Consider the following 56621-nt stretch of genomic DNA (forward strand, 5'->3'; position numbering starts at 1 on the left):
AACACCACCGTGCCGATCGAAAGCGGCACCATCATCAGCATGCCCTGCACGACCTGCAGGTCCGTGATCGACCGGGACACCACCTGGCCGGTGCGCAACGTGTCCTGCTTCGCGCCGTCGAGCCGCTGCACCGCGGCGAACACCTGCTGGCGCAGGTCGTGCTGCACGTCGAGCGCGAGGCGGCCACCCAGGTAGCGGCGCACGAACGCGGTGCCGAACGTGGACAGCTCCATCAGCACCAGCACCGCGACCAGCCACGCGAGGCGCTCGGTCGTGCCTGCCACCGCGTCGTCGACGACGAGCTTCACCAGCACCGGGCCCGCGGCCTGGAAGCCGACACCGATGACCGACGAGACGACGGAGAGCACGACCAGCCGCCGGTGCCGCCAGCAGGCGGCACTCAACCGGCGGATCCAGCGTTGCTGGGTCGCTCCGCGGGCTTCGCTCCGGTTAGGGGAGGTCTTCGACACGAAACCCACATTAGGCGCGACCACCGACAGTCCAGGGCCGCGAACGACGACGGGGCCCGCCAATGGCGGACCCCGTCGTCTGGTTCAGCCGATCAGGTGATGTCGCGCGTCCGGTTCCGCATGATGCCCAGCAGGAAGAAGATGCTGGTCCACACCAGGAACACGAGGCCGGACAGCCACAGCGACAGCGCGCCCGGCGCACCCGCGATACCGCGCACGACCTGCTCGAACTCCTCGCGGCCCTCGGTGTCGACGACACCGCCCGCGTTCTGGACGAGGTCGATGACCTGTGCGGAGAGCACCTGGCTCGCGGTCGCGCCGGTCAGCCCGTTCGCGGAGCCGTTCGGCAGGAAGCCCGCCAGGTAGGAGCCCTCGGTGAGGCCCGTCATGACCAGGTCGCCGATCGGGCCGACGATCAGCGAGTAGATCAGCAGGACCACCAGCGCGCCGACCGGCGAGCCGAACAGCGCGCCGATGCCGAGGCCGAACAGCGTCCACAGCAGACAGCCGAGGATGCCGGACAGCCCGATCATCAGCCACTGGCCCGCGTCCGGCAGGTACTCGCTCTTCGAGCCGAGCGCGGTGCCGATGCTCGCCCCCAGCGCGATCACCAGGCCGTACAGCAGACCCCAGATGACGTACGTGATGGCCTTGGCCGACAGCAGCGAACCGCGGGTGGGCGCGGTCAGGAAGCTCGTGGTGATCGTGCGGCGCGACAGCTCGCTCGCCAGCGCCAGCGTGCCGAAGATCATCGGGAAGATCGTCGCGATGTTCATGCTGCGCGTCAGCGCGATCACCGACCAGGACAGGTCGTCGAAGGAGATGTCGAACTCCTCGATGATGTCCGCGTCGGAGATGTCGCTGACGATCGACGTGATCAGCGCCGAGACACCCCACGCCCAGCCGAGTGCGAGCAGCACGGCCGGGATCATCATCGCCCACCACATCTTGGTGGTGAGGATCTTGCGGAACTCCGCCTTGATCAGGTTGCCCATCAGTTGTTGCCTCCGTCCGGGCCGCCGGAGTCCGGGTTCTTGTCACTGGGTGGTGGTGGCGGTGGCGCGACGGGCGCCTGCACCGGCTGCGGGCCGCTCGGCGGCTGCCCCCAGTCCTGCGGTGGCTGGGGCGGCTGCGGTGGTTGCACCTGCTGGGGCTGCTGTTGCCACCCGCCCGGCGGGGTCTGCGCGGGCGGCGCGTAACCCTGCGGCGGCTGCTGCTGGTACTGCGGCTGCTGGTAGCCCTGCGGCGGCGTGCCCTGCGGTGCCTGCTGCCACCCGCCCGGCGGCGTCTGGTAGCCCTGCTGGGGCTGCTGCTGGTAGCCCTGCGGCGGCGCCTGCTGGTAGCCCTGGGGCGGGCCGGGCTGCTGGTACCCGGGCGGGATCGGCGGCAGCTGGCCGTGTGCGACCTGCCCTGGCGCCGAGTACTGACCGCTCGTGAGCGCGAAGAACATCTGCTCGAGGTCGGCCCGCTCCTCCTGCACGCCGTACAGCGCGACACCCGCCTGCGCTGCGATGTCACCGATCTGCTGCACGGTCGCGCCCACCACGGCGAGCTTGCCGTCCGGCGTCGGGGCGACCTCGGTGATCTTGGCCTCCTGCAGCGCGACCGCGAGCTTCTGCGGGTCGGCCGGCTGGACGATCACCCTGCTCTTCTGCGCCTTGCGCAGGTCGTCGAGCATGCCGTAGTACATCGTCTGGCCACGGCTGATGATCACCACCTGGTCGATGGTCTGCTCGACCTCGGCCAGCAGGTGGCTGGAGATCAGCACCGTGCGGCCGCTCTGCGCGAACGCCCTGAGGAACGTGCGCAGCCACGCGATGCCCTCGGGGTCGAGACCGTTCGCGGGCTCGTCGAGCACCAGCACCTGCGGGTCGCCGAGCAGCGCGGTGGCCAGCGCGAGGCGCTGCTTCATGCCGAGCGAGAAGCCACCGGCCGCGCGGTTGCCCGCGGCGGCGAGACCGACCAGGTTCAGCACCTCGTCGGCGCGCTGGTCCGGCACGCCCATCGCGGCGCCGTACACCCGGAGGTGATCCCGCGCCGTGCGGCCGGGGTGGAAGCCCTGCGCCTCCAGCACGCCGCCCACGATCCGGCCGGGGTTGCCGAGCCGGTTGAACGGCTGGCCGTTGATCGTCGCGTGGCCTGCCGTCGGCGTGACCAGGCCGAGCAGCATGCGCAGCGTGGTGGTCTTGCCGGAGCCGTTCGGGCCCAGGAAGCCGGTCACCGACCCGGGTTCCACCTGGAAACTGAGGTTCTGTACCGCGGCGACCTGACCGAAGTTCTTGCTCAGGTTCTGCACCACGATGCGGCCGCTGCCGTCCGACACGTGTCCTCCTGCTCCGCCTGCGGGTTTCGTGCGGGTCATCTTGCCGCATGGCGTCAGCGGGGTTGTGCCGAACGGGGTAGTTGGGAGTCAGTCGCCGCTGCGGCGGCGGTGCGGTACCTCCTCCCCGATGAGCTGCTCGTGGGCGGTCCGCCACACCTGGCACGGCCAGCGACGTGCGCGGATGCGGGTGCGGCAGGCCATGCAGCGGCCGTCGGAGCCGGGGCGGTGGACGGCCAGCAGGCGGCGCCAGCCGTCGGCGAGGCGGCGCAGTTCGGTGCGGGCCAGCGGGAGCAGGGTCGACGGGTCGGCCTTCCCGGCCTCCTCGTCGAGCGCGGCGAGCCGGGCCAGCACAGCGCGGCGGGTGTCGTCCATGGCGGGCCACACGGCGCTCACCCGGCCTGTCGGCCCGGATGGTGGTCGGTGCGGACGGCGGCCTGGTCGAGAGCGAGCCCGAGGCCCCTGGCCTGCTGCGCGGACAGCACCGCGGCGGCACCAGGAGGGGGGACGAGCACGACCCTCTCGTTTTCGACCAGCACCATCAACGCCCGGTCCCGGCCGAACGGATCGATACAACGAACGGACCAGCGGGGTTCAGTCACGATCTCGACATCGGCCTCGGAATGAGCCGACCGAAGTGGTAATAGGGGGACTTCACTCCATTGCCTCCATTCTCACTCGATCGAGCGTTCCCCTCGGGTGACGAGTCGCCGTATGGGTAGTCACTGATGCGGTGCGCAGCGTGAACGGCGCTCGGGATACGGACGGTGTCGACTTGAGAACTAATGAAACTCACCGGACCCCAGTTGCACCGTTCCCAGCCCCGTACCTTTAAGCTTGCACGTGGCGGCCCGCTCCCAGTGACCCCCAGGCTGGTTGAGCGGGCCGCCCTCGTGTCCGGGTTCGACGGTCGCCGAACCCTTTCGATCGCCTGTTCCTACGCGAACACCCTGTCGCCCATTTGCGACAGGGTGTTCGGTTTATGCTTACGGGCGTGCGTTTTTCGGACGGCCGTGTCGTTTCCGCTTTTCGCCAGGGGTGTTGATTAGTTGACCAATTCGGTCAACGGGGTGTGGGGCAGGTTGTGGGCCGCCGCGACCGGGCCGTTCGTCAGCGCGCCCGCGTGTGTGTTCAGGCCAAGTGCCAGCGCCTGGTCCGCCCGCAGCGCGGTCTCCCAGCCCTTGCCCGCCAGCGCGGTCGCGTACGGCAGCGTGACGTTGGTCAGCGCGTACGTGGACGTCCTCGGCACCGCGCCCGGCATGTTCGCCACACAGTAGAAGACCGACTGGTGCACCTCGTACGTCGGCTCGGCGTGCGTGGTCGGGCGCGAGTCGGCGAAGCAGCCGCCCTGGTCGATCGCGATGTCGACGAGCACGGAGCCCGGCTTCATGTCCGCCACCAGCTCGTTGCCGATCAGCTTCGGTGCCCGCGCGCCCGGCACCAGCACCGCGCCGATCACCAGGTCCGCCTCCCTGGCGGCCTGCTCGACGGCGTACCGGTTCGACGTGATGGTGCGCAGCCGTCCCTGGAACTGGGCGTCGATCTGCCGCAGCCGGTCGACGTTGGTGTCCAGGACCTGCACGTCCGCGCCCATGCCGACCGCGATCGTCGCCGCGTTCAGGCCCGCGACGCCGCCGCCGATCACCACGACACGGGCAGGGGCGACGCCCGGCACACCACCCGGCAGCACCCCTCGGCCGCCGGAGGGCTTCATCATCGCGTACGCGCCCACCTGCGGCGCGAGCCTGCCTGCCACCTCGGACATGGGCGCGAGCAGCGGCAGCGCGCCGTTCGCGGTCTGCACCGTCTCGTAGGCGATCGCGGTCGTGCCGGCCTCGATCAGCGCCTTCGTCAGCGCCTCGTCCGCGGCGAGGTGCAGGTAGGTGAACAGCACCTGGTCCCTGCGCAGCAGCGGGTACTCCGACGCGATGGGCTCCTTGACCTTCATGACCATCTCGCCCTCGGCCCACACGTCCTCGGCCTTGGCCAGGACCTTCGCGCCGGCGGCGAGGTACTCCTCGTCGGTGATCGCGGAGCCGAGCCCGGCGCCCGCCTCGACGAACACGTCGTGCCCGTGCGCGGTCAGCTCGTGAACGCCCGCCGGGGTCATGGCGACCCGGTACTCGTGGTTCTTGATCTCCCGGGGAACGGCGATCTGCACGGCTGTGGTCCTTCCCGACAATGGGCCAAGTGGGTGTCGTACACCACGATGAAATAACAATAAGTAAGTGTCATCGTGTCGCTGGAACCAGAATCGAGGCTCGCTGTAGTGCTGGTGGCACAGTCACGCCCAGCGGATGGCCGCCAGTTGGACGAGCAGCGCGAGCCGGGTGTCCGGGTTGTCGAGGTCGACCTCCGCCAGGTCGACGAGCTTGGCCATCCGGTACCGCAGCGTGTTCGGGTGGATCCGCAGCGCCCTGCTCGCCGCGCGCGGGTCGCCGGGGTGGCGCAGCCACTCGTACAGCGTGTCCACGTACGACGTGCCGGCCTGCTCGTCCTGCGCGCGCAGCACGGAGAGGGGCCCGAACTCGGTCGCGCCCGCACCGAGCGCGCCGGTGGCGGACCGGTGCAGCACCAGCACCTGCCACGCGTCCTCGTTGCTGACCAGGGGACCGGTGATCAGGCCGGTCCGCAGCAGGTTCAGCATCTCCTCGGCCAGCGTCCTCGACCGGGTCAGCTCGGTCAGCGGCACCGGCGGTCCGGCCGCGACCAGCGGTTCCTCCTCGGCGGCCAGCGCCTGGCGCAGCGCGGGCCACCCACTGCGGTCCGGCACCACCGCGTACAGGACGTCCCGCAGCTCGGTCACGGCGAGCCGTTTGCCGACCCCCGCGGTGATCCGCTCCCACAGCGCGAGCCGCATGCCCTCGGCGCCCAGCGGGTCCGGGGTGCGGATGGCCATGGCCACCACCCGGTGCGGCTCGTCGGGCAGGTCCAGCTCGGCCGCGGCGAGCCGCACGCTGCCGGTGCCCTCCAGGACCGCGCGGACCAGCTCGGCGGACCGGCGGCGCTCGGCGTCCTCGCGGGCCCGGCGGCGCAGCAGGTGCAGCGCCACGACCGGTGCCGTGTCGGCGAACGCGGCCGCCCGCTCGTCGGACACCGGTCCCGCCACGACCGCCCACATGGAACCGAGCAGCTCGCCGCCCATGCGGATCGGCACGATCAGCCGGGGGAGGGTGCCGTCGGCCTGCCTCGGCACGAAGATCGTCGTCCGGCCGCGGGACAGCTCCCGGAACACCCCCCGCGACCGGAAGCGGGCGAGCACGTCGTCCGGCACCCGCCGTCCCATGATCGTCGACACCCGGGCCGGGTCGGTGCGGTCCTGCCGTGCGGAGTAGGCGAGCACGCGCGAGTTCGCGTCCTCGATGGTGACCGGCGCGTCGACCACCGCGGCGGCCGCGTCGGCCAGCCGGAACAGGTCGCCGAGGCCGGGTTCGCCGCCGCGGGAGTCGTCGGACTCGTCGGCGGCCGCGTCCAGCACGGACCGCAGGAGCCACACGACCTGCGCCCATGAGGCGGCGGCGTGGACCTCCACCAGCGCGGTCCCGTGTGCCTGCGCTGCCGACCGGACCGCGGCCCGCACCGGCAGCGGCGGCTTGAGCAGCACCGCGGCCGCGCCCTGGCTGCCGCAGTACCGGACCAACTCGGCGGCGTCCTTGCTGGCGTGCACGGCGACGCCGAGGACCAGGTCCCCGTCGCCGACCTGGTCACGCCGCCCGGACTCGGCGATCACGACGTCGGTGACGTGCCCGCCCCGCCCCGCGAACCGGGTGTGCAGCAGCGTCGGCCCGACCCGGTCCACGACGCCCTGCACGGTGATCACGGCAGCAAGTATGCAAGGACGGCCGCTCCGGGTGCCGGTCGAAGACCCCGATGACACGCGGTACGCGCCGGGGCGTCGACGAGTGCCGTGAATGGGCCGTTCAGGGCGCTGAGTGCCCTGAACGCGCCTTTCAGGGCATCGGCCACGCCGTCTAGGACAACGCCGTGGTGATCCAGTCCGCGACCGGCAGGTCGCGGCGGACGCATTCGTCGGACAACCGCATGGTCCACCGGAGTGCCTGGACCATCAGCATGTCCATCTCCTCCGGTGCCGCGTTGGTGAGCGCGATCTCGATGTGTGCGCGCGCCGACTCGCTGTCGCCGTGCACCTCCGCGAGCAGTACCCGCACCGCGGTGCGGACCGGCGGGTCGGCCTCGTCGATCGGCACCTCGTTGCCCGCGTTGTCGTACACCTGCATCTTCACCGGTGCCGTGCCGCCTGCGCCGAGTGCCGCCACCATCGCGCTGCACTCGTGGAACAGCAACGACATCACGTCCCTGGCGTGCTCGTCCGGGACCGCGGGCTCCGCCATCCCCGCCTGCATGGCGGTGAGCGCGGCGCTGGCCGCGACCACCACCTGTGACTCAGGATCCACCGAACACACCACCCTGCGCGGTGGCCACCCCGATGGCCGCCCACCAGTCCGCCGCTTCGAGCGTGGGCACGTCGAGCACCGAGCAGACGGCGTCGAGCGTGGCGAACATCCGCACCGTGCGCGCGGTCTCCTCGGCCAGCACCGGACTGCCGGCCCCGAGCGCGCCGGACAGCGTCACCGACCGCGCCCCGGTGCTGCTGACCAGCTCGAAGTCCAGCGGCCCGCCCGTGACCCCGCACAACCCGACCCGTACGCCGATGTCGGCGAGCACCTCCCGGTTGTCCCGCGCGTCACCGAAGTCGTCGAGCAGCGCGCCGACGTCGAGCGACAGCTCCAGCCGGTCCTCGGCGAGCCCGCTCTCCTCCAGTGCCGTTCGCACGGCACGCACGAGGTCGGCGTCGCCGGACTGGTTGCGGGTCAGCTGCACCCGCAGCAAGCCGGGCGAACCGGCGAACCCCTTGCAGGCAGCCAGCAACAGCAACGGTCCGATGTGGACCGACCAGCCGGTGCGTTCCGCGAGCTGAAGGCACGTCGCGTGGTCGGTCTCGTCCCACGCCAGAACCGCCCGCGCGCCAACGGGTTCGCGGTCCGCCAGCCGCACGACCGGCACGAGCTCCACGGTCAGGTCGCCGACCTCCCACGCGGCGGGCAGCGACGCGGCGAGCCGGTCGAGCCGGAGGGCCGTCCGGTCCTCGTCGTCGTGGAACCCGGCCCACTGCCGCCTGCCGGTGGCCTTCGCCTTGCGCAGTGCGGTGTCCGCGGCACGGAACAACTCGGCCGCGTCGCCATCGCCCGCGTACCTGCGCACCGCGCCGACGCTCGCGCCGACCGCGACGCCGATCCCGTCGATGTACTCCGGTTCGGCCAGCTCCCCGGTGATCGTGGCGATCAGGTCACCGATGTCCTGCGTGGCCGGCGAGTCCTCGATGAGCACGGCGAACTCGTCGCCCGCGATGCGGGCCACGAGCGCGTCCTCCTCCGACACCGCCGCCTCGAGCCTGCGGCCGACGGCCTGCAGCAGCCGGTCGCCGACCGCGTGGCCGAAGCTGTTGTTCACCAGTGAGAACGCATCGAGGTTGAGGCAGCACAACGTGATCGTCGCCTTCGGGTCGGCACGTTCGAGCATGCTCTCCAGCTTCGTGTGGAAGCACTGCCGGTTCGCGAGGCCGGTCAGCGCGTCGTAGAGCAGCTGGTGGCCGAGCCGGTCCTGCAACAGGTGCAGCTCGGTGACGTCCTGCACCATCGTGACGAAGTAGACGGGTGTGCCCGCGCCGTCACGCAGCAGTGAGATCGCGAGCAGCACCCACGCGACCTCGCCGTTCTCCTTGCGGAGCCTGCGGTGTTCCTGCACGCGGGACTGCCCGCCGTCGAGGATGCGGTGGTAGGCGCCCATCACGTCGCCCGCGCCCTCGTCGCGGAAGATGTCGGTCAGCATCCGGCCGGGCAGCCGCTCGGAGCTGGTGGCGAGGATCGCGCCGAGTGCCGGGTTGGCCTCGATGCACATGCCGTTGAGATCGGTGATCGCGATGCCCGAGGCGGACGAGGCGAACACCTCGAGGAAGCGGTTCTCGATGCCCCTCAGGTTGTGCTCTGCCCGCAGGACCGCGTTGAACAGCGCCTGTTTGACCTCTTCCTGCTGGGTGAGCGTGTAGCCCCGCAGCCCGTCCGCGTAGCCGGCGGACAGCGCGCCGAGCAGTGCGACCGTGCGTCGCGCCAGCTCGGTGTCCGGGGTCGTGGCGAGGTCGGCGAGCAGTTCGCGGGAGAGCACGTTGATCGTGGCCGCGAGCGCGGGCGGGTCGACGAAGCCCTCGCTGACGAGCCGTGCGCCGATACGGGTGCCCGCCGACACGGAGAACTCGTCGGCGCCGAGCGACGCGAGCACGTCGTCGACCAGTTCGAGGAGGAGGTTCTCGATGTCGTCGGCGGACCGGGGGATGTACGACGCGGACGTCGCCGACCTGGTCCAGGCGCGCGCCAGCTGCTCCCGGCGGTGCACGGGCGGAGCGGTCACGCTTGGGTCGGGCATTGCGGGATGTCCATGGTTGTGTGGTCGTTGCTCATGCATGGTGCCCGGGCACGGGCCGTCGCCGCCACCCAGTCATCCCCGACCGTGTTAACCCTTCCGGGCGACCCCGGCGTACAGACCGTCGTTCTCGTCGTCGGCCTCCCGCTCCGGCCGCCACTGCGACGTGCCGACGAGACCGGGCGCCACCAGCTCGAAGTCGCCGAAGAACGACAGGATCTCCGACCTGGTGCGGGACATCACGGTGTTCTGCGACTTCTTCAGCTTCTCGATGATCTCCTCGCTGGTGTCCTCCCCGAAGTCGTCGGTGAGGTGGGTGAGGGCGAGGTAGCTGCCGGGCGCGAGCGCGTTGCGGTAGGTCGCGAAGACCTCGCCGGGGTCGTGCTCGGGCAGGATGTAGTGACCGATCGTGATTCCCAGCAACCCGATGGGCTGGTCGAAGTCGAGGACGCGCCGGGTGGTCTCGTCGTTGAGCACGAGGTTGGGCTTGGTGATGTCGGCGTGCACCATCGCCGCGCTCGGGTTGCCGTCCAGCAGGAGCTGGCTGTGCGCGACCGCGACGTGCTCGTTGTCGACGTAGACCACCCTGGCCCTCGGGTCGACCGCCTGGGCGACCTCGTGCACGTTGCCGACGGTGGGGATGCCGGACCCGAGGTCGAGGAACTGCCGGATGCCCTGCTCGACCAGGAACAGCACCGCGCGCCGCATGAACGCCCTGTTCTGGATGACGAACCGCTTGACCTCGGGCTGCACCTTGAGCAGCTCCTCGGCAAGCGCGCGGTCGACCGCGAAGTTGTGGTTGCCGCCGAGGACGTAGTCGTACATCCGCGCCGCACTGGCCTTTTCGAGGTCAACCGAGGTCGGAACCCAGTTGGTCTGCTGTGACACCGTCCACCTCTTGGTCTGAATCGATCGGTAAGCGAGACACTACCGAGACGTCGACCTGCTGTGGCGGGCGGTCACCCGTATGGACCACCCGAAGAAAACGTTTGCCGAGGCGGTGATCACACCCGGTCAGCGCCGGGTTTCCCCCGCCACGCCCGCGAGTGCCGCGGCGGCCATCTCGCGCAGCATCGTGGCCATCCCGTCGCGGCCGATGTGGCGGCTGTGCGGGGTCGAGTTGATCAGCCCGAACACGGCGTGCGCGGCGGCGCGGGCGGTCGGCTCGTCGAGTTCGGCCGCGGTCTCGCGGACCGCCTGCACCCACACCTCGACGTAGCGGCGCTGCAGTGCCCGCACGCGGCGGTGGTCCGGGTCGGTGAGGTTGCCGAGGTTGCGTTCCTGCACGGTGATCAGCGCGGGGTTGTCGAGCGCGAAGTCGACGTGGAAGGCGATCAGCTCGCCGAGGAGCTTCGCGGGGTCCTCGGTGCGTTCGCGCCGTTCCAGCCCGCCGGCGAGCAGCACCTCGCTGATGGCGGTCAGCATCTCGCCGAGCATCGCGTCCTTGCTGCGGAAGTGCCGGTAGAGCGCGGGCCCGGACACCCCGACGGCGGCGCCGATCTCGTCGATGCCCACCCCGTGGAAACCGTGGCGCGCGAACAGTTCCGCTGCGGCGGCGAGTATCTGCTCGCGGCGAGTGGGCACGGCGACATGCTACCGACCCGACGTTAGCGGCCGCTAACACCGTCGCTCACCAGTGTCGATCGGTTGCCGTCTGGCAACCGTGAACGACTAACGAGGTGGTCCGGCGCCCCGTTACCTGCTGGTAGTGATGTTGATCGTCGGGAATCCCTCCACAGGAGGTTGAAATGCGTCTCCGTTCCATTGTCATCTCCCTCTTCGCGGCCGTGGCCGCGACCGGCGCGGCCGTGGCCCCCGCGTCGGCCGATCCCGTTGTGGCAGCGGGAAAGTACGTCGCGCTCGGTGACTCGTACGCGTCCGGCACGGGTGCCGGCGACTACGGCGACAGCGGTGGCTGCAAGCGCAGCGCCAACGCGTACGCGCAGCTGTGGGCCGACGCCAACGCCCCGTCCGCGTTCGACTTCGTCGCCTGTTCCGGCGCGGTCACCTCGGACGTCCTCGCCGACCAGGTCGGCGCCCTCACCTCGGACACCGAGCTCGTCACGATCTCCATCGGCGGCAACGACGCGGGTTTCGCGGACGTCATGACAGACTGCAACCTCGGCTCGGACGCCGCTTGCGTGGCCCGCAACCAGGAGGCGCAGAACTTCGCGCGCACCACGCTGCCCGGCAGGCTGGACGGCGTCTACACCGAGATCAGCGGCCGGGCGCCGAACGCGCGGGTGGTCGTGCTCGGCTACCCGCACATCTACCAGCTGAACGGTGACTGCAACGTCGGTCTTTCCGAGACCAAGCGCGCGGCCATCAACAGCTCGTCCGACGTGCTGGCCGAGGTCGTCTCCGCCCGTGCCGGCGCGTTCGGCTTCACCTTCGTGGACGGGCGCCCCGCGTTCGCAGGCCACGAGATCTGCTCGGCCGGTGACTGGTGGCTGAACAGCGTCACCTTCCCGATCGACGAGTCGTATCACCCGAACGCGGCCGGTCACCGCGGCGGCTACTACGCGGCGTTGTCCGCGGTCGCCTAGATCGTTCCCCCGCTGTCCCGAAAGTGTCGTTCGGGGGCGCCCGCACCCGCGCAGCGGACGTCGGGCGCGCAGCGCCCGACGGGCACCGGCAGGCGGGCCGCGGTGAAAGGCGCGTTCACGGCGTGACGAGTGCCGTCAATGGGCCGTTCAGGGCGCTCAGCGCCCTGAACGCGCCTTTCAGGGCATTGCCACGCCGTCAACGCGCCTTTCACAGCACAAAGCCAGGGCGCGCCGCGCCCGGCCCGCGCAACCCCGATGGTGGCGCAAGCCCTCCGTCACCCCAAAGACCTGCCCGTCCGGCGACGACAACCCCCAAACGGCAACCCGGGCTCCGCCATGAGCGTGAGTAAAGGCGAACCGGGCACCGGCTGGACGGGTGCGCTGGACGGGGATAACATCGCTCATGTTAACGATGGCTAACCTGAGCGGAGTGAGATGGACGCGCCCGTGCTGGGGAGCGGGGTCGACCCTGGTGACCCCGCGTACCAGCGGTACGTGAAGGAGCACGCCGCGCTCGTCGACGATCTGCGTGCCCGCACCGTCGCCGCCGCGCGCGGTGGTGGTGAACGGGCGCGGCAGCGGCACCTCGACCGGGGCAAACTGCTGCCGCGGGACCGGGTCGAGTCGCTGGTCGACCCCGGCTCACCGTTCCTCGAACTGTCCCCGCTGGCCGCGACCGGCATGTACGACGACGAGGCGCCCGCGGCCGGGATCATCACCGGCGTCGGCCGGGTGTCCGGCCGCGAGTGCGTGATCGTCGCCAACGACGCCACGGTCAAGGGCGGCACCTACTACCCGGTCACCGTCAAGAAGCACCTCCGTGCGCAGGAGGTGGCGCTGCACAACAACCTGCCGTGCGTGTACCTGGTCGACTCCGGCGGCGCGTTCCTGCCGCGCCAGGACGAGGTGTTCCCCGACCGCGAGCACTTCGGCCGCATCTTCTTCAACCAGGCCAACATGTCCGCGCGCGGCATCCCGCAGATCGCCGCCGTGCTCGGTTCCTGCACCGCCGGTGGCGCGTACGTGCCCGCGATGAGCGACGAGGCCGTGATCGTCCGCGACCAGGGCACGATCTTCCTCGGCGGGCCGCCGCTGGTGAAGGCCGCGACCGGTGAGGTGGTGACGGCCGAGGAGCTCGGTGGCGGCGACGTCCACTCGCGACAGTCCGGGGTCACCGACCACCTCGCCGAGGACGACGCGCACGCGCTGCGGATCGTCCGCTCGATCATCTCCACGCTCGGCCCGCGTCCGCCGCGCCCGTGGGAGGTCGCGCCGGTCGAGGAGCCCGCCGCCGACCCCGCCGAGCTGTACGGCGTGGTCCCGGCCGACTCCCGCACCCCCTACGACGTGCGCGAGGTCATCGCGCGGGTGGTCGACGGCAGCCGGTTCCGCGAGTTCAAGAAGGAGTACGGCACCACGCTCGTCACCGGGTTCGCCCGCATCCACGGCCACCCGGTCGGGATCGTCGCGAACAACGGCGTGTTGTTCGGCGAGTCCGCGGTCAAGGGCGCGCACTTCATCGAGCTGTGCGACCAGCGCAGCGTTCCGTTGGTGTTCCTGCAGAACATCACCGGGTTCATGGTCGGCCGCGACTACGAGACCTCGGGCATCGCCAAGCACGGTGCGAAGATGGTGACGGCCGTCGCGTGCGCGCGGGTGCCGAAGTTCACCGTGATCATCGGCGGCTCGTTCGGCGCGGGCAACTACTCCATGTGCGGCCGGGCCTACGAGCCGAGGTTCCTGTGGATGTGGCCCAACGCCAGGATCTCGGTGATGGGCGGCGAGCAGGCCGCTTCCGTGCTGGCGACGGTGCGGCGCGACCAGCTCGGCGACGACTGGTCCGCCTCCGACGAGGAGGCGTTCAAGGCGCCGATCCGCGCACAGTACGAGGACCAGGGCCACCCGTACTACTCGACCGCGCGGCTGTGGGACGACGGCGTGATCGACCCGGCCGACACGCGGATGGTGCTCGGGCTTGGCCTGTCCGCCGCGGCGAACAAGCCCCTGGAACCCGTCCGCTACGGCGTATTCAGGATGTGAGCATGTTCCACACAGTACTGGTCGCCAACCGCGGCGAGATCGCGATCCGCGTGACGAACACGTTGTCCCGCATGGGAATCCGATCGGTCGCGGTGTACACCGACGCCGACGCGGACGCCCGGCACGTCGCGGAGGCGGACGAGGCGGTGCGGGTCGGCGGCTACCTGTCCATCGAGGACATCGTGGCCGCCGCGCGCACGACCGGCGCGCAGGCCGTGCACCCCGGGTACGGCTTCCTCGCGGAGAACGCCGCGTTCGCGCGTGCCTGCGCCGACGCGGGGATCGTGTTCGTCGGCCCGCCGCCCGCGGCGATCGAGGCCATGGGCGACAAGATCCGCGCGAAGCAGACCGTCAGCGCGGCCGGGGTGCCGGTCGTGCCGGGGCGGACCGAGCTGGGCATGTCCGACGAGGACCTGGTCGCGGCCGCCGCCGAGGTCGGGTACCCGGTGCTGGTCAAGCCCTCCGCGGGTGGCGGCGGCAAGGGCATGCGGCGTGTCGAGGCACCCGCCGACCTGCCTGCCGCGCTGGAGTCGGCGCGCCGGGAGGCCCGTGGTTCGTTCGGCGACGACACCCTGTTGGTAGAGCGCTTCGTCGCCAGTCCCAGGCACATCGAGATCCAGGTGCTGGCCGACGGGCACGGCTCGGTGATCCACCTCGGGGAACGCGAGTGCAGCCTGCAGCGGCGGCACCAGAAGATCATCGAGGAGGCGCCGTCGCCGCTGCTCGACGCCGAGGCAAGGGCCAGGATGGGGGCGTCCGCCGCGGCCGCCGCCCGCGCGGTCGGCTACACCGGCGCGGGCACCGTCGAGTTCATCGTGTCGACCGACCGGCCGGACGAGTTCTTCTTCATGGAGATGAACACCCGCCTGCAGGTCGAGCACCCGGTGACCGAGATGGTGACCGGGATCGACCTGGTGGAGCAGCAGATCCGGGTCGCGGCGGGCGAGTCCCTCGGGATCGGTCAGTCCGATGTGGAGCTGACCGGGCACGCGGTGGAGGCACGGGTCTACGCGGAGGATCCCGCGCGGGGCTTCCTGCCGACCGGTGGCCGGGTGCTCGCGATCACCGAACCGTCCCATGAGCTGGTGCGCGTGGACTCCGCACTGCGTGAGGGGACCGTCGTCGGCTCTGACTACGACCCCATGCTGGCCAAGGTGATCGCGTGGGGCACGGACCGTTCGTCGGCGTTGCGGAGCCTGTCCTCCGCGCTCGGCGAGACGGCCGTACTCGGGGTCGGCACCAACGTGGCGTTCCTGCGCGCGCTGCTGTCCGATGTGGATGTGGTCGCCGGGCGGCTGGACACCGGCCTGGTGGAGCGCAAGCTCGACGCGCTCGTCGCGGCCGACGTGCCCGACGTGGTGTTCGCGGCGGCCGCGCTCGACGAGCTGACCAATCTCCAGCCCACCGGTGCGGTGGTCGACCCGTGGGACCTCGCAGGCGGCTGGCGGCTCGGCGGCCCCGTCGCCACCCCGTTCAAGCTGGTCTGCGGTGACCGCGAGGAGACCGTCCGCGTCACCGGCACCCCCGCCGCGGCCTCCGTCGTGGTCGGTGCGGGCGAGCCGGTGGCCGCGTCCGCGCGCCGGGACCGGGGCAGGCTCACCGTGACCTTCGGCGGCCGCACCACCACGTTCCTGCGCGCGCGGGACGGCGCCACGCTGTGGCTCGCGACGGGCGGCCGCACCTGGTCGGTCGACGAGCACTCGCTGCTGGAGAGCAGTGCCACAGCCGCTGCCGGCGGCGGGCCGGTGACCAGCCCGATGCCCGGCACCGTGCTGGTCGTGAAGGCCGCGGCGGGCGACGTCGTCGCGGCCGGGGCGCCGCTGGTCGTCGTCGAGGCGATGAAGATGGAGCACACCGTGACGGCGCCGGTCGACGGCGTGGTCACCGAACTGCACGTCCGCGCGGGCCAACAGGTCGCGCTGAACCAACCCCTTGCCGTGGTGACCCCACAAGAGGAGCAGTGATGATCGACTTCCGGCTCACCGAGGAGCACGAGGCCCTCCGCAAGACCGTCGAGGAGTTCGCGCGCGAGGAGGTCGCGCCGGTCATCGGCGACCTGTACGAGAAGGCCGAGTTCCCGTACGAGATCGTGGCGAAGATGGGCCGGATGGGCCTGTTCGGCCTGCCGTTCCCCGAGGAGTACGGCGGCATGGGTGGCGACTTCCTCGCCGTGTGCGTCGCGCTGGAGGAGCTGGCGCGCGTCGACTCGTCGGTCGCGATCACCCTCGAGGCAGGCGTGTCGCTCGGCGCCATGCCGATCTTCCGGTTCGGCACCGAGGAACAGAAGCGGGAGTGGCTGCCGAAGCTGTGCACCGGCGAGCTGCTCGGCGCCTTCGGGCTCACCGAACCCGGCGGCGGCTCCGACGCGGGCGCGACGCTGACCACCGCCGTCGAACGGGACGGCAACTGGGTGCTCAACGGCTCGAAGGCGTTCATCACCAACTCCGGCACGAACATCACCGGGCTCGTCACCGCCACCGCGGTCACCGGCCGGACCTCCGAGAACCGCAAGGAGATCTCGGCGATCATCGTGCCCTCCGGCACACCGGGGTTCTCGGTGTCCAAGAGCTACTCGAAGGTCGGCTGGAACTGCTCGGACACCCACGAGCTGTCCTTCGTGGACTGCCAGGTGCCGGTGGCGAACCTGCTCGGCCGGCGCGGCAGGGGCTACGCCCAGTTCCTGTCCATCCTGGACGAGGGCCGGATCGCCATCGCGGCGCTTTCCGTCGGCCTGGCGCAGGGCTGCGTCGACGAGAGCGTGCGGTACGCCCACGACCGCAGCGCGTTCGGCCACCCGATCGGCGGCTATCAGGCCATCCAGTTCAAGATCGCGGACATGGAGGCCCGCGTGCACACCGCGCGGCTCGCCTACTACGCGGCGGCGGCGAAGATGCTGCGCGGTGAACCGTTCAAGAAGGAGGCGGCGATCGCCAAGCTCGTCAGCTCCAACGCGGCCATGGACAACGCCCGCGACGCGACGCAGGTCTTCGGCGGCTACGGGTTCATGAACGAGTACCCGGTCGGCCGCTTCTACCGCGACGCGAAGATCCTCGAGATCGGCGAGGGCACGAGCGAGGTGCAGCGGATGCTGATCGCTCGTGAGCTGGGTCTGCGCTGATCGCGGCGGTACGATGACGACGCTTTCCGCCCTGCTGCGTCGTACGGAGGCTCCATGCGCGCGTCCCGCCGGATCGTCACGCTCGTGCTCACGGCGGCGTTGCCGCTCGCCGTGGTCACCCCCGCCGCCACGGCCGCTCCCGCGCCTGGCCGCCCCACTCCACCACCCTGGCTGAAGATCGAGGACGGGGTCAGCGTGCCCCAGTTCGACCTCGCGAACGCGGTCGAGGAGACGCTGTTCGTGCAGACGGAGGTCGACAGCGACCTCGACGGGGTGCGCGACCGCGTCCGGGTGCGGCTGTCGCGGCCGGGGGAGACCGAGACACAGGGCATCAGGGTGCCGGTGATCTTCGAGCACAGCCCGTACCGCTACAACACCGGCGGCGGCCAGAACCACAACGTGGACTTCTCCGTGCTGCCGCAGGAAGGCATCCAGCCGCACGCCGCCCGTGCCGGTGGCGCCGCCGCCGCGCCGCGGCCGGACCTGCCGGGGTCGCTGGACAACTACTGGGTGCCGCGCGGGTACGCGGTCGTGCTCGGTGAGTCGATCGGCACCGGGTTCTCGGACGGGTGCCCCACGGTCGGTGACATGAAGGAGACGCTCGGCACGAAGGCCGTCATCGACTGGCTCAACGGCCGGGCGAAGGCGTACACGGAGGCGGGCGAGCCGGTCGAGGCGGACTGGACCACCGGCGACGTCGGCATGACCGGGGTGTCCTACAACGGCACGCTGCCCAACCAGGTGGCCACGACCGGTGTCGAGGGGCTGCGCACGATCGTGCCGGTGTCGGCGATCGCGAGCTGGTACGACTACTACCGGGCGAACGGCCTGGTGCGGGCGCCGCACTCGAGCATGTCCGGGCGGGGGCGCAACGCCTTCCAGGGCGAGGACCTCGACGTGCTCGGGTACTACGTGGAGGGCCCCGGGCGCGTGGAGAAGTGCGCGCACGTCACCGACGCGCTGCTGCAGTACGCCGATCGGACCACCGGTGACTACAACGCGTACTGGCACGAGCGGGACTACCTGCACCGCGCCCGCGGGATCGAGGCGAGCGTGTTCGTGGTGCACGGGCTCGAGGACTACAACGTCATGCCGACGGCGTACTCGTCGTGGTGGTCGCGGCTGGAGCGGTACGACGTGCCACGCAAGATCTGGTTGCACAAGGGCGGGCACGGCGGTCCCGGTGTGGCCGACTACCAGCGGACCCTCAACCGGTGGATGGACCACTGGCTGTTCGGCGTGCGCAACGGGATCATGACCGAGCCGCGCGCGGACGTGCAGCGCCCGGACGGCACGTACGAGAAGTACGCGGACTGGCCCGCGCCCGGCGCCCGCGACACGAAGCTCCGGCTGTCGTCACCGTCCGCCACCGACCCGGGTGCGCTGGGGCGTACGGGTGGCGGCCCCCGTCAGTCGTTCGTGGATTCCGGTCGCACGCTGGACACGGACGTCGCGCTGCTCCCGAACCCGTCGTCGCCGAACCCGAACCGGCTGGCCTACCTGTCCGCGCCACTGGCCAGCGACACCCACCTGAGCGGCACCCCATCGGTGTCGCTGCGCGCGTCCGTCGACAACCGGTACGCGGCGAACCTGACGGCGGTGCTGGTCGACTACGGCCCCGACGGCCACACGATGGTGACGCGCGGGTGGACCGACGTGCAGAACCGCAAGGACGTCGACCGGAGCACCCCGATCGTGCAGGGCAAGGAGTACACGTTCGAGTGGCCGCTCGAGTCGGACGACTACGTGTTCCCGGCCGGGCACCGCATCGGCCTGGTGATCGTGTCGACGGACATGCACTTCACGCTGCGCCCACAGCCGGGAACGCAACTGACGGTGAACCCGGGCAGGAGTTCGGTGACCCTGCCCGTGGTCGGGGGCCGGCTGTGAAGCGGCTGCTGGTCGTCCTGTTGTCACTGGCGACGCTGACCGGCCTGGCACCGGCAGCGGTCGCGGCACCGCCGTGCACCTCCACATTGGACTGCACGGTCGCCGAGATCAACGCGATGCCGATGGCCGACCGCCTGGACTTCGTGCGGGACATGCAGTCCGGCCCGGCCGCCGCACTGGGCGCGAGCGACCGGTGGCGCAACATCGAGGGCGTGATCACCTTCTTCCGCGACCGCGGCCTCGGCGCCAGTGACACGTGGGTGTCGTACGTGGACGCGGGCATCGTGGAGGGCATCCAGCGGGGCATCGCGATCGCGCTGGGCTGGTCGGGCGACACCGGCGGCAACCCGGGTTCCGCGAAGTGGGCGAGCTACCTGACCAGGCTGTCGACGGGCCAGCTCACGACCCGCGCGGCACACGACCGCGCGTGGAGCGAGGCGGAACAGGCGTCGACGGAGTACGGCGACGAACTGGCGAAGTCCCACGGCGTGCCGCCCACGGCGGTGGAGCGGCGGTTCTACCAGTTCTCGGAGATGTACCGGTGGGCGCTGCGAAACCGCCCGTTCGCACTCGACCTGCTGGCGGTGTACGGCCCGCTGATCCACCCCGGCCTGGCGCCGGCCCGCGTGCCGTTCTACGACTGGTTCACCGACGTCGGCGAGTCGGCCCCGTCGTACCGCGGCAGCGAGATGGCGTACGGCTTCGCCGAACTGAACCCGATCACCGGCGTGTTCGGCATGGCGGGCCTGTTCCTGGCCTACATGAAGAACCTGTTCGAGGAATACCAGACCCAGACCGGACCGTGAGGCGGCTGGCCGCCGGCCCCCTCGAACCACGCTACCGGACACCACCGACAAAACCGGCCGGTGGAATCCGGGTCGTCCACAGCACGACGGCCTGGTGAGTGCTGTGAAAGGCGCGTTCACGGCATTACCAGTGCCGTGAATGGCACATTGACGGCGTTGAGCGCCGTGAACGGCCCATTGACGGCATCCCGGATGCCGTCAACGCGCCTTTCACGGCACCAAAGCCAGGGCGCTCCGCGCCCGGCCCGCGAAGCGGGAAACCTGCCCGCGCAGCGGGCCCGCAACCCCACGCAACCCCGACGGTGGCGCAAGCCCACCCCAAAGGGGCTCCCTGCCATCCCGTCGACCTGGCGAAGCCCGATCACACCGCGTCAAAGGGGGGCCAAACGGCCGAATCACAACAGGCACGAATCGGCCCCCCTTGGCGCGGTGTGATAGCCCCTGGGAGGTCGACGGGATGGCAGGCAGACCCGAACCCAACCGCCGCCGAACAACCCCCTCCGCCACCCCCGAGACCTGCCTGTCCGGCGAGGACAAACCCACAACGTCAACCGCAGCTGACCCGGGAGACCTGCCCGTCCGGCGAGGACCAAACCCCCAGACAGGCAACCCCGACCAGCAGACCCCGGAGACCGGCACGACACACCGAGTCGTCGTTTCGTGGCGAGTGAGAAAGCCATCAGGTCCGGGACCTCGATCAGGGATAGCATCGGAAGTGTGACCCGCTCACCTGCACGGATCTCCCACGACCACGCAGTGGACGCGCTCCGCGCGCAGCTTGTCGCCCGGCCGGACGGGGCGCCGATCCGGCTGGCCAAGCCCACCTCGAACCTCTTCCGGTTCCGCGAGCCGCCCGGCCGGGAAGCGCTCGACGTCAGTGCCTTCTCCGGCGTCATCGAGGTCAGCGGCACGACCGCGGACGTCGGCGGCATGACCACCTACGAGGACCTGGTCGACGCGACACTCCCGCACGGCCTGATCCCGCACGTGGTGCCGCAGCTGAAGACCATCACGCTCGGTGGTGCGGTCGCCGGGCTGGGGATCGAGTCGACGTCCTTCCGGAACGGGATGCCGCACGAGTCGGTGCTGGAGATGGACATCCTCACCCCGTCCGGCGACGTCGTCACCGCCACCCCGGACAACGAGCACGCCGACCTGTTCCGCGGCTTCCCCAACTCCTACGGCACCCTCGGTTACGCGCTGCGGTTGCGCATCGAGCTGGAGCGGGTCAAGCCGTACGTGCGGCTGCGGCACGTCCGGTTCACCGACGCCGCCGACTGCGCCAGGGCCATCGAGGACATCTGCGCCGCGGGCACCTACCGCGACGACCCCGTCGACTTCCTCGACGGGGTCGCGTTCGGCGGCACCGAGCTGTACCTGACGCTCGGCAGCTACGCCGACACCGCGCCATCGCTGTCCGACTACACCGGGCAGCAGATCTTCTACAAGTCCATCCGTGACCGCGTCACCGACCACCTCACGATCCGCGACTACCTGTGGCGCTGGGACACCGACTGGTTCTGGTGCTCCAAGGCCCTCGGCGCGCAGCACCCGCTGGTCCGCCGCCTGTGGCCGCGCCGCTACCTGCGCTCCGACGTGTACCGCAGGATCGTCGCGCTCGACCGGCGGCACGACCTGTCCGGGCGGGTGTACCGGCTGGCCCGCCAACCCGCTCGGGAACCGGTGATCCAGGACGTCGAGATACCCGTGGAGCGGCTCGCCGAGTTCCTCCGGTTCTTCGCCGAGGAGATCCGCATCAGCCCGGTCTGGCTGTGCCCGCTGAAGCTGCGCGAGCAGACCGGCTGGCCGCTGTACCCGATGAAACCCGGCCGCCTGTACGTGAACGCCGGCTTCTGGGCGACCGTCCCCTTGGGACCGGACGAGCCCGAGGGCACCCACAACCGGCGGATCGAGCGCAAGGTCACCGAGCTGGGCGGGCACAAGTCGCTGTACTCCACATCGTACTTCGATGAGGATGAGTTCTGGGTGGCATACGACGGGGAGACCTACCGGCGCCTCAAGGACACCTACGACCCGGACCGGCGGCTCCCCGACCTGTACTCGAAAGTCGTGCGGAACAAGTGATGGGGAGGAGCGGCATGCGGCTGGCGGAGATCATCGAGCGTGCGGTGGGGCGGAACGCTCCCTTGGAGTTCACCGGGTACGACGGGAGCCGGGCGGGGGTACGCGGCGCGCCGGTGCGGATCGAGGTGAAATCCCCGCTCGCGTTGTCCCACATCGCGTCGGCGCCCGGTGAGCTGGGGCTCGCACGCGCCTACGTGAGCGGGGCGCTGGACATCCACGGCGACATGTACACCGCGCTGCGGAACATGGCGGCGCTGACACTGGACTCGTTGCCGCCGAAGATCCAGGCGGAGCTGCTGCTGAAGCTGGGCTGGTCACGGCTGTGGTGGCCGGTGCCGCACCCGGCGGTGGAGGCGCGGGTGCGCGGCAGACGGCACTCCAAGCGCCGCGACCAGGAAGTCATCTCGCACCACTACGACGTGTCCAACCGCTTCTACGAGTGGGTGCTCGGCCCGTCGATGGCGTACACGTGTGCGGTGTACCCGGACGTCGACTCCTCGCTCGAGGAGGCGCAGTGGACCAAGCACGACCTGGTGGCGCGCAAGCTCGGCCTGAAGGAAGGCATGCGGCTGCTGGACGTCGGCTGTGGCTGGGGCGGCATGGTGCTGCACGCCGCCAAGCACTACGGCGTGCGGGCGCTGGGGGTCACCCTGTCCCGCAAACAGGCGGAGTGGGGCCAGAAGAAGATCGCCGAGGCGGGGCTCACCGACCTCGCCGAGATCCGGCACCTGGACTACCGCGACGTGGCGGAGGACGGCTTCGACGCGATCAGCTCCATCGGACTGACCGAGCACGTCGGCGAGGCCGAGCTGCCCGCGTACGTGCGGTCGCTGCACGACAGGCTGCGCCCGGGCGGCAGGCTGCTGAACCACTGCATCACCCGCCCCGACAACACCCACGGCGCGCGGGTGACGGGGTTCTTCGGCCGCTACGTGTTCCCCGACGGCGAGTTGCTCGGTCCCGGCCACATCATCTCGGCCATCCACGACCACGGGTTCGAGGTCCGCCACGAGGAGAACCTGCGTGAGCACTACGCGAAGACGCTGACCGCGTGGTGCGCGAACCTCGACGAGCACTGGGACGAGGCCGTGCGCGAGGTCGGTGAGGGCCGGGCCCGCGTGTGGCGGCTGTACATGGCCGGCTCGCGGCTCGGCTTCGAGGAGAACAACATCCAGCTGCACCAGGTGCTCGCGGTGAAGCTGGACGGGGTGCGGTCGCACATGCCGCTACGCCCGGAGTGGTGAGCGGTCCCTGAAGGGCGCCCGCACGAGGGTGCCCTTCAGGGTTTGCGGGCCACACCCGCGAAGACCAGCGACGCCTCCGGGTGCTCGCCGACGTCCTCCGGCGAGTCCGGTCGCCACTCCGGCGTCCACACCAGGCCGGGCTCGACGAACTCCAGCCCGTGGAAGAAGCGCGTGATGTCGTCCGGGGTCCTGCGCACCCCCGGGGTGCTCGACTCCTGGTACAGCCGGTCCACCTCGGCGCGCCCTTCCAGCGACGGGTTCTCCACGCCGTGCGACAGCACGAGGAAGCTGCCCGGCGACAGCGCCGACACGTACCGGGCCACGGCGTCGTGCGGTTCGGCCGAGTCCGGGATGAAGTGCAGCACCGCCACCATCAGCAGGGCCACCGGCCGCGAGTAGTCGATCAGCGGCGACGCCAGTACCGGGCCGGGGTCGGTCAGGTCGCCGAGCATGGCCTCGGCGCCGGGGGTGTCCTTCAGCAGCAGGTCACTGTGGGTGACCGCGACCGGCTCGTTGTCCACGTACAGCACCCGCGCGCCGGGGTCGGCCGCCTGCGCGATCTCGTGCACGTTGCCCGCGGTCGGGATGCCCGACCCGATGTCGACGAACTGCCGGATGCCCTGCTCGGCGCAGAACCGCACCGCCCGCCGCAGGAACGCGCGGTTGAGCCGGGCAGCGGACCGCGCCAGCGGCATGACCTCGAGCAGTTTCGCCGCGAACACCCGGTCCTGCTCGAAGTTCGCGGCGCCGCCAAGGAGGTAGTCGTAGATCCGCGCGGCGTTGGGGCGGTCAAGGTCGATCGACTCGGGGGCCCAACTCGGGCGGTCACCAGTCATGCACCCGATGCTATGCGACAACAGGGCCGTGACGAGGCAGTATGACGGCATGATGTCGCTGTCCGCCGCCTCGGCCAACGTCGTGGACATGGTGCTGCGTGGCGGCGTCGCCGACCTGCGGCCGATGCCCCGCGTGCTCATCGACAAGGGCCCGAACCGCTCGGTGTACCGCTTCGTCGCGCACGACCGCCTGCTCGGTGGCGAGCCGGTGCTGCTGGTGCCGCCGCTCGCGGTGCCCGCCTACTGCTTCGACCTGCGCCGCGGCTGCAGCCTGGCGGAGCACCTCGTCGACGCGGGCAGGCGGCTCTACCTGGTCGACTACGGCAGCGTACGGTTCTCCGACCGCGGTCTGGGGCTCGAACACTGGATCGACGAGGTGCTGCCCCGCACGATCCGCGCGGTGAGCAGGGACGCGGGCGGCGCACCGGTGCACGTGGTCGCGTGGTGCCTCGGCGGCATCCTGTCGCTGCTGACCCACGCCGACCGGGCCGACCTGCCGATCGCGTCGATCGCGACGGTCGCCGCCCCGATCGACATGACCGCGATCCCGCTGGTGGCCCCGATCAAGCCGCTGGTCGACGTGACGAACGGCTGGATACTGACCCCGGTGTACCGCGCGCTGGGCGGCGCACCACGCGCGCTCGTGAAGCGGGTGTTCCAGCTGTCGGCGATCGACAAGGTCGTCACGAAGCCCTACGCCATCCTGTCCCACCTGGACGACCGGGACTTCCTGGCGCAGATCGAGGCGGTGGACCGCTTCACCGACAACATGATCGCCTACCCCGGGCGGACGTTCGGCCAGATGTACCACCGGTTCTTCCGGTCCAACGACCTGTCGAACGGCGAGGTGGACTTCGGCGGCAGGCGGATCTCGCTGCACGAGGTGAAGGTGCCGGTCCTGGTGGTGGCGGGGGAGGGCGACAGCATCGCCCCGGAGCGGGCGGTGCGGCGGCTGGTCGACGTGCTGGACAACGCGGCACAGGTCCGTTTCGAGGTCGCGCCCGGCGGGCACCTCGGTGTGCTGGCCGGACGCCGCGCCAGGAGCACGACGTGGGCGCGCCTGGACGAGTTCCTGGGCGACCACGCGCCGCTGGGGCAGGGCGGCTGACGGTCCTCAGGCAGTGGTCAGCACCAGAGCGCTCGTCGGGACCCCCGTACCTGCCGTGACCAGCACGTTCCCGACCGACGCGACCTGGTTGGCCGCCGTGCCGCGGACCTGCCTGACGGCCTCCGCGATGCCGTTCATGCCGTGGATGTACGCCTCGCCGAGCTGGCCGCCGTGGGGGTTGGTCGGGAGGCGGCCGTCGAGTTCGAGTGCGCCGTCCGCGATGAAGTGGCGGGCCTCGCCGCGTGGGCAGAAACCCAGCTCCTCCAGCTGCACCAGAACGAACGGGGTGAAGTGGTCGTACAGCACCGCCACCGACATGTCCTGCGGGCCAAGGCCGCTCTGCCGCCACAGCTGCTCCGCGACCAGGCCCATCTCCGGCAGCCCGGTCAGGTCGGCGCGGTAGTAGCTGTGCATCGTGAATTGGTCGCCGCCCGCCCCCTGCGCGGCGGCCGCGATGCGGGCGGGCCGGTGCGGCAGGTCGGCGGCCCGTCCCAGCGACGTCACCACCAGCGCGACCGCGCCGTCGCTTTCCTGGCAGCAGTCCAGCAGCCGCAGCGGTTCCGCGATCCACCTCGACGACTGGTGGTCCGCCAGCGTGATCGGGCGGTTGTGGAACCACGCCTTGGGGTTGGTCGCCGCGTGCCGCCGGTCCGCGACCGCCACCCGGCCGAAGTCCTCGCTCGTCGCACCGTAGGTGTGCATGTAGCGGCGGGCGAACATCGCCACCGACGCCGCCGGGGTGCCAAGGCCCATCGGGTAGTGCCAGCTGTTGTCCAGGCCGCTGGAGGTGGGGGCCGCCGCGGCCGCGGTCTGCACCCGGCCGAAGCGGCTGCCCGAACGTTCGTTGAACGCGCGGTAGCACACCACCACCGACGCCATGCCGGTCGCGACCGCCATCGCCGCCTGCTGCACCGTCGCGCAGGCCGCGCCGCCGCCGTAGCCGACCCTGGAGAAGAACGACAGCGACGGGATGCCCAGCTCGCGGGCGACCGCCACCTCCGCGTTGCCGTCCATGGTGAACGTCGTCAGTCCGTCCACATCGGACGGTCTCAGTCCGGCGTCGGCGAGCGCGTACTTCACCGCCTCCGCCGCGAGCCGCAGTTCGCTGCGGCCGGAGTCCTTCGAGAACCCCGTGGCGCCGATGCCCACGATCGCTGCGTCCATCACGGCACCTCGATCCGCACGGTGCCGGTCACGTGGTCGCCGAGGCTGTTGCGGCCGGCCACCGCGACGACGTACTCGTTGCCGTCGTGCTCGGTGACCCGGCCGGTGAACGTCAGCGTCTCGTAGGCGTAGCAGGGCACCCCGAGCCGGATCGCGATCTTCTTCACCCGCACCGCAGGCCCGGCCCAGTCCGTGACGAACCGCTGCACCAGCCCGGTGTCGGTGAGGATGTTCAGGAAGATGTCCTTCGAACCCCGCCGCACCGCGAGATCGCGGTCGTGGTGCACGTCCTGGAAGTCCCGCGTCGCCAGCGCCGTGCTCACCACGAACGTCGGGGTCACGTCGATGGACAGCGGTGGCAGCTCCTCGCCGACGGTGATCATCGGCGCCGCCACACGGGCATCGTCAGCTCGTCGTCGACCTCGACGAACCCGATCCGCACCGGGAGTCCGATGTGGACCTCCTCCGGTGGCACGGCCAGCTCGGCCAGCAACCGCACTCCTTCCTCCAGTTCGACGAGCGCCACCACGAACGGCGGTGTGTGGCCCGGCACCGGCGGGTGGTGGTGCACGACGTAGCTGTACACCTCGCCGAGTCCGCTCGCGACGACGTGACCGGGCCTGGTCTCGTTGCAGGACGGGCACATCGGGCCCGGCGGGTGCCGCAGCTCACCGCAGCCGCCGCACCGCTGGATCCGCAGCTCACCGACGGCGGTGCCTTCCCAGAAGTACGCCGTGTCCCGGTTCACCACCGGCCGGATCACCGGTCCCACCGGCGGTTTCGCGGGTTTCGGGGCGAACTTGAGCACCCGGAACATCATCTCCGCGACCGGTTCTTCGCCGACCCACCAGGTGTTGCGGGTCGTCACGAACCAGCCATCGCCGAGTGCTGTCCTCTTCGGACCGGCGACGCTCTCCAGCCGGGCCGTGAGCGCGACCTCCTCGCCGTAGCGCAGACAGCGGTGGTAGGTCTGCTCGCAGTCGGTGGCCACGATCGACGTGTACCCGGCCTCGTCGAGCACGGCCAGCATCGCACCGAGCGGGTCGTCGGCCGCGCGCTCGTGGTGCAGACCGCCCATCGTCCACACCTGCGCCATCGCGGGCGGCGCGACCTCGGTGTACGCGGTGCTGCGGTCCCCGAGCGCCTCCAGCCAGTTGCGTGCCATCGGCAGGTTGACGGGATCGCGGCCCCGTCGTGGCGCGGACTCGCCCCTGGCCATCACCTCGCGGGCCGCGGCCTCGATGGCACTCATCGCGGCACCCGGGGCAGGCCGAGCCCGGCCGTGGCGATCAGCTCGCGCTGCACCTCGTTCACGCCGCCACCGAACGTGAGCACCAGGTTGCGTTTCGCCTGCACGTCCAGCCAGCGCAGCAGCCGTCCGGTCGCCGGGTCCGCGGGATCGCCGTGCACCGCGACCACCTCCTCCAGCGCGCGCCCCAGCCACTGGGCGCGGTCCGACGAGAACACCTTCGTCGCGGACGCGTCCGCGATCGACACGTCCGCACCGGCCGCGGCGACCTGCCAGTTCAGCAGCTCGTTGACCCGCACGTGCGCGCGTGCCTTCCCCAGGGCGCGCCGCACGTCCGGTTCGGAGAGCAGGTCACGGGCCGCCGCCCAGTCCCGCACCCGCTCGTACAGCGCGGCGAGCCGCCCGGCCGGGCCGAGCATGACGCGCTCGTGGTTGAGCTGGGTGGTGATCAGCCGCCAGCCCGCGTTCTCGGTGCCCACCAGCATGTCGGCGGGCACCCGCACGTCGGTGTAGTACGTCGCGTTGACGTGGTGCGCGCCGTCGCACGTGATGATCGGCGTCCACGTGAACCCGGGGTCGCGGGTGTCGACGATCAGGATGGAGATGCCCTTGTGGCGCGGGGCTTCCTGGTCGGTGCGGCACGCGAGCCAGATGTAATCCGCGTCGTGCGCGCCGGTCGTGAAGGTCTTCTGGCCGTTCACGACGTACGTGGAGCCGTCACGGACCGCGGTGGTGCGCAACGAGGCCAGGTCGGTGCCTGCCGACGGTTCGGTGTAGCCGATCGCGAAGTGGAGCTCACCGGCGAGGATCCTGGGCAGGAAGAAGTCCTTCTGCGCCTGCGTTCCGTAGGTCTGGAGCGTCGGCCCGACGGTCTGCAGCGTCACGTACGGCAGCGGCACGTCCGCCCTGGCCGCCTCGTTGACGAAGATCTGCTGCTCGACCGGGCCGAACCCGCGGCCGCCGTACTCGGTCGGCCAGCCGACGCCGAGCCAGCCGTCGCGGCCCATGCGCCGCACGAGCGCGCGGTACGCCGCGCCGTGCCGGTCGGTGAGCGTCGCCGCGCGCTCCGCCGTGGACATCAGGTCGCGGAAGTACGCGCGCAGCTCGGCCGCGAGTGCCTGCTGGGCCGGGGAAAGCTCGAGGTCCATCAGACCGCCGCCAGCCGGTGCTCGACGCCGCCGATGAGGCGGACCAGGTCCTTGGTGGCGGAGTAGTAGCGGTGCATGGCGTAGCTGTCGTCGACGCCGAGACCGCCGTGCAGGTGGTGGCACGTGTGGAGGGCGGGCATGGCCTCCTCGGCCAGCCAGTAGGCGGCGATCGCGAGGTCGTCGTCCGGGTCGAGGTCCGGATCGCGGCCTTCGGCGAGGCGCCAGATCGCCGACCACGCGGCGAGGTGCAGCGTGCGGGACGCGATGTACACGTCCGCGATCTGCTGCGCGACGGCCTGGAACGTGGCGAGCGGTCTGCCGAACTGCTCACGGGTGCGGACGTGCCCGGCGGTCAGCGCCAGCGCGCCCGCGAGGAGCCCGTCGCCGTACGCGCAGGCGCCTGCGAGCGCGAACCGCCGCAGCTCGACGGTGTCGCACAGCCGGTCGCCACGCACCCCGTCGAGGACCACGGTGTGCTCCGGTGCGCCGCTCGCCGAGTACGTCCCGGTCAGCGCGGCGTCCGACGGGGCGACGAGGAACACCGTGTCCCCGGCGGGCACCAGGAGCCGGTGCGCCCGCGCGGCGTCCGGCACGCCGACCGCGGTGCCGGTCAACCGGTCGCGATCGGCGGTCACCTCGCCGCGCAGGGCAGCGGTCAGGTACCGCTCGCCAGCGGCGACGGGCGGCAACAGCGCCCGGTGCCGATCCGCTCCACAGTGGACGATCGGGAGCACGCCGAGCGCGAGCGTGCTCAACGCGGGCAGCGGCGCCGCGGCCCGGCCCACCTCGGTCAGCACCAGCGCGGTCTCCAGCACGCCGAACCCCTCGCCGGACAGCAGACCGGCCTGCCCCAGTGCTTTCCACGCCGACTCGGGGTCGGGTTCCCGGGCCAGCACGTCACGGGCCAGCCCCGCGACCGCCTGCTGGGTGTCGTCCAACGCGAAGTCCATCGGGAAGTCTCCTGTCACATGTGGTCGCTGCGCTCGTCGCTAGAGACGCCGTCTTCCCTCCTGCGCTGCCCGGTCGCTCGTCAGTCCGGACGGCGCCCCGCTCCCACGCTCCGGCTCCCGAGGCAGGCCGAGGATCCGTTCGCCGATGACGTTGCGCAGCACCTGCGTGGTGCCGCCCGCGATGGAGAGGCATCGGGTGAGCAGGAACTCGTGCAGTGCGCCCCCGGTGTCCTCGTCGACGGCCGCGCCCGCCGCGCCGAGCAGGTCGACCACCGCCTCCGCGACGTCCTGCCGGTGCCGCACCCCGACCAGCTTGCACACGCTCGACTCCGGCCCCGGCCCGCGCCCGGCCAGCTGCCGCAGCGTGGCCCGAAGGTCCACGAGGGACACCGAAAGGCCCTGTGCCACCAGTTCGCCGACGCGTTCGCGGGCCTCGTCGGGGATGTCCAGCGACAGCAGGCGTTCCACCCCCTCGCCGAGCGCGGAGCCCGCGCCCAGCGCGACCCGCTCGTTGGCGAGCGTGGTGCGGGCGAGGCGCCAGCCGCCGTCGACCTCGCCGACCACGCAGTCGTCCGGCACGAACACCTCGTCGAGGAACACCTCGTTGAACCGGGCCTCGCCGGTGATCTCCCGCAGTGGCCGCAACGTGATCCCTGGCGTGCGCATGTCGACGAGGAAGTACGTGATGCCCTGGTGTTTCGGCGCGGCCGGATCGGTGCGGGCGAGGCAGATGGCCCAGTCGGCCTCGACCGCCTGCGACGTCCACACCTTCTGCCCGGTCAGCAGCCAGCCGCCGTCGGCGCGGGTCGCCTTCGTGCGCAGCGCGGCGAGGTCGGAGCCCGCGCCGGGTTCGGAGAACAGCTGGCACCAGCGCAGCTCGCCACGCAGTGTCGGGCCCGCGAAGCGTTTCCGCTGTTCCTCGGTGCCGTGCGCGAGGATCGTCGGCACGGCCCACGCGCCGATCACCAGGTCCGGTCTGCGAATCCCGGCCCTGGCCAGCTCGTCGTCGATCACCAGCTGCGCGCGGGGCGAGGCGGCGAGCCCGTAGGGCGGGGGCCAGTGCGGTGTGAGGTATCCGCTGTCCGCCAACCGGACGCGTTGCTCCGCGGGGGACAGCGCGCCGATCGACGTGGCGAACTCGCGTGCCGGGACACGAGCGGCGTCGTCGGTGTCCACGCCGAGGCTGCGCCGCACCCCGGCGAGCGCCCGCGCGGCCACCTCCCGGCGCCAGCGGGCGGTGCCGCCGAGCAGTTGCCGGTTCGCGAGCGCGCGGCGCAGGTACAGGTGCGCGTCGTGCTCCCACGTGAAGCCGATGCCACCGAGGACCTGGACGCAGTCCTTCGCGTTCTCGACCGCCGCGTCGACCGCGAGTGCCGCTGCCGACGGCGCGGACAGCTCACCGCCGCGTGCGGCGTCCCACGCGAGCGCGGCGGCCTGTTCGGTGCGGCACAGCATTTCCGCGCACAGGTGCTTGACTGCCTGGAACGAGCCGATCGGCCTGCCGAACTGCTCCCGAAGCCTGGCGTGGGCCACCGCGGTGTCGAGGCACCAGCGCGCGATCCCCGCGGCCTCCGCGGCGAACAGGGTGGCCGCGGTGTCGAGGACGTGCGTGGTCGTCAGGCCGGTCGCGGTGACCGGCACGTCGTCGAGGGTGACGCGGCCGAGCGGGCGCGAGAAGTCCAGCGGGGCCAGTGGTGCCGCCGGTGCGGTGGCGGTGAACCAGGTGCCACCGGCACCGAACAGCACCGGGCCGTCGGTCACGAGCACCGGTGACAGGGTGCCGGTGGCGCGGCCGCCGGTGACCGTCACCTCGCCCGCGTCCAGTGCGATGCCGACAGGGGAGCCGAGCAGCACGGTCGTGAGCGCCGAGGGCAGCACCGGTCCCGGCACCAGGTGCCGCGCCGCCTCCTCGACCGCGGCGGCCTGGTCGGCGAGCGTCCCGCCGTCGGCGGTGATCGTCAGCAGGCCGAGTTCGGTCACGGCGGGCCAGTGGCGCCGCCACGCGTCCGGCTCGGTCTCCATCGCACGCACCGTGGCGAGCGTGTCAGCACGCTCGGCCATGTCCCGCACCACGCGCTGGAGGTCCTCGGTCACCGACACGCACCCGAGTATAGAACATGTTCTAGTTTTCCGGCTGTGGACGGACGTAACATGTCCGCTGCGTGGGTTCTGTAAGCTGTGGGCCGCAGGCAGGAACGCGTTTCGAAACAGGGGATCATCCGATGGCAAGACCGCGCACGGCGGGCGCCAACGCGCTGAACGTGCTCACCGACGACGAGCTCGGGTCAGCCGCCCAGCGCGACCGTCGCAAGAGGATTCTGGACGCCACGATCGCGCTGGCGTCGAAGGGGGGCTTCGAGGCGGTGCAGATGCGTGCCGTCGCGGAGAAGGCCGACGTCGCGCTCGGCACGCTCTACCGGTACTTCCCGTCGAAGATCCACCTGCTGGTGTCCGGTCTCGCGCGGGAGCTCGAACGCGGCCAGGAACGCGGGGGCACCTCGATCCCCGGCGACACCGCCTACGACCGGCTGCTGTTCGTGCTCGGCCGCATCACCCGCGCCATGCAGCGCGACCCGAACCTCACCGAGGCGATGACCAGGGCGTTCATGTTCGCCGACGCGTCGGCCGCCGCCGAGGTGGACACCGTCGCGAAGCTGATCGAGCGCACGTTCGCCCGCGCGCTGCACGATGACGACCCGGCGGGTGAGCCGACCGACGAGGACCGCGCGATCGCCCGCGTCATCGGCGACGTGTGGCTGTCGAACCTCGTCGCGTGGGTGACCCGCCGGTCCTCCGCGTCGGACGTCGCGGAGCGGCTGGAGCTGACCGTGCGGTTGTTGCTGACCCACAAGGCGGAGTAACCCGGGCGGCGGTGGACTGGCCCGTGTCCGCACGGCATATTGAACGGATGGTCAACCCCCCGCCGTTCGACCGGATCGGGAAGCGCTACGACGAGTCTTTCGTCGAACGTGATGCGCAAGTTGCAGAAGGCAATTGGCTGATCGATCAGCTGACGCTGCCCGCGCGCGTACTCGACCTCGGGTGCGGCAGCGGCCTGCCGACGTGCAGGCAACTGGTGGACGCGGGCGTCGAGGTGGTCGGCGTCGACGAGTCGGCGGCAATGCTCGCCCTGGCGGAGGAACACGCGCCCGGTGGCCGGTACCTGCACCGGGATCTGCGTGACATCGCGGACCTCGGCGAGTTCGACGCCGCGGTCGCGTTCTTCTCCCTGCTCATGCTGCCGAAGGGGGACATCCCGCCGCTGCTCGCGCAGTTGCGCAGCCAGTTGCGCGGGCCGAAGCTGCTGCAGATCTCGATGGTGCTCGGCGACTTCGACCAGTTCCCGATCATCTTCATGGGCGAACCGATCGCGGTGACGGCCTACCCGCCCGACGACCTGGCGCACGTCGTCGAACGGGCCGGCTTCGAGTGCCTCGACCTGCGCGAGGTCAAGGCCGAGGCCGAGCGCAACCGCCTGGAGGTACAGCTTTTCCTGCGTGCGACAGGAAACTAGATGATTGGTTCCGTGAAGTTGGTGTGAGTGGGCGATCGGTCGTGTGCTGGTCGCGTGGCTCCGGTTCGCGTTGTGGGTTTGTCCTCGCCGGACGGGCAGGTCTCGGGGGTGGCGGAGGGGCATGTCGGCTGCGGTTTGGGCGGGTCTGCAGGGAGCCCCTTTTGGTGGGCTTGCGCCACCGTCGGGGTTGCGTGGGGTTGCGGGCCCGCTGCGCGGGCCGGGCGCGGAGCGCCCTGGTTTGGTGCTGTGAAAGGCGCGTTGACGGCGTTGGCAATGCCGTGAAAGGCGCATTGACGGCGCTCAGCGCCGTGAATGGCCCATTGACGGCACTTGTTGTGCCGTGAACGCGCCTTTCACAGCACCGGCCCCGCCCCGTCGGGCGCCCGACGGGGCGCGGGTGTCATGCCCCTGCCGTGATCAAGTTTCGCGGGACCCGCCTTGGCTGGCTTCGGTCGTCAGACCCACTCGGCGCGGCTCAGTGCGCCGCGGAGCTTGGCGAGTGCGCGGTGCTGGGTGACGCGGACGGCGGTCGGGGTCAGGCCGACCGCGGTCGCGGTCTCCTGTGCCGAGAGGCCGACGATCAGGCGCAGCACCAGGATCTCGCGCTGGCGGGGCGGCAGTGTGGCGAGCAGCTCTTCGAGGCGGTCGCGCAGGTCGGCCGCCATGATCTGCTGCTCGGGGCTCGCGCTGACGTCCACGCTGTCCGGCACGTCGGCGGCCGGGTCCGACCGGTCCCGGCCCGCTCGGCGGTAGTGGTCGGCCACCTTGTGCGCCGCGATGCCGTAGACGAAGGGGAGGAACGACTCGGGCTCGTCGCCGTAACGGGTGATCGCCCCCAGGACGGCCATGCAGATCTCCTGGGCCACGTCGTCCGCGGACGAGTAGGCGGAACCGCTGCGTCCGATTCGTGACCGACAGTAGCGAACGATCGCGGGCCTGATCCATGCGAAGAGCGTCGCGACGGCGTCCTGCTCCCCCGCCATCGACGACGTCACCAGCTCATGGAACGCGGCGCTCTTGAGACGAGCGAAAATCTCGGTCGCGTCGGATGACATAACCTGCGGACTCACGAGGCCTCCACGCACTTCTGCTCCCACACGTGAGTGATACTCGTAAACTTCAACGGTCAACCAACAGAGTCGAATGACCCTGTTCGCGACCCGTGTGGGGGAGATGGGTCCGACCGTGCGTGTCCGCCGTTCGGACGGTGCGAGGCCGACTACGGATCGTGATGACGAAAGTCGAAATGATCTTGAAATGCCGCTGATGGAATTCCGGGCCGCCGAGACGATTCATCTCGAATACCGACAGGGTGTTGCGGACCCGCCCCGCAACTGGATCACACGGTCGTAGTCTTACCCCGTGGCCAGCACGCCAGCCGAAGAACTGGCAGAAACGTTCGTCGAACTCGCCGACACCATGTCGGATGAGTTCGATCTCGACGGCTTTCTCCGGCTGCTGGTGAATCGGTGTGTACGGCTGCTCGGGGTGCCCGCTGCGGGGGTACTCGTCGAGGGTCACGGCGTGATCGCGTCACACGACGTGTTGCTGCCGGTGCTGCGGTACGAGGAGAGCCCGCTGCTGGACTGCGCCCGCGACGGCGTGCCGGTCGGGGTGCCCGACCTCGTCGCGACGTCGCTCTGGCCGACGTTCGCGGGCAGCGCCCTGGACGCCGGGTTCGCCTCGGTGCACGTGCTGCCGCTGTGCAGGCGGGACGTGACCATCGGCGCGCTGGCGCTGTTCCGTGCCGCCGTCGGCAAGGCGGACGTGCGGCTCGCCAAGGCGGTCGCCGACCTCGCCGCGGTCGGCATCCTGCAGTCGCGGGCGTTGCGCCGCGCCGAGGAGGTCACGAGGCAGCTGCAGTACGCCCTGGACAGCCGGGTGATCATCGAACAGGCCAAGGGGGTGCTCGCCGAACGGCTCGGGCTGGGCATGGGGGCCGCGTTCACCGCCCTGCGCACCTACGCGCGCAGCCACAACACGCGCGTCAGCGACCTCGCGTCATCCATAGTGGATGGCCGGTTCGACACCGACCTGCTGCGCGACAGGCGCGGCTGAGGACTGCTAAGTCAGGGGAGGCGGACCAGCCGGCACCAGCCGGTCGATCGACTCGAGCATGTGCGCCTCGATCAGGCTGATCAGCTGCTGCTCGTCGCCGTCGGAGATCGCGTCCACCAGCGCGCGGTGCTCGGCGACCAGCTCGTCCGGTTCCGGGTAGTGCTCCTGCAGCGCGGCGAGGCACATCCGCGTCTCCACCAGCAGCGTCTGCGCCATCCGCTCCAGGCGCGAGTTGCCAGAACAGCTGACCAGCGTCTGGTGGAACGCCTGGTCGGCGTCGCTCATCTCGTTGCGGTCGCGGTTCGCCGCCGCGGCGACGAGGTTGTCCAGCGCCTCCGCGAGACGCACGACGGCCTCGCCCCGGTTGCCCGACATGATCAGCTGGCACGACGTGCGCTCTATCGCCAGCCGGGCGAGGTAGATGTCCCGTACGTCCGACGCCGAAAGGTCGATCACGAACAGGCCCCGGTGCCGTTCGCCACGCAGCAGTCCCTCCTGCACGAGTCGTTGCATCGCCTCTCGCAGTGGACCACGGCTCACCTCGAACCGCGCGGCGAGCTCAGCCTCGCCCAGCTGCGTGCCCGGCGCGAAGACGCCGTACATGACCGCCGAGCGCAGCTGTGCCGCGATCAGTTCGGCCGTCGACTGCCGCGCGACCGGTTCCAGCTCGCCCAACTCACTCACGACTACTCCCTGGCAAACAGTGCCCCCAGCCCGGCCCTCGGCTCCGTTGCGCCGACCAGCCGCAGCCCTTCCCACACGCTGACCTGGTTCGCGGTCAGCACCGGCTTGCCCAGCCGCTCCTCCAGGTCGGTCAGCCACGCGACGGTGTGCAGCGCCGTGTCCGGCACCAGCACCGCCTCGGCGTCGGCGTGGTCGTTCGACGCCACGAAGTCCAGCACCTCGTCGCGGCGCAGCGTGCCGACCTCGGCCGCGGTCACGATGCCCCGGCACGACAGCGACACCACCTCGATGTCCGCGGCGCCGAGGAACGCGGCGAACCGGTCGGCCACGTCCCGCGGGTAGGTCGCCGCCACCGCCACCCTGCGCAACCCCAGGTGCCGCACCGCGTTGACGAACGCGAAGGACGTGCTCGACGCGGGCGCCGCCGCGGCCGACCGCACGCCCTCGACCTGCGCGGACGCGCCGTCCCAGCCGAAGACGAAGCTGCCGGAGGTGCACGCCCACACCGCCGCGTCGACGCCGTGCGCCTTCAGCGCGGCCGCGCCCTCGCCGAGGACGTCCTCGCCGCCGATGTCCAGCAGCGCGTCCACCCGGTGCGCGTCCTCCCGCATCAGCGTGTGCACCACCGGCAGGGCGACGGCCCGGCCGGTGGCGGCGAGCAGCCGTTCCATCGCCGGGTACTCGTCCTCCGCGCTGTAACCGGGGTAGAGGAAACCGATGGCGGTCATGGGCAAACCCTATCTTCAGGCCGCGTACGGCTGGGTGACCTGCGCGAGCCACTGACCGGACGCCATCATCGGCGAGCCGATCGCGTGGAGTGCCGACCACATGGTCACCTGGTTCGCCGTCAGCACCGGCTTGCCGAGCCAGCGCTCCAGCGGGCCGATGATGTCGTAGGTCGGCACGTTCGTGCAGGAGATGAACAGTCCGTCCGCCTCGGGGACGTCGACCGAGGTGACCGCCTGGACGATCTCCGCGTAGCCGACCTTCCAGATGTGGTCGAGCAGGCCGAGTCCCACGCTCGACACCACCTCGACCCCGTGCTCGGCGAGGAACGACAGCAGCCGCTCGGTGACGCTGTCGATGTAGGGGGTCACGACCGCGATCCGGTTGAGGTTCAGCGCCCGCAGCGCCTCGACCAGCCCGCCGGACGTCGTGGTAGCCGATGGCGCGCCCGCGGACATCATGCTGGCGTGCAGCTCGCGTTCGCCGCCCGCGCCGCCGACGAAGCTGCCCGACGCGCACGCGTACGTCACCACCAGGGGTTCCGGTGCGAGCACGTCCTTGGTCGCGCGGCGGACCCGGTCGGGGTCGGACAGCTCGCTGGCCATCTCGATCGTCACGGGCACCGGCACGAACGGCAGCCGGGTCATGTACAGGGAGACGTCGTCGGGCGCCCAGCGCCACAGCTCGCGGTCCAGTGCGAAGTCGAACGGCGCGACCACGCCGACGCCCCGCTGGGTGACGAGCTCAGGGCCGATGATCTCCAGTGCGCCTCTGTCAGAAATCATGACGGCCCCCTCAGCCGTCGTGCCGTTGGTACACCAGCCGCTCACCGACACTGCCCGACCGCCAGACGTCGTTGCACGCCTCCGCCATCACGTCGAGGCCCTCGACGATCGTGGCGTAGACGTTCCCGGGCACCCAGCCGACGTCGCCGTTCAGCAGGAGGTTGTTCCGGCCGTAGAAGATCGCGAGGTCGATGACCCCGGACAGCTTCTCGAGGCCCTTCTCCTCCTTGAAGGCACGGTCGAGCATGCCGCCGTGGAAGTCGAAGAACACCACGTCACCGGGGATCGGCGTGACGGTGGGGTTCTCGTGGCCGATCGGCTCGTCGATGAACCGCTCGACCATCGTGTAGATCTCGTTGCGGGCGTACTTCGCGTGGTGCACGGGCCCCGCGTGGGGCAACGTCTCCCAGACCGCGTCGCACGTCCTCGGCGCGTCCTTGTCCAGGAGTTGGGCCACGCACGACACGCCTCGGCGTTCGAGCGCGATCGACATGAAACGGGCCATGGGCACCCCAATGCAGCACCGAGTAGGAGCGGGTTTCGTTGTTCTCCGCGGGCTGCGACGGCCGCGCCGATTGTTGACAATCATACGAGCGGTACATAGCGTGTCAATCCCATGCCAGTTGGTAAATCCGCGACGATCGTCGTGCTCCACGCCCAGTCGGGTGACACTGCCCGTCCCTCCGGGATGACCGCGGTCGAAGCGGTCGCCGATGTCCGCTATGTCACCGAGAACGGCCTGGTGGAGGCGTTGCCGGGGGCCGATGTGCTCCTCGTGTGGGACTTCCGCGCGAGCACCCTGTCCAGCGCGTGGCCGGGTGCGGACTCGTTGCGCTGGGTGCACGCCGCGAGTGCGGGTGTCAACCATTTGCTGACCCCCGAAGTAGTGGCGAGCGATGTCGTGGTCACCAACTCGCGCGGTGTGTTCGACGAACCCATGGCCGAGTACGTGCTGGCCATGACCCTCGCGCTCGCCAAGGACCTGCCCACGACCCTGACCAGGCAGCGGGAACGCCGCTGGCACCACCGCGAGACCGAGCGCGTCGGTGGCAGGCGGGCACTGGTCGCGGGCACCGGCCCGATCGGCAGGGCCATCGGCCGCAAGCTCGCCGCGGTGGGCATGACCGTCACCGGACTCGGCCGCACTCCCCGGGCCACGGACCCTGACCTGGGTGAAGTGCTGCCGATGTCGTCACTGTCCGAGGTGCTGCCCGACATGGACTGGGTGGTTCTCGCCGCGCCGCTGACCGACGAGACCCGCGGCATGATCGACGCGAAGGCACTCGCCGCGATGAAGCCCACCGCGCGGCTGGTCAACGTGGGCCGCGGCCCGCTCGTCGTGCAGGACGACCTGGTGGCGGCACTGGAGGCGGGCGCGCTCGCCGGTGCCGCGCTGGACGTGTTCGTCGACGAGCCCTTGCCGGTCTCCTCGCCGCTGTGGGAGCTGCCGAACGTGATCGTCTCGCCGCACATGTCGGGTGACGTGGTGGGATGGCGGTCGGAACTGGTAGCACTGTTCCTCGACAACCTCACGAGGTATCTGGACGGCGAACCGCTGCGCAACGTGGTCGACAAGACGCGGGGCTACGTCCGTGGGAAGGGAACTCCATGACCGCTGGGATGACCGCGACCGAGCTGCTTGCCGAGTACCGCGCCGGCCGCCTGTCCCCCGTGGAGGCCACCACCGACGCCCTTGCCCGCATCGACGAGCGGGACGGCGAGGTCAACGCGTTCTGCCTGGTGGACAAGGAGAAGGCGCTCGCGGAGGCCGCCGAGTCGGAACGGCGCTGGCGGGCCGGTGAGCCGCGTGGCCTGCTCGACGGCGTGCCCGTGTCGGTCAAGGACATCCTGCTCACCAGGGACTGGCCGACCCTGCGCGGCTCGCACTCGATCGAGAAGGACCAGTTGTGGGACGTCGACGCCCCGGCCGTCGCGCGGCTGCGTGAGCACCACGCGGTGATCATCGGCAAGACCACCACCCCCGAGCTGGGCTGGAAGGGCGTCACGGACAGCCCGCTCACCGGCGTCACCCGCAACCCGTGGGACACCACGAAGACCGCGGGCGGGTCGAGCGGCGGCGCGTCGGCCGCGGTCGCGACCGGCATGGGCACCGTCTCGCTCGGCACCGACGGCGGCGGCTCGATCCGGATCCCCGCGTCGTTCAGCGGCGTGTTCGGCATCAAACCGACGTACGGGACGGTGCCGATCTACCCGGCCAGCCCGTTCGGCACGCTCGCGCACGTCGGCCCGCTGTCGTGGAGCGTCGCCGACTCCGCGCTCGCGCTCGACGTGATCACCGGCCCGGACAGCCGGGACTGGTCGGCGGGCCCGCGCCAGGAGCGCCCGTTCGTCTCGGCCGCCGAGTCGGGCGCCACCGCGGGCATCGCGGGCATGCGGATCGCGTTCAGCCCGAAACTGGGCTACGTGCGGGTCGACACCGAGGTCGCGGCGCTGGTCGCGGACGCGGTGAAGGTGTTCGCCGACCTCGGCGCGGTGGTGTCGATGAGCGACCCCGGGTTCGCCGACCCGGTCGACGCGTTCCACGTGCTGTGGTTCTCCGGTGCCGCCGCGTCGACGGCCGCGCTCACCGAGGCCCAGCGCGAGCGGCTGGACCCCGGCCTGCGCGAGGTGTGCGAGCAGGGTGCGGGGTACACGGCGCTGGACTACCTGGAGGCGACCGCGACCAGGGCCGCCGTCGGCAGGACCATGGGGGAGTTCCACGAGCACTATGACCTGCTGGTCACACCGACCATGCCGATCCCGGCGTTCGAGGCCGGGGTCGAGGTGCCGCCGGGGTCGGCCGCCACGCGGTGGACCGGGTGGACGCAGTTCACGTACCCGTTCAACATGACGCAGCAGCCCGCGGCGACCGTGCCGTGCGGGTTCACCTCGGCCGGGTTGCCAGTCGGGCTGCAGGTGGTGGGCCCCAGGTACGCGGACGCCAGGGTGCTGGCGGCGTGCGCCGCGTTCGAGCAGGCCCGCCCGTGGCGCACCCGGATGCCCTGAAAGGCGCGTTCGGGACACTCAGCGCCCTGAAAGCGCCTTTCAGGGCATTCCGCCGTGACCGGCTTCACCTGTGGGAGACGCTGTCCTACTCTAGAGTAGGTACCGTTATTTAACTCCTGAGTAGGTTGGGGTGGTTCGGTGTCGGCCAGCGAGGGTCTTGGCGCCAAGCCGCTCAGGCGTAGTGCCCTGGGCGCCGTGATGTCCGTGCTCAACCGGGTGGCCGGCGCGCCGGTCGTCGAGCGGCTGGGACTGAAGAAGCCGGTGGACCGCGCGCTGTACGAGGCGACGCGGACCGGGTTCCGCACCGCGGGCGCGGCCACCCGCACCTTCACGGCGGCCCGCAAGCTGGGTGCGCCTGCCCGGCCGCCCTCGGTCGCCGACAGCGGCGTGTTCGACCTGACGCCCTCGGACGAGCAGCAGATGATCGTCGAGACGGTGCGGGAGTTCGCGGCGGAACGCCTGCGCCCGGCCGCCGCGACCTCCGACGACAAGTGCGCGCCCCCCGACGACCTGTTGTCGACGGCGGCCGAGTTGGGTGTCACGCTGCTCGGGGTGCCCGAGGAGCTGGGTGGTGTGGCCACCGAGCGGTCCACGGTGACGAACGTGCTGGTGGCGGAGGCCATGGCGACCGGTGACATGGGGCTGGCGCTGGCCTGTCTCGCGCCGGCCGCGGTGTCGAACGCGCTGGTGCTGTGGGGCAACGAGGAGCAGCAGGCGACGTACCTGCCCGCGTTCACGGGTGAGGACGTGCCGGCGGCCGCGCTGGCGATCCAGGAGCCGGTGGCGCTGTTCGACCCGTTCTCCTTGCGCACCAAGGCGTACCGGACCCCGGGTGGTTTCCGCCTGAGCGGTGTCAAGTCGCTGGTGCCGAGGGCGGTGGCCGCCGAGCTGTTCGTGGTCGCTGCCGATGTGGACGGTCGCGGGCCCGCGCTGTTCCTGGTGGAGTCGTCGTCGGTGACGGTGGAGTCCGAGCCCGCGATGGGGTTGCGTGCCGCGGGGACCGGCAGGCTGGTGCTGGACCAGGTGAACGTGCCCGCGACGGCGTTGCTGGACGCGGACTACGCGGAGTGCGTGCGGTTGGCGCGGCTCGGCTGGTGCGCGCTCGCCGTCGGGACCGGCCAGGCGGTGCTTGACTACGTGGTCCCGTACGTGAACGAGCGCGTGGCGTTCGGTGAGCCGGTGTCGCACCGGCAGGGCGTCGCGTTCAGGGTGGCCGACATCGGCACGGAGCTGGACGGGATGCGCCTGCTGACCTACCGCGCGGCGTCGCGTGCCGCCCGTGGCTTCTCGTTCGCCCGCGAGGTGGCGCTGGCCAGGAAGCTGTGCACCGACAAGGGAATGGCGATCGGCAGCGACGGTGTGCAGTTGCTCGGCGGGCACGGTTTCGTGAAGGAGCACCCGGTGGAGCGGTGGTACCGCGACCTGCGGGCCGTCGGCGTGATGGAAGGCGCGGTGCTGGTGTGATCAACCTCGAGGTCCCCCGCAAGCTGACCACGCTGGTCGACCAGGCCCGCCAGGCGGCGATGGCGTTCCTGCGCCCCAACTCCAGGAAGTACGACCAGGCGGAACACACCTACCCCAAGGAACTGGACACGCTGGCGTCCCTTCTGGACGGTCTGAGCGCGTCGGGCGGCGGCGCGGGCGCGGGTGGTGTCCGCCGTTCCGGTTCCGGCAGGTCGACCGCCAACATGTCCCTGGTGCTGGGCACGATGGAGATGTGCTGGGGCGACGCGGGCCTGCTGCTGTCGATGCCACGGCAGGGTCTGGGCAACGCGGCGATCGCGTCGGTGGCGTCCGAGGAACAACTGGAACGCTACAAGGGAAAATGGGCCGCGATGGCCATCACCGAACCGGACACCGGCTCCGACTCGGGCGCGATCCGCACCACCGCAGTCCGCGACGGCGACCACTACGTGCTGAACGGCGAGAAGATCTTCGTGACGTCCGGCGAACGGGCCGACTGCGTCGTGGTGTGGGCGACGCTGGACCGCTCGCTGGGCAAGGCCGCGATCAAGTCGTTCGTGGTCGACCGCGACACGCCGGGCTTCGAGTTGGTGCGGCTGGAACACAAGCTGGGCATCCGCGCGTCGGACACGGCACACTTCCGCCTGGACAACTGCCGGGTCCCGGCGTCCAACCTGCTCGGCTCCGAGGAGATCAAGCCGGACCAGGGTTTCGCGGGCGTCATGCAGACGTTCGACAACACCCGCCCCCTGGTGGCCGCGATGGCCGTGGGCATCACCCGCGCGGCACTGGAGGAAACCCGCCGCCTCCTGACCGAAGCGGGCGTGGAGATCGACTACGACAAACCCGCGAACTCACAACACGCGGCAGCAGCGGCCTTCCTGGAGATGGAAGCGGACTACGAGTCGGCATACCTGCTGACACTGCAGGCCGCGTGGATGGCGGACAACCGCAAACCCAACTCCCTGCAAGCCTCGTACGCGAAGGCGAAGGCAGGCCGGTCGGCGACCGCGATCACACTGCGCTGCGTGGAACTGTGCGGCTCACTGGGCTACACGGAACACGAGCTACTGGAGAAGTGGTCCCGAGACGCCAAGATCATGGACATCTTCGAGGGCACCCAGCAGATCCAGCAGCTGATCATCGCCCGCCGCCTGCTGGGGAAGACCAGCGCACAGCTCAAGTGACCTGCGGAAACGGGCCCGGCTGCCGTTGTCCATATCGGACTTGGCAGCCAGGTCCGTCGCCGTTCTGACGGCCGCGATCGGGGCGGTTTTCAAGATCAGGCCGCCTCCAGGCCGTCTGTCGCGTCAGGCCGCCCGAACACCCCGTCGATCGCGACCCGCGCCCGCTCGTGACTCGATGGGACGAGGTGGGTGTAGGTCCGGAGCGTGAAGCCGGGGTCGGAGTGCCCCAGGTACTCGGCCAGCTCCTTGATCGACACGCCTTGCGCCAGCAACACCGACGCGTAGAAGTGCCGGAGTGCGTGCATTCCGTCCCGCCGCTTCTCGTAGACCAGTTCGGCCTTGCGGAACGCGCCCTGCCACACCACCTTGCTGAACAGGTCACCGGAGTACAACCGACCATCGTCGCCCGTGACGAGCAGCCGCACCGTCACCGGCTCGCCGTCAGGAACCAGCCACGGCAGCGTCACCGCCACGGACGGGAACCGTCGTTCGTGCTCCAACACCTCTGCCCAGACACTTGCCGAAACGGGAACGGTCCGGGTCTTCCCACCCTTGGGAGGCGCGAAAACCAACGTCCGGCCGACGATGCGGATCTGGCGATTCAGGCGCAACACCATCTCGTCCGCATCGAAGTCATCGACGGAAACGCCGAGGATCTCACCCTGCCGCATGCCGAGCCCCGCACCGAGTGGGGCGATGACCGAGAACCGCTCAGGTAACCCACCACGAACCGCCGTCAACCGTTCTTCCTGCCAGACAACAACCTTCGCGTTGGCGCCGGACGGTCGACGAACCGTCTTCGCCTTGCACGGGTTCTCCCGGATCAACTTGTCGTCGACCGCCGAGTCGAGCACACCCGACAGGGCGGTGAACAGCACGAGCTTGTAGTTCTCGCTGAGCTTCTGATCATCGAGATGCCCTTGCCATTCCCGCACCGTCGACGGCTTGATCGTCCCGATGGTCAGGTCACCGAAGTGCGGGTAGATCTGGCTTTCGAGCCGACTGCGCAGGGCACCACGAGTGGCGGCGTCAGGGGACTGCCCTTTGAGCCAGTTCTCCGCAACAGGCCGAAACTTCTTCCGCCCGGCCTGCGGGTCGACGTACTTCCCCTCCCGCTTGTCCGACTCCATCTCGATGAGGAAGTCTTCCGCGCGCTTCTTCTGTTTGTCAGGGAATGATTTCGACCGTTCCTCGCCGTCCGGGTCGAGGTAGCGAACCTTGTACCGCAGGCCGGTTCCGTACAGCTCGGTCTTCTCCGTCACCGGCTTGCTGCGAGCGTTGAGAAGCATTTCGCCGGTCGTGGCATCCTTCTTCGGCCGGTACCAACGATCTTGAATGTGCCCCATCTCGTTCCCTAAGCCGCAGCCGAGCCGGTGGCCCACGCCCGGACTGCGGCGGGGTCGTAACGCAGGTGACGGCCGATCTTGCGTACAGGTGGCCCTTCGCTCCGCCACTTCCACTGGTACAGGGTCTTGACCGGGACACCGAGGAACGTCGCCACGTCATCAACGGTCCACAGTGGTGTTATCTGCCTGCTCTCCATCTGTGCATCCCCCATGTCAGGCCACCAGCCGATCAGTTGCCGAAAGATCGGTCGGTGGTGGACCGTTCGCCGCGAGTAGGGCTTTGTCGTACTCGGCCCTCCACGTGAGGCGTTCGGCGATGGCGTGCATGAGCAGGTGGTCGCGTGGTGGCAGGTAGGGGTCTCCGGGCTGGACCTTGCTCCACGTCTGTCGTGTCCGGTCCGGTTCGGGCTTGGTGATGCCGACGGCCGCGAGCGATTCCAGGACGAACGCCTTCCGGTCCGCGCGGTGGTCGGCGAGCGTCTTGCCCGACCACTTCCGCGACACGAGCACTCGCCGACCAGGCAGCCCGAGGGTGGTACGCCGGTGTGCCCGTCCCTTGCAGTGACCGGGGTGGGTCCGGGAGTTGGTGCCGAGAGGTTCGATGCCGTAGAGCAGCCAGATCGCACAGCGCGGTGAACAGGGCGTGACCTGCAACTGGTCGTGCAACCGGTCGTGGTGGGCGCGCTGTCGGTCGGTGCCGGCCTCGACGACCTCACCGGTGGACTTGGTGAGGTATTTGGTCAGATACCCGATGTGCCGTCCGGCTTCGGGGGAACCGCCGAGGACGCCCTTGGAGTGCACCTGTCGTCCGAACGACACGACGTGCCTAGGCTCGTCGAGGTCGTCGATCGCCTCTGCCCAGGTCGTGAGCGGCGCCCGCGTGTCCGGGTCGACGAACCGCACTCCGTTCCAGACGGGCAGGTGTCCACGGTCGTAGACCAGTTCGTCGTGCGCGGGCCACCACACCTGGTGGTAGGTGGCAGCGGTGACCTGCCTCAGTACTTCATGAGGTACTGATCCACGGAGAGCGGCATGCAGGTGCGGTGCGCAGCGCTTCTGCGGCTCCACGGTCGCGAAGTACTGCACGTCCCAGCCGACGACCCGCCGGAGGTTCTGCCACCACCTGTCGACCAGGGCCGCGAAGTGGACCGCGTCCCGAGCGGCGCGTCGGTAGTCATATGTCGACGAGTCGACGGGTGTGCCGTCGTCGCGTACGCGGCCGTAGCTGTCGAGGGTGAGCGTGACGAACATGGACGGCCGGAACCGTCCGGCGTACTCCCGTCCCACGGTCCGCTTCTCCACTCGCCGCCGAGGCAGCTCCGGTGCGTCCTGCCGCCGCTTGGTGGACCGCTTCGGAGCCCGCTTCTCCGGTCCGTCCGGGTTGGGGAGCCGTCCCCGCATGCCGAGTTGCCGAAGTTCCTCGTCGACCGACCGGATCTCGTCGCGCAGCTCGTCGGCCTCGACCGCTCCGCTTCCCGCGGCTTCCTGGTAGGCGACGACGAGGTCAGCACGTAGCTCAAGCAATGCCGTGTGGTCGGGCGTCGGTTCGTCCGGGGTGAAGTCGGGTTCGTCGACCATGTGCCAGCCCTCCCGGCACTGCGCCATCCGCAGCGCACGAGCCTTGCGAGCGCACGGCCCGCAGACCGACTCCACGGTCGAGCCGCACGGCACCGGCACGTACCGGAGTTCGCCGGTGTCGAGGTCGCCGACCTCCATGGTGAACGGCCGCACGCAGACGCCGTGCTGCTCAGCGGTCGCGGCGATCACGTCGGTCGCGAGAGGCTGTTTCATCCGCTGTGCGCGGGTGCCTGTGGTCATCAGGCCACCTCCCGCTCGTGCTGCTGACTCTCGCGGAGCAGGCCGACGAGGGTGTACAGCTCGTCGAGGGTGACGCCTTCCTGCTCGTCGTGGCCGAGGGGAACGAGTCCGCAGCACTCGGCGAAGGCGCCACCGCCGTAGACCGTGATGCGGGAGCCACCGGCGGTCCGGCCGTTCACGCGGACGTGCAGGCGGTCTCCTGCCGTGTGCGACCACGAGGCGGTCAGATCGGTCAGCGTGTAGGCCCAGACGAGAATGCCGCCGAGCCGGGAGCACAGGTCGGGGCCGCCGTAGGGCTGCACGAGGATTTCCCGTGTCGAGGGCATGAGGTCGAGCGTCGCGGGGTCCGGCAGGTTGCGGCCGAGGACGTGCGATCGGTAGGCACCGATCAACGCGTCCATGGTGGATGATGTGGTCAGGGCAGCACTCATTGCGTGAAGTCCTTTCGGGACAGGGAAGTCAGGCCGCGCCGCCTGGCGCGTTGTCACGCGCGGTTCGGACGTCGGGGAAGTGGTGCACCGTGCCGGGGCGACCCGGCGGATTGGTGCCGGTGACGAAGGCTTCGAGGCCTTTGATCACGTCGTCCGGCACCCAGCCGCCGCGCACGCGCAGGGGTTCGCGGATGCCTTCGCCGAACAGGTAGCCGACGCCGGGTTCGCCTTCACCGATGCGGTTGGCCCACGCACCGCGCTCGTACGCCTGGTCGCCGAGGACCATGCCGACGTGGGATTTCGTGGCGACCCGGAGGCAGATGCGGCGGGGGAACAGCTCCCGGACGGGGACGGTGTCCTTGGTGGGTTCCTGGACGTAGCCGCGCACGGTGCAGCCCAGCGCCCGCCCCTGGGTCGTCAGCAGGGCCACCCGTTCGGTGATGGCTTCCCGCGTCTTGCGGTCGCCGATGTAGCGGATCAGCGCGCCGATCTCGTCGAACTCCACGATTTCCAGTGGGTTGTCCCGCGAAATGGGCACGGACCTCAGTCGGCCGGCGAACTCGGCCTTGCGCCTGTCCATCACGCCGATGAGGTCATCGAGCAGCGCGAGGGCGTCCTTGCCGGTGACGGCGTAGCGGTGGAAGATCCGGCGGCCGTAGGCCAGCTCCATCCCCTTCGGGTCGATGCCGGAGACCCGGACCAGGCCGTCACGGATGGCGGGGGCGATGGAGACGAGCGGGCACCACATCTGTGCGCCCTTGCCCGCACCGGTCACCCCGGCGTGCAGGGTGTGCGAATCCCGGAGGGACTGGTGCCAGTCGACCCCGTAGTCGGTCTGCCCGCTCCACACCTTCGTAAGGTCGATGTTCGCGCCTGGCACGTCGGCCAGGTCGACGAGGTCGAGGCAGCCCACGGTGCCCGCGAGCAGGTTGCGCCGCTGGAAGTCGATGGACACGACGTTCGGCGACAACTCTCGCACCTGACAGCGTGTCACCCCGCGAGCCACCGCGAGTGCGCGAGCGGCCTCGTCGAAGTCCTCGGGCTTCTGACCGGGCACGAGCCGTACCCGCACCTCGTCCCACGATGCCCCGGACCGCACCTTGAGCACCTTCGGCACCTGGTCGGTGCGCTGCTTGGGCTGGCGACGAACCTTGTTGCGGCTGAGCGGGTTCGCGGTGACCACGATCGGCCGGTCGGCGTCCAGCACCGTCAGCCCACAGGCACGCAGCCAGCCGGGCAGCTTCGGCGCGTACACGGCCCAGCGCTGCCACCACGACCGCAGCCGCCAACCCGCCCAGGTCTCGAACGAGAGCCGATGGCGCCACCGCCACACCAGCAGCACGACGGGGACCACCACGGCCGCAGCGGTCACCGGCACCCAGCCCGACCACCACAGCACGGCAGCGAGCAGCGTGCCGCCGAGTGTGGTGCGCCAGTGCGTCACCGCGGCTTTGACCACCACGAACACGGTCTTGACCAGCAGCCACAGCGTCACCAGCACCATTGCTAACGTCGCCACGGCCTCCAGGACCGCTGTCAGTGCGCGGCCCAGCTTGTTCACGAGCCAGACGACGACCGCGACGGCGCCACCGGCCAGCACGAGCGTGCCGAGAGCTTGCGCGTTCATCGGCGCTCGCCCCGCTCCGGACCGAAGTCCAGCGCGAGCATGCCCTCGCACCGCACACAACGGCTCTCACCGGGCAGCAGCCGAGCAAAACGCCGACACCGCGAGCACCGCTTTCGGGAGACCCCCTCTGGCGCTGGAATAGGAGATGGCTCTAGCATTTCCATTGTTCACTCCATGCGGGTGAGCAGCGCAGGAGCGGTCAGGTTGGTAGCCGGGTGCCGCTTCTGCGCCTATACAGTTCTCGTTGCAGCACAACACAAGCGCGCGCCAATGACGCACACCTCTGGCGTGCACGGAAATATCAATATTCGGAACTGAGAGTGTTATCTGCGGTCAGAAAAGATCAGGAATATGGTCGATATCCGGTGTGAAGCGAGCGAGATGGGCAGTCAGTTCGCTGTGCGGGGAGCCCATCATCGTGGCCATCTCGTCGACTGCGGCGGGGACGACCGCCACGATCCCGCCGGGATGCAGGTCGAGCTTGTTCCGCGCCCAGATGGTCAGGGGTCGGTACTTCGGGGTGTTGTCGGCGATCAGCGACGGCAGGTCCACCTGCAACGCGAGGTTTTCCAGCTGGAGCCGTGCCCGCTGCAACGCCACTCCGAGCAGCTGAGGAGCCCCTACGCCGAGTGCGTGGCACACCTCGATGAACCGCAGCATCGTGAGGGCTCTGCTCCCGTGTTCGTAGGACAACAGCGTCCGATCGCCGATGCCCGACGGCAGACGCGAGACGAGGTATCCCCGTGACCAGTTGTTGGCCTCGCGAGCGCGCCGCAACTCCTCACCGATGGCACGGCAGTGCGCTCTGTCGAACGCGTCCTTCACCATGTGCTTCGTCCGATCAGGACTCGTCGTCGAGGGTCGGGTCGAGCCGATGCTCGATCTCGCGAGCACGCCGGATCTCGATACCCACGTACTGCGTCGCCTCGTGCCGGTGCCGTTCGTCGACCTTGGCCGTGTGCGCGTAGACGTCGGCGCTGTGGCGGTGGAACCTGATCCACTCCGCCGGGCCGGCATCACGGGACGGCCGCTGCTGCGACAGCACCTCACGGGCCTCGAACAGCGACGACGGCAACACACGTGGCGGCTTCCTGGACATCAGTACCCACCGCCCGAGTCACCGTCGTCACCGGTCACCAGCAGATGCCGAGGACGACGCTCCGGCGGAGCGGGCTCCCCGTCCGGGTCGATCTCAGCGGCCAGCTTGGCGGCCTCGCGGGCCAGCTCGCGGCAGAACTTCGCCAGCACCAGGTCCCCACCGGGGAACGGCGGCACCTGGATCGCGAGGTTCACCGGGTCCAGGTAGAGGACCAGCGCCGGAAGCTGCGGCGTGACCCGCATAAACGCGGCTGCCGCGTCACTACCGGGCGAACACGACACGTTGAACGCCACTTCTCACAACTCCTTCGATGGTGGATCGATGCGGGCCGTCTCGACGACCGCGCGCCGGTCGAACTCCTCAGCGGCGACCGCGGCCGCATGGCGTGCCCACAGCGGAATGGCCAGCTCTCCGGCCAGGTCGTGCCACGCGGAACTCACGTCGCGGTAGGCCAGAGCAAGACGACGGATCGCTGCCACGTCGCCCGGCTTGGCGCGTTGAGCCGCGAACAGCGCTGCCGTCTGCTCGGCGTAGGCGGTGTTCCAGCGGGCGACCGCTTCTCGTGACGCCCGCATGGTGGTCACGCCGCCTTCGGCTCACGGGGCGCGGCGGACTTGCGAGCCGCACCATCAGGGGCCTGCATGCTCCGGGCCCGGAAGCTGTGCGCGATCCGGCCCTTGTTGTTGGCGTAGGGCGTGATGGTGAGCCCGTCGAACTCGACCGGCGGGAAGGGGAACCCCGGCAGCTTCTCCGGCGGCACCGGCTGGTGGTCAGCGGAGATCTTGACCTTGAACTCGGCCCCGAACCGGGCGGCCTCCTCGTTGGCATCCAGAGCGCGAACGGTCCACACGAGCTGACCCGTCTCCTTGTCCCGCTCCTGCTGCTTGGGTGCGCTGGCGTCCGCGGAGAAGGCCATGGACGGCTCCACACCCAGCACGAACGCGCCGAACGGGAACACCTCCCCGAACTCCACCGCGAACCGCGTGGGAACAACTGGCATGTGACAACTCCCGACGTCTGGCCTAGCTGAGCTAGGCAACCTGTACAAATCCGAGAGTAAGCCAGCCTGGCTAGACAAGTCAAGTAGATCTGGCGTGGCTAGCTCCCTAGCCCGCCTAGACAAGAGTCGATACAGTTCCTTGCAGCAGATGCTTGAAGAGTGAAAGCAAGCAAGTGTGTCAAGGCAGAGGAGCCCGCATGGCGCTCGACCCGGACGACCCACGTCCCCCATATGTGCAGGTCGCGAACGCCTTGCGTGCCGCGATCCTGACCAAGAAGTTCGCCGCTGGGGACAAGCTGCCGTCCCGTCAGGAGCTGGCGAAGGCGTACAACGTCGCGCCGATGACGGTCCAGAGCGCCCTACGCGAACTGCGTGAGGAAGGGCTGATCGTGTCGCGGCAGGGGAGCGGTGTGTTCGTGCGAGAGCGCACCGAACGCCCTGTCGGACTCCGCCCCCACATCGAACGAGCCTTCGAGGCCGAGGATGTCACGATCGATTTCGCCGGGTTCTCTGGCGAGACCCTGCACGGAGCCATGCAAGAGCCGCTGGACAAGATTCGTGTCGGCCGACTCCGCCCGAAGTCCCTCGCGGTCCGCATCCTCATCCCGGATACCGCAGCCCCGCTGGCGATCCCGTGCCGAGCTGACGACCTCGGCGACAGCCCGGAGTTCCGAGCCAGAGCCACCCGGATCATGCACCGCTACGTCGGCGCGATCACCGACACCGTCAACGAGTTGGGCAGCCTCGGCCTGGTCGAGCAAGCCAGCGCGACAGTCCACGTGCACCATGCCGCGCCCCTGTTCAAGCTCTACATCATCAACGGCGAGGAAGCCTTCTTCGGCTTCTACCCGGTCCGCGAACACATCCTCACCCTCGGCGAAGAACCTACGACCATCTACGACCTCATGGGCAAAGACGCCGTACTGTTCCACCACTCCACCAACGACGACGACACCTCCACCGGCTCCCAATACGTCGACCAAGCTCGCACCTGGTTCGACAGCATGTGGAACACCGTCTCCACCGAGTTCACCCCGTGATCCCACCTGTCGATGACCCCGTAACGCTGCACCGCATCCTGTCCGAGACGGAAGTTCTGCTACTCGACTTCGATGGTCCCATCTGTTCCGTCTTCGCGGGCATCCCCGCCCCCGTTGTCGCCAATCAACTCCGCGGTGTCCTCGCGGAGGGCGGTTGCACGGATCTTCCAGAGCAAGTTCGCACCGCCGACGATCCCTTCGACGTGCTGTTCTATGCCGCCACGCTTGGCCGCGAAGAAGCCAAAGTCGTAGAAGCAGCTTTTCGGGCGCACGAGGTCGAGGCCGTACAGCTCGCCGAGCCGACACCGCACACAATCGACGTGATGCACGCGTGGAAGGCGACCGGCCGTCGACTCGCTGTGGTGAGCAACAACAGTTCGGCAGCGGTCGATACCTACCTGGACATCCACGGCCTTCGAGCTGAGGTCGATCTCGTTTCGGCTCGCGTCGGCGCGGATGTCACGCTGCTGAAGCCGAGCCCGCACCTGGTAACCGACGCGACGAACCGGTTGGGCAGCCCAGCTTCGCGCTGCACGCTGGTGGGCGACTCGGTTACTGACATCGAAGCATCGCACGCTGCGCAAGTCACGCCGATCGGCTACGCGAACAAGCCCGGCAAGGCTGATCGACTGATAGCGGCAGGCGCCGTGGTTGTCATTACCAGCACGAGCGCGTTGATTTCAGGGTGATTGAGGTGGGTGTGCGAGTGCTCAACTTGTCGCGATTCGTACGCGCTCAATAAATCCAGATGTGTCGAGGAAGTAATTCGGATAAGCATTTCGTAGTCCGGCAATAGAGTCGACTGAGACTAGTACGGCATCCTGCAGAGAGTTACCCTCGCTGTCGGTCTCTGAGGAGGACTCGGCCGCATCAATGCGGCGTTGGCCGACACAGTATCGCTGAATCCGGTCACTGTGAGGAATTTCCAGGAATATTGAGTGTGAGCAGGAAGTATCTTCCTTCGTTGGGATTGATCACTTGCGAATCAAGGGCTGCGCCGTATACAGAGAGTCTCTCGATTACGGCGAGCTTCTTGGTCATTAGTACAAGTTCTTCTACGTGCTCGTCCTTCGATTCGGGAGTTCCTGGGACGATTGGAGTTCCTTCGAGGCGGGCAATCTCCGACCCCATCAATGCGAAGAATCTCAGCCAGTCGTCCTCTCCAAGGCTGGATTTCAGTGACTGTCGTGTGAATGTTCCTACGGTCTCCACTGCTGTCGCCCAAGCATGCTGCAGCCGTGAACGAATCTGTATCTCTACGTGCAAACCGTTATATGTCGCCGATCGATCACTTTGATAACGGTAAACCATGTGTATCCCACGGTACCCGCTCGGTTTTGGCGTGTCCATGTAGTTGTCAAATCTTTTTAGAAGATGTTTCTGTCGTGACATTCGGAAAGCTTGCTCGACGGCATATACATCCTGAATGTTCGCCATGACAGCGCGAGCGCCACCGAGATCTTGCACTCGCGAAAGTTTCATGTCTGGGTATCGAAGGAGCTTCCCGCGAATCGATGGAAGTCGTTTGATTCGCTGCGCAACGAGCGAGTCGCTGTCCACTGATCGCGCCTTCTTCCGAAGGCTTACTTGCAAAGTATTCAATGGGAAACTATGCGAACGTGACGGTCTGATGTGACAACGGCAGCGCAGCACGGTAGAACAACACCTGAAGCCCCTGGGTTCCAGCAGAACGATCTTGGTCGAAGGCTCTGCTACCAGGGGCTTCACCACACCCCGGCCACGACACGCCGACGGTCACCAACCCGTGATCAACCAGAAGCCCTACCCGCCAACACATCCAGACCAGGATGAAAAGGCTCAATTATGCGCATCGTTCACAGGCCATTTTGCACACACGACGACCGCGGCAGATCATCCCCGGAACCCCTTCGACAACGTGTTGTGTTCGATCAATTGATGCGATACGGTCATAACGCAACGCTGTCCTGGATCAAACTGGGGAGATGCAAGTGCAGCGAAAACACTGGCGCGCAATTTCAGTTTTGACACTAGTTGCCAGCTCACTAGTAGCAATACCCAGCGTTACAGCTGGAGCACTCAAGCAGAACTCGACCGAAAACACTCGCCCGAGAACTATTGATGAGGCATTTTACGAAGTGGCAAAGGAGGTGCCCGGCTTTGCGGGTGCGGTAGCGGACGAAGCGAAGGGCCAATTGATCGTTCACCTAACGGAACCGTCGTCGGCCGCAGCGACCAGAGCGTATGCCGCGCTCCGTCCCCTCGTCGAACAGCTGTCGGGTTCACTTCAGCCAACGCCGACGCAAGCCGACTACGACTTCCTTGCCCTCAAAGCTTGGTACGACGACTTTGCACAGGAGGTTCTCGCCCTACCCGACGTCGTATCAACTGACATCGACGAAGGACGCAACCGAGTCCATGTGGGGGTATCAGCCCCCGACCGCGAGGCAGAAGTTCGTCGCATTGCCGACAAGCACTCCGTACCACAGAACGCCCTGATAGTGAGCGACACAAAGCCTGTGCAGCCCAATCTGCAGGCCCGCTTCCGTCCACTTCAGGGCGGACAACAGATTGGTCTACAGAACGCCGATCCCGCGTTGATATCAGTCTGCAGCCTCGGCGTCAACGTGCAACAAGGCAGCATTACGGGATTCGTCACGAACGACCACTGCACACGGCGGTCGGGGATCGTGGACAGCGATCTTGTCGGCCAACCCAATCTCGCAGCCGCCAACCTCGTAGGTGTCGAACTCCGCGATCGCGCGTTGTTCACCAGTGCCCAGGACCAGAACTGCCCGGCTGGTCGCCAGTGCCGGTACAGCGATGCCGCATTGATTGACGCCTTGGCAGACACTCCCGTTTCCGTTGGGTTCGTGGCCCGCCCACCCGACAACAACCCCGACTGGAATGGCACGACTCGCTACACCATCGACAGCAAGGGCGATGCTCTCGCCGGGCAGACCGTGGAGAAGATCGGTCGGACGACTGGATTGACCCGCGGCGCTGTCACCCAGACCTGCGTACACGTCAACGCCGCCGGCACCAACGTCACCCGTCTGTGTCAATGGCTTGCCGGGTACGCCTCTGCCGGCGGCGACAGCGGCGGGCCGGTTGTCGCGTTCGAGACCGGGAACGTACGGACATTGCGAGGTATTCACTGGGGTGGCGGCGGTGGAACAGCTGTCTTCAGCCCGTTCATTCTCGTCGAGTCGGAACTCGGCGCCATGAGGGTGTGTGCCGTGGGAACATGCTGACATGACACCCGGAAAACCAACCCGTGGTGGTCGGAAGAACGCTCTTCGCCCGGCCACGACGTACCGGCGGTTGACAGTGATCACGAGCTTGGTGGTGATGGCCATGGTGCTGACTGGTTGTTCCGCGGACAACGGTTCCGACGTTGGCAAGGGCGGCCCGACCACCGACTCGGAACTACCAGAGTCCGCAGGCATGCAAGCACTGCTGATCGGACGTCTCGCCGGCGACGAAACCAGTGGCTGTGTGTGGATAGAGGCTGAACAACCGACGGGCGGCCTGTCCCCGCCCATGTACGTGCAGTGGCCTGCAGATGTCGAGGTCCGCACCGACCCCGTGCGCCTGCTCGACACTGCGGGCTCCCTACTTGCCCGTGAGGGTGACTCGTTGCACCTCGCGGGCGGGAGTCCGCCAGACGGAGCCCTGCCGCATCCCTGCAGTCCCGAGGGTCGGCCACCTCACTTCATCGTCAACGAAATCGAACGAGTGACCCCCGGGAACACACCCGGCTGATCGCTCATCCCTGGTGGTGAGCGGGTGTTGGATGCCCGGCGGGCGATTGCCGCGCTTCTTCGGAAGTGTTCGTCCGCCGGGCCCTTCGCGTCAGGCCGCTCGCATGAGCCCGTCTGCTCGTCGGACACGACGTCGACGGTCGTCGAGACGCCGGCCGATTTCCGATGCTTGAGGATCTTGTCCGCGACCGTGAGGACGCGTTCGGCAGACTCCCGGGCCGTGTCGCGGTCTCGAGCCCAGCCAGCCGCGTCCCGGTTGAACTTCCAGCTGCCGGACTCTGCTCGCCACCGACCGGCCGGCGATGTCGGCGCCGTGCCTTCGCCAGCAGGATCACGAGCTCGCGGGCTCTCGCACGCTTGAGTTCCTAACAAAGTCGTGTGACGTTACGCCAGGTGATGATGCAGGTGGCGAGGCCGAGTAGGGCTTCGTGGATGTCGTCGCGGCGTTCCCAGCGGATGCGTAGTCGTTTCATGCCGTGGTACCAGGCCACGGTGCGCTCGACGACCCACCTGTGCTTGCCCAGTCCGGAGCCGTGCGGTTGGCCTCGGCGAGCGATGCGGGGTCGGATGCCTTTGGTCCGTACCTTCTTGCGGTATTTGTCGTGGTCGTAGGCGCGGTCACCGTAGAGTTCGTCGGGCCGCTGGCGTGGTCGACCGCGGCGGCCTCGTACCAGCGGTATCGCGTCGAGCAACGCTTCGAGTTCGGTCACGTCATTGCGGTTGCCGCCGGTCAGCGACACCGCCAGCGGGATACCGGCACCCTCGGTCAGGACGTGGTGCTTCGAGCCCGGACGGGCGCGGTCAACCGGGCTCGGACCGCTTTTGGGCCACGCCTCGCGGCCCGGACATGGGAGGAGTCGATGACCGCCCGAGACCAGTCCAGCTTCCCCGCCCCGTGCAACTCGGCCAGCAACACCTCGTGCAGTTTCTGCCAGACTCCCGCCCGGTTCCACTCCTCAAGCCGCCGCCAGCAGGTCATGCCCGACCCGAACCCCAACTCCTGAGGCAGGAACTCCCACTGGATCCCCGTGTGCAGCACGAACAAGATCCCACACAACACCTGCCGATCCGGGATCCTCTTCCGACCCGGATACCGCGGATCACGCGGCGCTGGCTGGGGCAGCAGCGGCTCGATGCGCTGCCACAGCCCGTCCGGCACGATCCACGGCGGCTGCTCACCACGCCTCACGGCCCGACATCGTAGATCAACATCCACACGAGACGGAAGACCTAAAGATCAACTTTGTTAGGAACTCTAAGAGATCGGTGCCACAGCCTGTGGTCGACACGCCGTCTATCCGTGTCTTGGCGTAGGTTGTTGACTTGATCCGTGTCTCGCGCTGCTGCCGAATTTGGCTCTATGGGATCAAGGCGCGCCGCCGGTGGCGGCGCGCGAGGCCGGTCCCGTGGGCGACGTGGTCCGCATCCATCGCGGCTCGGGCGGCTGCCGCTCCGCTCACGCCGCCCGGCCTGCGCGGCGCCGCCCACAGCCACGGGTCGGCAGCGCCACCACCGACGGCGCGACATGAACCGCGGAGCAGCTCCCTCGGCCTCCATCGTCGAACGCCGGGCCGACGGCATCAAGAGCGCTCCGCGTCGCTGACGCGATGGCCGCAAGCGACCACTCTTGACACCGCCGACCCGGCGCACGCGACGGCCTGTACGAGGGAGCGGGGAAGGT

The 56621-nt window shown here is 69.4% G+C and carries 54 protein-coding genes and 1 pseudogene (1 of these 55 running past the window's edge); 19 read left to right on the forward strand and 36 right to left on the reverse strand.

From position 1 onward, the window contains the following. The 11 genes from ACFPCV_RS08780 to ACFPCV_RS08830 all read right to left on the reverse strand — a co-directional run. A protein-coding gene (locus ACFPCV_RS08780; RefSeq protein ID WP_378055546.1) for an ABC transporter ATP-binding protein crosses the window boundary here: on the reverse strand, nucleotides 1–470 show its 5' end (the start). Its footprint begins 3379 nt before the window's first position; only the first 470 of its 3849 coding nucleotides appear in the window; its start codon is at nucleotides 468–470; the stop codon falls past the left edge of the window. Between the two features lie 92 nt (nucleotides 471–562). Next, nucleotides 563–1465 carry an ABC transporter permease gene (locus ACFPCV_RS08785; RefSeq protein ID WP_378055547.1) on the reverse strand — a complete coding sequence of 301 codons (903 nt, stop codon included), beginning with the start codon at nucleotides 1463–1465 and terminating at the stop codon, nucleotides 563–565. After that, complete coding sequence (locus ACFPCV_RS08790; RefSeq protein WP_378055548.1) at nucleotides 1465–2793, reverse strand: ATP-binding cassette domain-containing protein; 1329 nt, start codon at nucleotides 2791–2793, stop codon at nucleotides 1465–1467. Before ACFPCV_RS08790 ends, ACFPCV_RS08785 begins: the two co-directional genes overlap by 1 nt. 87 nt (nucleotides 2794–2880) lie before the next feature. After that, the gene (locus ACFPCV_RS08795) at nucleotides 2881–3186 is read right to left on the reverse strand and encodes a hypothetical protein (RefSeq protein ID WP_378055549.1); all 306 of its coding nucleotides are present in this window, start codon (nucleotides 3184–3186) and stop codon (nucleotides 2881–2883) included. Beyond that, nucleotides 3183–3392 carry a hypothetical protein gene (locus ACFPCV_RS08800; protein ID WP_378055550.1) on the reverse strand — a complete coding sequence of 70 codons (210 nt, stop codon included), beginning with the start codon at nucleotides 3390–3392 and terminating at the stop codon, nucleotides 3183–3185. Before ACFPCV_RS08800 ends, ACFPCV_RS08795 begins: the two co-directional genes overlap by 4 nt. 443 nt (nucleotides 3393–3835) lie before the next feature. Further along, a complete protein-coding gene (ald, locus tag ACFPCV_RS08805) occupies nucleotides 3836–4951 on the reverse strand; it encodes an alanine dehydrogenase (protein ID WP_378055551.1) in 1116 nt (371 codons plus the stop codon). Nucleotides 4952–5074: 123 nt separating this feature from the next. Next, nucleotides 5075–6610, reverse strand: coding sequence for a PucR family transcriptional regulator (locus ACFPCV_RS08810; protein WP_378055552.1), 1536 nt, complete (start codon nucleotides 6608–6610; stop codon nucleotides 5075–5077). A gap of 151 nt (nucleotides 6611–6761) precedes the next feature. Next, nucleotides 6762–7214 carry a hypothetical protein gene (locus ACFPCV_RS08815; protein ID WP_378055740.1) on the reverse strand — a complete coding sequence of 151 codons (453 nt, stop codon included), beginning with the start codon at nucleotides 7212–7214 and terminating at the stop codon, nucleotides 6762–6764. Beyond that, a complete protein-coding gene (locus ACFPCV_RS08820) occupies nucleotides 7195–9231 on the reverse strand; it encodes a diguanylate cyclase domain-containing protein (protein ID WP_378055553.1) in 2037 nt (678 codons plus the stop codon). The genes ACFPCV_RS08815 and ACFPCV_RS08820 overlap by 20 nt, the downstream gene beginning before the upstream one ends. A gap of 87 nt (nucleotides 9232–9318) precedes the next feature. Beyond that, nucleotides 9319–10116 carry an SAM-dependent methyltransferase gene (locus ACFPCV_RS08825; RefSeq protein WP_378055554.1) on the reverse strand — a complete coding sequence of 266 codons (798 nt, stop codon included), beginning with the start codon at nucleotides 10114–10116 and terminating at the stop codon, nucleotides 9319–9321. Nucleotides 10117–10242: 126 nt separating this feature from the next. Then, nucleotides 10243–10812, reverse strand: coding sequence for an SACE_7040 family transcriptional regulator (locus ACFPCV_RS08830; protein WP_378055555.1), 570 nt, complete (start codon nucleotides 10810–10812; stop codon nucleotides 10243–10245). A gap of 164 nt (nucleotides 10813–10976) precedes the next feature. Between ACFPCV_RS08830 and ACFPCV_RS08835 the strand changes: the two genes are divergently transcribed. From ACFPCV_RS08835 to ACFPCV_RS08870, 8 genes are all read left to right on the forward strand, one after another. Continuing rightward, nucleotides 10977–11774 (forward strand): SGNH/GDSL hydrolase family protein, encoded by a 798-nt coding sequence (locus ACFPCV_RS08835; protein WP_378055556.1) that lies wholly within the window; start codon nucleotides 10977–10979, stop codon nucleotides 11772–11774. Nucleotides 11775–12209: 435 nt separating this feature from the next. Further along, nucleotides 12210–13814 carry a carboxyl transferase domain-containing protein gene (locus ACFPCV_RS08840; protein WP_378055557.1) on the forward strand — a complete coding sequence of 535 codons (1605 nt, stop codon included), beginning with the start codon at nucleotides 12210–12212 and terminating at the stop codon, nucleotides 13812–13814. A 2-nt stretch (nucleotides 13815–13816) separates the two neighbouring features. After that, nucleotides 13817–15778, forward strand: a complete 1962-nt coding sequence (locus ACFPCV_RS08845; RefSeq protein ID WP_378055558.1) for an ATP-binding protein — start codon at nucleotides 13817–13819, stop codon at nucleotides 15776–15778. Continuing rightward, nucleotides 15778–16932: an acyl-CoA dehydrogenase family protein gene (locus tag ACFPCV_RS08850; protein ID WP_378055559.1), complete on the forward strand. Its 1155-nt coding sequence runs from the start codon at nucleotides 15778–15780 to the stop codon at nucleotides 16930–16932. The genes ACFPCV_RS08845 and ACFPCV_RS08850 overlap by 1 nt, the downstream gene beginning before the upstream one ends. 54 nt (nucleotides 16933–16986) lie before the next feature. Continuing rightward, complete coding sequence (locus ACFPCV_RS08855) at nucleotides 16987–18822, forward strand: Xaa-Pro dipeptidyl-peptidase (protein WP_378055560.1); 1836 nt, start codon at nucleotides 16987–16989, stop codon at nucleotides 18820–18822. Beyond that, nucleotides 18819–19628: a hypothetical protein gene (locus ACFPCV_RS08860; protein ID WP_378055561.1), complete on the forward strand. Its 810-nt coding sequence runs from the start codon at nucleotides 18819–18821 to the stop codon at nucleotides 19626–19628. The genes ACFPCV_RS08855 and ACFPCV_RS08860 overlap by 4 nt, the downstream gene beginning before the upstream one ends. 708 nt (nucleotides 19629–20336) lie before the next feature. After that, nucleotides 20337–21713 (forward strand): FAD-binding oxidoreductase, encoded by a 1377-nt coding sequence (locus ACFPCV_RS08865; protein WP_378055741.1) that lies wholly within the window; start codon nucleotides 20337–20339, stop codon nucleotides 21711–21713. Between the two features lie 14 nt (nucleotides 21714–21727). Next, nucleotides 21728–22957: a class I SAM-dependent methyltransferase gene (locus tag ACFPCV_RS08870; protein WP_378055562.1), complete on the forward strand. Its 1230-nt coding sequence runs from the start codon at nucleotides 21728–21730 to the stop codon at nucleotides 22955–22957. Nucleotides 22958–22992: 35 nt separating this feature from the next. Here the strand turns inward: ACFPCV_RS08870 and ACFPCV_RS08875 are convergent, their stop codons facing one another. Further along, nucleotides 22993–23793 (reverse strand): SAM-dependent methyltransferase, encoded by an 801-nt coding sequence (locus ACFPCV_RS08875; protein ID WP_378055563.1) that lies wholly within the window; start codon nucleotides 23791–23793, stop codon nucleotides 22993–22995. Between the two features lie 49 nt (nucleotides 23794–23842). On the opposite strand from ACFPCV_RS08875, the gene ACFPCV_RS08880 reads away from it, so the two are divergent. Then, nucleotides 23843–24901, forward strand: a complete 1059-nt coding sequence (locus ACFPCV_RS08880) for an alpha/beta hydrolase (protein ID WP_378055742.1) — start codon at nucleotides 23843–23845, stop codon at nucleotides 24899–24901. A gap of 6 nt (nucleotides 24902–24907) precedes the next feature. Here the strand turns inward: ACFPCV_RS08880 and ACFPCV_RS08885 are convergent, their stop codons facing one another. From ACFPCV_RS08885 to ACFPCV_RS08910, 6 genes are read right to left on the reverse strand one after another with little or no spacing between them, the layout of a single operon-like run. Further along, on the reverse strand, nucleotides 24908–26065 hold the full coding sequence (locus ACFPCV_RS08885) for a lipid-transfer protein (protein WP_378055564.1): 1158 nt from the start codon (nucleotides 26063–26065) through the stop codon (nucleotides 24908–24910). Then, on the reverse strand, nucleotides 26065–26448 hold the full coding sequence (locus tag ACFPCV_RS08890; RefSeq protein WP_378055743.1) for a MaoC family dehydratase: 384 nt from the start codon (nucleotides 26446–26448) through the stop codon (nucleotides 26065–26067). The genes ACFPCV_RS08885 and ACFPCV_RS08890 overlap by 1 nt, the downstream gene beginning before the upstream one ends. Next, complete coding sequence (locus ACFPCV_RS08895; protein ID WP_378055565.1) at nucleotides 26445–27317, reverse strand: bifunctional MaoC family dehydratase N-terminal/OB-fold nucleic acid binding domain-containing protein; 873 nt, start codon at nucleotides 27315–27317, stop codon at nucleotides 26445–26447. The genes ACFPCV_RS08890 and ACFPCV_RS08895 overlap by 4 nt, the downstream gene beginning before the upstream one ends. Beyond that, entirely contained in the window at nucleotides 27314–28462 is a 1149-nt protein-coding gene (locus ACFPCV_RS08900) for an acyl-CoA dehydrogenase family protein (RefSeq protein ID WP_378055566.1), read from the reverse strand. Before ACFPCV_RS08900 ends, ACFPCV_RS08895 begins: the two co-directional genes overlap by 4 nt. Further along, nucleotides 28462–29412, reverse strand: coding sequence for an acyl-CoA dehydrogenase family protein (locus tag ACFPCV_RS08905; RefSeq protein ID WP_378055567.1), 951 nt, complete (start codon nucleotides 29410–29412; stop codon nucleotides 28462–28464). Before ACFPCV_RS08905 ends, ACFPCV_RS08900 begins: the two co-directional genes overlap by 1 nt. Before the next feature lie 39 nt (nucleotides 29413–29451). Then, nucleotides 29452–31473, reverse strand: a complete 2022-nt coding sequence (locus ACFPCV_RS08910) for an acyl-CoA dehydrogenase family protein (protein WP_378055744.1) — start codon at nucleotides 31471–31473, stop codon at nucleotides 29452–29454. 161 nt (nucleotides 31474–31634) lie between these two features. On the opposite strand from ACFPCV_RS08910, the gene kstR reads away from it, so the two are divergent. Both kstR and ACFPCV_RS08920 read left to right on the forward strand, forming a co-directional pair. Continuing rightward, complete coding sequence (gene kstR, locus ACFPCV_RS08915; RefSeq protein WP_378055568.1) at nucleotides 31635–32273, forward strand: cholesterol catabolism transcriptional regulator KstR; 639 nt, start codon at nucleotides 31635–31637, stop codon at nucleotides 32271–32273. A gap of 47 nt (nucleotides 32274–32320) precedes the next feature. After that, nucleotides 32321–32926: a class I SAM-dependent DNA methyltransferase gene (locus ACFPCV_RS08920; protein ID WP_378055569.1), complete on the forward strand. Its 606-nt coding sequence runs from the start codon at nucleotides 32321–32323 to the stop codon at nucleotides 32924–32926. A gap of 455 nt (nucleotides 32927–33381) precedes the next feature. Here ACFPCV_RS08920 and shbA read toward each other — a convergent pair whose 3' ends face one another. Continuing rightward, the gene (shbA, locus tag ACFPCV_RS08925; RefSeq protein WP_378055745.1) at nucleotides 33382–33981 is read right to left on the reverse strand and encodes an RNA polymerase sigma factor ShbA; all 600 of its coding nucleotides are present in this window, start codon (nucleotides 33979–33981) and stop codon (nucleotides 33382–33384) included. 307 nt (nucleotides 33982–34288) lie between these two features. On the opposite strand from shbA, the gene ACFPCV_RS08930 reads away from it, so the two are divergent. Next, nucleotides 34289–34984 (forward strand): ANTAR domain-containing protein, encoded by a 696-nt coding sequence (locus tag ACFPCV_RS08930; protein WP_378055570.1) that lies wholly within the window; start codon nucleotides 34289–34291, stop codon nucleotides 34982–34984. Between the two features lie 6 nt (nucleotides 34985–34990). Here ACFPCV_RS08930 and ACFPCV_RS08935 read toward each other — a convergent pair whose 3' ends face one another. The 4 genes from ACFPCV_RS08935 to ACFPCV_RS08950 are packed head-to-tail and all read right to left on the reverse strand — an operon-like array spanning nucleotide 34991 to nucleotide 37684. Continuing rightward, nucleotides 34991–35668 (reverse strand): GntR family transcriptional regulator, encoded by a 678-nt coding sequence (locus tag ACFPCV_RS08935; RefSeq protein ID WP_378055571.1) that lies wholly within the window; start codon nucleotides 35666–35668, stop codon nucleotides 34991–34993. Between the two features lie 2 nt (nucleotides 35669–35670). After that, nucleotides 35671–36396 carry a maleate cis-trans isomerase family protein gene (locus ACFPCV_RS08940; RefSeq protein ID WP_378055572.1) on the reverse strand — a complete coding sequence of 242 codons (726 nt, stop codon included), beginning with the start codon at nucleotides 36394–36396 and terminating at the stop codon, nucleotides 35671–35673. 15 nt (nucleotides 36397–36411) lie between these two features. Further along, nucleotides 36412–37179 (reverse strand): maleate cis-trans isomerase family protein, encoded by a 768-nt coding sequence (locus tag ACFPCV_RS08945; protein ID WP_378055573.1) that lies wholly within the window; start codon nucleotides 37177–37179, stop codon nucleotides 36412–36414. 10 nt (nucleotides 37180–37189) lie between these two features. After that, on the reverse strand, nucleotides 37190–37684 hold the full coding sequence (locus tag ACFPCV_RS08950) for a DUF3830 family protein (RefSeq protein WP_378055574.1): 495 nt from the start codon (nucleotides 37682–37684) through the stop codon (nucleotides 37190–37192). A gap of 111 nt (nucleotides 37685–37795) precedes the next feature. Between ACFPCV_RS08950 and ACFPCV_RS08955 the strand changes: the two genes are divergently transcribed. The 4 genes from ACFPCV_RS08955 to ACFPCV_RS08970 all read left to right on the forward strand — a co-directional run bounded on the left by ACFPCV_RS08955 (nucleotide 37796) and on the right by ACFPCV_RS08970 (nucleotide 42836). Beyond that, nucleotides 37796–38791: a D-2-hydroxyacid dehydrogenase gene (locus ACFPCV_RS08955; protein ID WP_378055575.1), complete on the forward strand. Its 996-nt coding sequence runs from the start codon at nucleotides 37796–37798 to the stop codon at nucleotides 38789–38791. Continuing rightward, nucleotides 38788–40185, forward strand: a complete 1398-nt coding sequence (locus ACFPCV_RS08960) for an amidase (RefSeq protein ID WP_378055576.1) — start codon at nucleotides 38788–38790, stop codon at nucleotides 40183–40185. Before ACFPCV_RS08955 ends, ACFPCV_RS08960 begins: the two co-directional genes overlap by 4 nt. A gap of 198 nt (nucleotides 40186–40383) precedes the next feature. Then, a complete protein-coding gene (locus tag ACFPCV_RS08965; RefSeq protein ID WP_378055746.1) occupies nucleotides 40384–41649 on the forward strand; it encodes an acyl-CoA dehydrogenase family protein in 1266 nt (421 codons plus the stop codon). After that, complete coding sequence (locus tag ACFPCV_RS08970) at nucleotides 41646–42836, forward strand: acyl-CoA dehydrogenase family protein (RefSeq protein ID WP_378055577.1); 1191 nt, start codon at nucleotides 41646–41648, stop codon at nucleotides 42834–42836. The genes ACFPCV_RS08965 and ACFPCV_RS08970 overlap by 4 nt, the downstream gene beginning before the upstream one ends. 95 nt (nucleotides 42837–42931) lie before the next feature. On the opposite strand, the gene ACFPCV_RS08975 is transcribed toward ACFPCV_RS08970, so the two are convergent. The 10 genes from ACFPCV_RS08975 to ACFPCV_RS09020 form a co-directional block, all read right to left on the reverse strand. Then, a complete protein-coding gene (locus tag ACFPCV_RS08975) occupies nucleotides 42932–44218 on the reverse strand; it encodes a tyrosine-type recombinase/integrase (RefSeq protein ID WP_378055578.1) in 1287 nt (428 codons plus the stop codon). Next, entirely contained in the window at nucleotides 44191–44394 is a 204-nt protein-coding gene (locus tag ACFPCV_RS08980; protein ID WP_378055579.1) for a helix-turn-helix domain-containing protein, read from the reverse strand. The genes ACFPCV_RS08975 and ACFPCV_RS08980 overlap by 28 nt, the downstream gene beginning before the upstream one ends. A gap of 1 nt (nucleotide 44395) precedes the next feature. Further along, on the reverse strand, nucleotides 44396–46000 hold the full coding sequence (locus tag ACFPCV_RS08985; protein ID WP_378055580.1) for a replication initiator: 1605 nt from the start codon (nucleotides 45998–46000) through the stop codon (nucleotides 44396–44398). Further along, the gene (locus ACFPCV_RS08990) at nucleotides 46000–46431 is read right to left on the reverse strand and encodes a hypothetical protein (protein ID WP_378055581.1); all 432 of its coding nucleotides are present in this window, start codon (nucleotides 46429–46431) and stop codon (nucleotides 46000–46002) included. The genes ACFPCV_RS08985 and ACFPCV_RS08990 overlap by 1 nt, the downstream gene beginning before the upstream one ends. 28 nt (nucleotides 46432–46459) lie before the next feature. Next, nucleotides 46460–48058: an FtsK/SpoIIIE domain-containing protein gene (locus tag ACFPCV_RS08995; RefSeq protein WP_378055582.1), complete on the reverse strand. Its 1599-nt coding sequence runs from the start codon at nucleotides 48056–48058 to the stop codon at nucleotides 46460–46462. Nucleotides 48059–48391: 333 nt separating this feature from the next. Beyond that, the gene (locus tag ACFPCV_RS09000; RefSeq protein WP_378055583.1) at nucleotides 48392–48886 is read right to left on the reverse strand and encodes a helix-turn-helix domain-containing protein; all 495 of its coding nucleotides are present in this window, start codon (nucleotides 48884–48886) and stop codon (nucleotides 48392–48394) included. Between the two features lie 13 nt (nucleotides 48887–48899). After that, nucleotides 48900–49157 carry an AMED_5909 family protein gene (locus ACFPCV_RS09005; protein ID WP_378055584.1) on the reverse strand — a complete coding sequence of 86 codons (258 nt, stop codon included), beginning with the start codon at nucleotides 49155–49157 and terminating at the stop codon, nucleotides 48900–48902. Continuing rightward, on the reverse strand, nucleotides 49157–49450 hold the full coding sequence (locus ACFPCV_RS09010) for a hypothetical protein (protein ID WP_378055585.1): 294 nt from the start codon (nucleotides 49448–49450) through the stop codon (nucleotides 49157–49159). Before ACFPCV_RS09010 ends, ACFPCV_RS09005 begins: the two co-directional genes overlap by 1 nt. A gap of 3 nt (nucleotides 49451–49453) precedes the next feature. Continuing rightward, on the reverse strand, nucleotides 49454–49732 hold the full coding sequence (locus ACFPCV_RS09015; protein ID WP_378055747.1) for a hypothetical protein: 279 nt from the start codon (nucleotides 49730–49732) through the stop codon (nucleotides 49454–49456). 5 nt (nucleotides 49733–49737) lie between these two features. After that, on the reverse strand, nucleotides 49738–50157 hold the full coding sequence (locus ACFPCV_RS09020; protein WP_378055586.1) for a plasmid replication, integration and excision activator: 420 nt from the start codon (nucleotides 50155–50157) through the stop codon (nucleotides 49738–49740). Between the two features lie 197 nt (nucleotides 50158–50354). Here ACFPCV_RS09020 and ACFPCV_RS09025 point away from each other — a divergent pair, with 197 nt between their 5' ends. Together ACFPCV_RS09025 and ACFPCV_RS09030 are read left to right on the forward strand one after the other, a co-directional pair. Next, a complete protein-coding gene (locus ACFPCV_RS09025) occupies nucleotides 50355–51197 on the forward strand; it encodes a GntR family transcriptional regulator (protein ID WP_378055587.1) in 843 nt (280 codons plus the stop codon). Beyond that, a complete protein-coding gene (locus ACFPCV_RS09030; RefSeq protein WP_378055588.1) occupies nucleotides 51194–51886 on the forward strand; it encodes an HAD family hydrolase in 693 nt (230 codons plus the stop codon). The genes ACFPCV_RS09025 and ACFPCV_RS09030 overlap by 4 nt, the downstream gene beginning before the upstream one ends. Nucleotides 51887–52106: 220 nt before the next feature. Here ACFPCV_RS09030 and ACFPCV_RS09035 read toward each other — a convergent pair whose 3' ends face one another. Further along, on the reverse strand, nucleotides 52107–52409 hold the full coding sequence (locus tag ACFPCV_RS09035; protein WP_378055756.1) for a hypothetical protein: 303 nt from the start codon (nucleotides 52407–52409) through the stop codon (nucleotides 52107–52109). 15 nt (nucleotides 52410–52424) lie between these two features. Then, nucleotides 52425–52928, reverse strand: a pseudogene (locus ACFPCV_RS09040) (RelA/SpoT domain-containing protein); the annotation flags it as partial. A 386-nt stretch (nucleotides 52929–53314) separates the two neighbouring features. Between ACFPCV_RS09040 and ACFPCV_RS09045 the strand changes: the two are divergent. Continuing rightward, the gene (locus tag ACFPCV_RS09045) at nucleotides 53315–54430 is read left to right on the forward strand and encodes a chymotrypsin family serine protease (RefSeq protein WP_378055589.1); all 1116 of its coding nucleotides are present in this window, start codon (nucleotides 53315–53317) and stop codon (nucleotides 54428–54430) included. Between the two features lie 875 nt (nucleotides 54431–55305). On the opposite strand, the gene ACFPCV_RS09050 is transcribed toward ACFPCV_RS09045, so the two are convergent. Continuing rightward, a protein-coding gene (locus ACFPCV_RS09050) for an IS5 family transposase (RefSeq protein WP_378055748.1) occupies nucleotides 55306–56102 on the reverse strand; the annotation gives its coding sequence in 2 pieces (ribosomal slippage) (nucleotides 55306–55763 and nucleotides 55763–56102; 798 coding nt in all). Between the last annotated feature and the right edge of the window lie 519 nt (nucleotides 56103–56621).

It is taken from the genome of Actinophytocola glycyrrhizae (assembly GCF_042653545.1).
In the GTDB taxonomy this organism is placed as follows: Bacteria; Actinomycetota; Actinomycetes; order Mycobacteriales; family Pseudonocardiaceae; genus Actinophytocola; species Actinophytocola glycyrrhizae.

Bases quoted from the DNA above. Each gene is read 5' to 3' on its own strand.
- ACFPCV_RS08940 (WP_378055572.1), bottom strand. From the start codon at position 36,396: ATGACCGCCATCGGTTTCCTCTACCCCGGTTACAGCGCGGAGGACGAG.
- ACFPCV_RS08965 (WP_378055746.1), top strand. From the start codon at position 40,384: ATGTCCGTGCTCAACCGGGTGGCCGGCGCGCCGGTCGTCGAGCGGCTG.
- ACFPCV_RS08910 (WP_378055744.1), bottom strand. From the start codon at position 31,473: ATGGCCGAGCGTGCTGACACGCTCGCCACGGTGCGTGCGATGGAGACC.
- ACFPCV_RS08945 (WP_378055573.1), bottom strand. From the start codon at position 37,179: ATGATTTCTGACAGAGGCGCACTGGAGATCATCGGCCCTGAGCTCGTC.
- ACFPCV_RS08920 (WP_378055569.1), top strand. From the start codon at position 32,321: ATGGTCAACCCCCCGCCGTTCGACCGGATCGGGAAGCGCTACGACGAG.
- kstR (WP_378055568.1), top strand. From the start codon at position 31,635: ATGGCAAGACCGCGCACGGCGGGCGCCAACGCGCTGAACGTGCTCACC.
- ACFPCV_RS08880 (WP_378055742.1), top strand. From the start codon at position 23,843: ATGATGTCGCTGTCCGCCGCCTCGGCCAACGTCGTGGACATGGTGCTG.
- ACFPCV_RS08870 (WP_378055562.1), top strand. From the start codon at position 21,728: ATGCGGCTGGCGGAGATCATCGAGCGTGCGGTGGGGCGGAACGCTCCC.
- ACFPCV_RS09000 (WP_378055583.1), bottom strand. From the start codon at position 48,886: ATGGTGAAGGACGCGTTCGACAGAGCGCACTGCCGTGCCATCGGTGAG.
- ACFPCV_RS09005 (WP_378055584.1), bottom strand. From the start codon at position 49,157: ATGTCCAGGAAGCCGCCACGTGTGTTGCCGTCGTCGCTGTTCGAGGCC.
- ACFPCV_RS08905 (WP_378055567.1), bottom strand. From the start codon at position 29,412: ATGGACTTCGCGTTGGACGACACCCAGCAGGCGGTCGCGGGGCTGGCC.
- ACFPCV_RS08900 (WP_378055566.1), bottom strand. From the start codon at position 28,462: ATGGACCTCGAGCTTTCCCCGGCCCAGCAGGCACTCGCGGCCGAGCTG.
- ACFPCV_RS08855 (WP_378055560.1), top strand. From the start codon at position 16,987: ATGCGCGCGTCCCGCCGGATCGTCACGCTCGTGCTCACGGCGGCGTTG.
- ACFPCV_RS08980 (WP_378055579.1), bottom strand. From the start codon at position 44,394: ATGGGGGATGCACAGATGGAGAGCAGGCAGATAACACCACTGTGGACC.
- ACFPCV_RS08840 (WP_378055557.1), top strand. From the start codon at position 12,210: ATGGACGCGCCCGTGCTGGGGAGCGGGGTCGACCCTGGTGACCCCGCG.
- ACFPCV_RS09020 (WP_378055586.1), bottom strand. From the start codon at position 50,157: ATGCCAGTTGTTCCCACGCGGTTCGCGGTGGAGTTCGGGGAGGTGTTC.
- ACFPCV_RS08955 (WP_378055575.1), top strand. From the start codon at position 37,796: ATGCCAGTTGGTAAATCCGCGACGATCGTCGTGCTCCACGCCCAGTCG.
- ACFPCV_RS08845 (WP_378055558.1), top strand. From the start codon at position 13,817: ATGTTCCACACAGTACTGGTCGCCAACCGCGGCGAGATCGCGATCCGC.
- ACFPCV_RS08990 (WP_378055581.1), bottom strand. From the start codon at position 46,431: ATGAGTGCTGCCCTGACCACATCATCCACCATGGACGCGTTGATCGGT.
- ACFPCV_RS08785 (WP_378055547.1), bottom strand. From the start codon at position 1,465: ATGGGCAACCTGATCAAGGCGGAGTTCCGCAAGATCCTCACCACCAAG.
- ACFPCV_RS09015 (WP_378055747.1), bottom strand. From the start codon at position 49,732: ATGCGGGCGTCACGAGAAGCGGTCGCCCGCTGGAACACCGCCTACGCC.
- ACFPCV_RS08820 (WP_378055553.1), bottom strand. From the start codon at position 9,231: ATGCCCGACCCAAGCGTGACCGCTCCGCCCGTGCACCGCCGGGAGCAG.
- shbA (WP_378055745.1), bottom strand. From the start codon at position 33,981: ATGTCATCCGACGCGACCGAGATTTTCGCTCGTCTCAAGAGCGCCGCG.
- ACFPCV_RS08850 (WP_378055559.1), top strand. From the start codon at position 15,778: ATGATCGACTTCCGGCTCACCGAGGAGCACGAGGCCCTCCGCAAGACC.
- ACFPCV_RS08835 (WP_378055556.1), top strand. From the start codon at position 10,977: ATGCGTCTCCGTTCCATTGTCATCTCCCTCTTCGCGGCCGTGGCCGCG.
- ACFPCV_RS08950 (WP_378055574.1), bottom strand. From the start codon at position 37,684: ATGGCCCGTTTCATGTCGATCGCGCTCGAACGCCGAGGCGTGTCGTGC.
- ACFPCV_RS08895 (WP_378055565.1), bottom strand. From the start codon at position 27,317: ATGAGTGCCATCGAGGCCGCGGCCCGCGAGGTGATGGCCAGGGGCGAG.
- ACFPCV_RS08875 (WP_378055563.1), bottom strand. From the start codon at position 23,793: ATGACTGGTGACCGCCCGAGTTGGGCCCCCGAGTCGATCGACCTTGAC.
- ACFPCV_RS08995 (WP_378055582.1), bottom strand. From the start codon at position 48,058: ATGAACGCGCAAGCTCTCGGCACGCTCGTGCTGGCCGGTGGCGCCGTC.
- ACFPCV_RS08885 (WP_378055564.1), bottom strand. From the start codon at position 26,065: ATGGACGCAGCGATCGTGGGCATCGGCGCCACGGGGTTCTCGAAGGAC.
- ACFPCV_RS08890 (WP_378055743.1), bottom strand. From the start codon at position 26,448: ATGATCACCGTCGGCGAGGAGCTGCCACCGCTGTCCATCGACGTGACC.
- ACFPCV_RS09025 (WP_378055587.1), top strand. From the start codon at position 50,355: ATGGCGCTCGACCCGGACGACCCACGTCCCCCATATGTGCAGGTCGCG.
- ACFPCV_RS08985 (WP_378055580.1), bottom strand. From the start codon at position 46,000: ATGACCACAGGCACCCGCGCACAGCGGATGAAACAGCCTCTCGCGACC.
- ACFPCV_RS08960 (WP_378055576.1), top strand. From the start codon at position 38,788: ATGACCGCTGGGATGACCGCGACCGAGCTGCTTGCCGAGTACCGCGCC.